General features: G+C 40.2%; 56 protein-coding genes and 1 riboswitch (2 of these 57 running past the window's edge). Of the genes, 34 read left to right on the top strand and 22 right to left on the bottom strand.

Annotated elements, in window-relative coordinates:
• From NSQ64_RS20290 to NSQ64_RS20275, 5 genes are all read left to right on the top strand, one after another.
• Nucleotides 1-586 carry the 3' portion of an EndoU domain-containing protein gene (locus tag NSQ64_RS20290; protein WP_341018070.1) on the top strand. It extends 134 nt beyond the left edge of the window, so the window shows 586 of its 720 coding nt (coding positions 135-720); its start codon lies off the left edge, out of view; it ends in the stop codon at nt 584-586.
• A gap of 220 nt (nt 587-806) precedes the next feature.
• Complete coding sequence (locus NSQ64_RS20285; protein WP_341018068.1) at nt 807-1,346, top strand: DUF2247 family protein; 540 nt, start codon at nt 807-809, stop codon at nt 1,344-1,346.
• 21 nt (nt 1,347-1,367) lie between these two features.
• Nucleotides 1,368-2,033: a hypothetical protein gene (locus NSQ64_RS20280; RefSeq protein WP_341018067.1), complete on the top strand. Its 666-nt coding sequence runs from the start codon at nt 1,368-1,370 to the stop codon at nt 2,031-2,033.
• A 360-nt stretch (nt 2,034-2,393) separates the two neighbouring features.
• Nucleotides 2,394-2,504, top strand: coding sequence for a YxiF family protein (locus NSQ64_RS21040; RefSeq protein ID WP_445684650.1), 111 nt, complete (start codon nt 2,394-2,396; stop codon nt 2,502-2,504).
• A gap of 314 nt (nt 2,505-2,818) precedes the next feature.
• Complete coding sequence (locus tag NSQ64_RS20275) at nt 2,819-4,012, top strand: MFS transporter (RefSeq protein WP_024720468.1); 1,194 nt, start codon at nt 2,819-2,821, stop codon at nt 4,010-4,012.
• A 44-nt stretch (nt 4,013-4,056) separates the two neighbouring features.
• On the opposite strand, the gene NSQ64_RS20270 is transcribed toward NSQ64_RS20275, so the two are convergent.
• The 3 genes from NSQ64_RS20270 to NSQ64_RS20260 all read right to left on the bottom strand — a co-directional run bounded on the left by NSQ64_RS20270 (nt 4,057) and on the right by NSQ64_RS20260 (nt 7,620).
• Entirely contained in the window at nt 4,057-4,959 is a 903-nt protein-coding gene (locus NSQ64_RS20270) for a shikimate 5-dehydrogenase (RefSeq protein WP_008344408.1), read from the bottom strand.
• An 18-nt stretch (nt 4,960-4,977) separates the two neighbouring features.
• On the bottom strand, nt 4,978-6,159 hold the full coding sequence (locus tag NSQ64_RS20265) for an MFS transporter (protein WP_024720467.1): 1,182 nt from the start codon (nt 6,157-6,159) through the stop codon (nt 4,978-4,980).
• Between the two features lie 444 nt (nt 6,160-6,603).
• Complete coding sequence (locus NSQ64_RS20260; RefSeq protein ID WP_268372478.1) at nt 6,604-7,620, bottom strand: LacI family DNA-binding transcriptional regulator; 1,017 nt, start codon at nt 7,618-7,620, stop codon at nt 6,604-6,606.
• A 276-nt stretch (nt 7,621-7,896) separates the two neighbouring features.
• Nucleotides 7,897-7,976: riboswitch (glycine riboswitch) on the top strand.
• A 162-nt stretch (nt 7,977-8,138) separates the two neighbouring features.
• Between NSQ64_RS20260 and NSQ64_RS20255 the strand changes: the two genes are divergently transcribed.
• A complete protein-coding gene (locus NSQ64_RS20255; protein ID WP_341018062.1) occupies nt 8,139-9,485 on the top strand; it encodes an amino acid permease in 1,347 nt (448 codons plus the stop codon).
• 47 nt (nt 9,486-9,532) lie between these two features.
• On the opposite strand, the gene NSQ64_RS20250 is transcribed toward NSQ64_RS20255, so the two are convergent.
• On the bottom strand, nt 9,533-10,213 hold the full coding sequence (locus NSQ64_RS20250; protein ID WP_341018060.1) for a DUF3169 family protein: 681 nt from the start codon (nt 10,211-10,213) through the stop codon (nt 9,533-9,535).
• A complete protein-coding gene (locus tag NSQ64_RS20245) occupies nt 10,210-10,416 on the bottom strand; it encodes a helix-turn-helix transcriptional regulator (RefSeq protein WP_008347396.1) in 207 nt (68 codons plus the stop codon). The genes NSQ64_RS20250 and NSQ64_RS20245 overlap by 4 nt, the downstream gene beginning before the upstream one ends.
• Before the next feature lie 170 nt (nt 10,417-10,586).
• On the opposite strand from NSQ64_RS20245, the gene NSQ64_RS20240 reads away from it, so the two are divergent.
• A complete protein-coding gene (locus NSQ64_RS20240; RefSeq protein ID WP_341018057.1) occupies nt 10,587-11,210 on the top strand; it encodes an NUDIX hydrolase in 624 nt (207 codons plus the stop codon).
• A gap of 10 nt (nt 11,211-11,220) precedes the next feature.
• Here the strand turns inward: NSQ64_RS20240 and NSQ64_RS20235 are convergent, their stop codons facing one another.
• Together NSQ64_RS20235 and NSQ64_RS20230 are read right to left on the bottom strand one after the other, a co-directional pair.
• Nucleotides 11,221-11,709: a DUF4188 domain-containing protein gene (locus tag NSQ64_RS20235; RefSeq protein WP_125589239.1), complete on the bottom strand. Its 489-nt coding sequence runs from the start codon at nt 11,707-11,709 to the stop codon at nt 11,221-11,223.
• Between the two features lie 4 nt (nt 11,710-11,713).
• Nucleotides 11,714-12,265: a PadR family transcriptional regulator gene (locus NSQ64_RS20230; RefSeq protein ID WP_008347390.1), complete on the bottom strand. Its 552-nt coding sequence runs from the start codon at nt 12,263-12,265 to the stop codon at nt 11,714-11,716.
• Between the two features lie 182 nt (nt 12,266-12,447).
• Between NSQ64_RS20230 and NSQ64_RS20225 the strand changes: the two genes are divergently transcribed.
• From NSQ64_RS20225 to NSQ64_RS20210, 4 genes are all read left to right on the top strand, one after another.
• Entirely contained in the window at nt 12,448-13,401 is a 954-nt protein-coding gene (locus NSQ64_RS20225; protein ID WP_341018054.1) for a hypothetical protein, read from the top strand.
• 330 nt (nt 13,402-13,731) lie between these two features.
• Nucleotides 13,732-15,591 (top strand): beta-glucoside-specific PTS transporter subunit IIABC, encoded by a 1,860-nt coding sequence (locus NSQ64_RS20220; protein ID WP_268381777.1) that lies wholly within the window; start codon nt 13,732-13,734, stop codon nt 15,589-15,591.
• A gap of 4 nt (nt 15,592-15,595) precedes the next feature.
• Complete coding sequence (locus tag NSQ64_RS20215; protein WP_008347383.1) at nt 15,596-17,062, top strand: glycoside hydrolase family 1 protein; 1,467 nt, start codon at nt 15,596-15,598, stop codon at nt 17,060-17,062.
• 31 nt (nt 17,063-17,093) lie between these two features.
• Entirely contained in the window at nt 17,094-17,942 is an 849-nt protein-coding gene (locus NSQ64_RS20210) for a PRD domain-containing protein (protein ID WP_268381778.1), read from the top strand.
• Nucleotides 17,943-18,035: 93 nt separating this feature from the next.
• Here NSQ64_RS20210 and NSQ64_RS20205 read toward each other — a convergent pair whose 3' ends face one another.
• Entirely contained in the window at nt 18,036-19,214 is a 1,179-nt protein-coding gene (locus tag NSQ64_RS20205) for a response regulator aspartate phosphatase (protein WP_268381779.1), read from the bottom strand.
• A 414-nt stretch (nt 19,215-19,628) separates the two neighbouring features.
• Here NSQ64_RS20205 and NSQ64_RS20200 point away from each other — a divergent pair, with 414 nt between their 5' ends.
• Nucleotides 19,629-19,841 (top strand): hypothetical protein, encoded by a 213-nt coding sequence (locus NSQ64_RS20200; protein ID WP_017359929.1) that lies wholly within the window; start codon nt 19,629-19,631, stop codon nt 19,839-19,841.
• Nucleotides 19,842-19,872: 31 nt separating this feature from the next.
• Here the strand turns inward: NSQ64_RS20200 and NSQ64_RS20195 are convergent, their stop codons facing one another.
• From NSQ64_RS20195 to NSQ64_RS20180, 4 genes are all read right to left on the bottom strand, one after another.
• Nucleotides 19,873-20,634 carry an ABC transporter ATP-binding protein gene (locus NSQ64_RS20195; protein ID WP_268381780.1) on the bottom strand — a complete coding sequence of 254 codons (762 nt, stop codon included), beginning with the start codon at nt 20,632-20,634 and terminating at the stop codon, nt 19,873-19,875.
• 13 nt (nt 20,635-20,647) lie between these two features.
• Nucleotides 20,648-22,975 carry an ABC transporter permease gene (locus NSQ64_RS20190; protein WP_341018047.1) on the bottom strand — a complete coding sequence of 776 codons (2,328 nt, stop codon included), beginning with the start codon at nt 22,973-22,975 and terminating at the stop codon, nt 20,648-20,650.
• The gene (locus NSQ64_RS20185; protein WP_217816544.1) at nt 22,972-24,225 is read right to left on the bottom strand and encodes an MFS transporter; all 1,254 of its coding nucleotides are present in this window, start codon (nt 24,223-24,225) and stop codon (nt 22,972-22,974) included. Before NSQ64_RS20185 ends, NSQ64_RS20190 begins: the two co-directional genes overlap by 4 nt.
• A gap of 69 nt (nt 24,226-24,294) precedes the next feature.
• Nucleotides 24,295-24,945: a TetR/AcrR family transcriptional regulator gene (locus NSQ64_RS20180; RefSeq protein WP_008347371.1), complete on the bottom strand. Its 651-nt coding sequence runs from the start codon at nt 24,943-24,945 to the stop codon at nt 24,295-24,297.
• A 160-nt stretch (nt 24,946-25,105) separates the two neighbouring features.
• On the opposite strand from NSQ64_RS20180, the gene NSQ64_RS20175 reads away from it, so the two are divergent.
• The 8 genes from NSQ64_RS20175 (at nt 25,106) to NSQ64_RS20140 (ending at nt 32,561) form a co-directional block, all read left to right on the top strand.
• Nucleotides 25,106-26,218, top strand: a complete 1,113-nt coding sequence (locus NSQ64_RS20175; protein ID WP_341018042.1) for a CdaR family transcriptional regulator — start codon at nt 25,106-25,108, stop codon at nt 26,216-26,218.
• A 117-nt stretch (nt 26,219-26,335) separates the two neighbouring features.
• Nucleotides 26,336-27,607, top strand: a complete 1,272-nt coding sequence (locus NSQ64_RS20170) for a GntP family permease (protein ID WP_039962847.1) — start codon at nt 26,336-26,338, stop codon at nt 27,605-27,607.
• A gap of 29 nt (nt 27,608-27,636) precedes the next feature.
• Complete coding sequence (locus NSQ64_RS20165) at nt 27,637-28,776, top strand: glycerate kinase (protein ID WP_341018040.1); 1,140 nt, start codon at nt 27,637-27,639, stop codon at nt 28,774-28,776.
• Nucleotides 28,777-28,867: 91 nt separating this feature from the next.
• Nucleotides 28,868-29,206, top strand: a complete 339-nt coding sequence (locus NSQ64_RS20160; RefSeq protein ID WP_039962846.1) for a zinc ribbon domain-containing protein YjdM — start codon at nt 28,868-28,870, stop codon at nt 29,204-29,206.
• Between the two features lie 206 nt (nt 29,207-29,412).
• Nucleotides 29,413-29,934, top strand: a complete 522-nt coding sequence (locus tag NSQ64_RS20155) for a tubby C-terminal domain-like protein (protein WP_098680418.1) — start codon at nt 29,413-29,415, stop codon at nt 29,932-29,934.
• A 295-nt stretch (nt 29,935-30,229) separates the two neighbouring features.
• A complete protein-coding gene (locus NSQ64_RS20150) occupies nt 30,230-31,159 on the top strand; it encodes an ABC transporter ATP-binding protein (RefSeq protein ID WP_008347360.1) in 930 nt (309 codons plus the stop codon).
• The gene (locus tag NSQ64_RS20145) at nt 31,156-32,106 is read left to right on the top strand and encodes an ABC transporter permease (RefSeq protein ID WP_035703987.1); all 951 of its coding nucleotides are present in this window, start codon (nt 31,156-31,158) and stop codon (nt 32,104-32,106) included. Before NSQ64_RS20150 ends, NSQ64_RS20145 begins: the two co-directional genes overlap by 4 nt.
• Nucleotides 32,107-32,132: 26 nt before the next feature.
• The gene (locus NSQ64_RS20140) at nt 32,133-32,561 is read left to right on the top strand and encodes a DUF4064 domain-containing protein (RefSeq protein ID WP_024720447.1); all 429 of its coding nucleotides are present in this window, start codon (nt 32,133-32,135) and stop codon (nt 32,559-32,561) included.
• 45 nt (nt 32,562-32,606) lie between these two features.
• Here the strand turns inward: NSQ64_RS20140 and NSQ64_RS20135 are convergent, their stop codons facing one another.
• From NSQ64_RS20135 to NSQ64_RS20105, 7 genes are all read right to left on the bottom strand, one after another.
• A complete protein-coding gene (locus tag NSQ64_RS20135) occupies nt 32,607-33,935 on the bottom strand; it encodes a CitMHS family transporter (RefSeq protein ID WP_212359470.1) in 1,329 nt (442 codons plus the stop codon).
• Nucleotides 33,936-34,229: 294 nt separating this feature from the next.
• Nucleotides 34,230-36,296, bottom strand: coding sequence for a beta-galactosidase (locus NSQ64_RS20130; RefSeq protein ID WP_341018033.1), 2,067 nt, complete (start codon nt 36,294-36,296; stop codon nt 34,230-34,232).
• Between the two features lie 23 nt (nt 36,297-36,319).
• Complete coding sequence (locus tag NSQ64_RS20125; protein ID WP_341018031.1) at nt 36,320-37,528, bottom strand: glycoside hydrolase family 53 protein; 1,209 nt, start codon at nt 37,526-37,528, stop codon at nt 36,320-36,322.
• A gap of 11 nt (nt 37,529-37,539) precedes the next feature.
• A complete protein-coding gene (locus NSQ64_RS20120) occupies nt 37,540-38,382 on the bottom strand; it encodes a sugar ABC transporter permease (protein WP_007497274.1) in 843 nt (280 codons plus the stop codon).
• A 1-nt stretch (nt 38,383) separates the two neighbouring features.
• Complete coding sequence (locus NSQ64_RS20115; RefSeq protein WP_045033662.1) at nt 38,384-39,622, bottom strand: carbohydrate ABC transporter permease; 1,239 nt, start codon at nt 39,620-39,622, stop codon at nt 38,384-38,386.
• Between the two features lie 145 nt (nt 39,623-39,767).
• Nucleotides 39,768-41,033 (bottom strand): extracellular solute-binding protein, encoded by a 1,266-nt coding sequence (locus tag NSQ64_RS20110; RefSeq protein ID WP_035390016.1) that lies wholly within the window; start codon nt 41,031-41,033, stop codon nt 39,768-39,770.
• 172 nt (nt 41,034-41,205) lie between these two features.
• Entirely contained in the window at nt 41,206-42,201 is a 996-nt protein-coding gene (locus NSQ64_RS20105) for a LacI family DNA-binding transcriptional regulator (protein WP_341018028.1), read from the bottom strand.
• A 171-nt stretch (nt 42,202-42,372) separates the two neighbouring features.
• On the opposite strand from NSQ64_RS20105, the gene NSQ64_RS20100 reads away from it, so the two are divergent.
• Nucleotides 42,373-43,272 carry a LysR family transcriptional regulator gene (locus NSQ64_RS20100; protein ID WP_341018025.1) on the top strand — a complete coding sequence of 300 codons (900 nt, stop codon included), beginning with the start codon at nt 42,373-42,375 and terminating at the stop codon, nt 43,270-43,272.
• Between the two features lie 15 nt (nt 43,273-43,287).
• Here the strand turns inward: NSQ64_RS20100 and NSQ64_RS20095 are convergent, their stop codons facing one another.
• The 3 genes from NSQ64_RS20095 to NSQ64_RS20085 all read right to left on the bottom strand — a co-directional run bounded on the left by NSQ64_RS20095 (nt 43,288) and on the right by NSQ64_RS20085 (nt 46,954).
• A complete protein-coding gene (locus NSQ64_RS20095) occupies nt 43,288-44,964 on the bottom strand; it encodes a hypothetical protein (RefSeq protein ID WP_008347341.1) in 1,677 nt (558 codons plus the stop codon).
• Nucleotides 44,965-45,046: 82 nt separating this feature from the next.
• Nucleotides 45,047-45,457: a hypothetical protein gene (locus NSQ64_RS20090; RefSeq protein ID WP_024720438.1), complete on the bottom strand. Its 411-nt coding sequence runs from the start codon at nt 45,455-45,457 to the stop codon at nt 45,047-45,049.
• Nucleotides 45,458-45,469: 12 nt separating this feature from the next.
• Nucleotides 45,470-46,954, bottom strand: a complete 1,485-nt coding sequence (locus tag NSQ64_RS20085; protein WP_341018023.1) for a lipase family protein — start codon at nt 46,952-46,954, stop codon at nt 45,470-45,472.
• A gap of 131 nt (nt 46,955-47,085) precedes the next feature.
• Here NSQ64_RS20085 and NSQ64_RS20080 point away from each other — a divergent pair, with 131 nt between their 5' ends.
• The 13 genes from NSQ64_RS20080 to NSQ64_RS20020 form a co-directional block, all read left to right on the top strand.
• Complete coding sequence (locus NSQ64_RS20080) at nt 47,086-47,583, top strand: DUF1433 domain-containing protein (RefSeq protein ID WP_171465942.1); 498 nt, start codon at nt 47,086-47,088, stop codon at nt 47,581-47,583.
• An 82-nt stretch (nt 47,584-47,665) separates the two neighbouring features.
• A complete protein-coding gene (locus NSQ64_RS20075; RefSeq protein ID WP_171465941.1) occupies nt 47,666-48,148 on the top strand; it encodes a DUF1433 domain-containing protein in 483 nt (160 codons plus the stop codon).
• A 77-nt stretch (nt 48,149-48,225) separates the two neighbouring features.
• Nucleotides 48,226-48,711 (top strand): DUF1433 domain-containing protein, encoded by a 486-nt coding sequence (locus NSQ64_RS20070; protein WP_341018020.1) that lies wholly within the window; start codon nt 48,226-48,228, stop codon nt 48,709-48,711.
• Nucleotides 48,712-48,771: 60 nt separating this feature from the next.
• On the top strand, nt 48,772-49,257 hold the full coding sequence (locus tag NSQ64_RS20065; RefSeq protein ID WP_171465940.1) for a DUF1433 domain-containing protein: 486 nt from the start codon (nt 48,772-48,774) through the stop codon (nt 49,255-49,257).
• 81 nt (nt 49,258-49,338) lie between these two features.
• A complete protein-coding gene (locus NSQ64_RS20060) occupies nt 49,339-49,818 on the top strand; it encodes a DUF1433 domain-containing protein (protein ID WP_171465939.1) in 480 nt (159 codons plus the stop codon).
• Between the two features lie 60 nt (nt 49,819-49,878).
• The gene (locus tag NSQ64_RS20055) at nt 49,879-50,358 is read left to right on the top strand and encodes a DUF1433 domain-containing protein (RefSeq protein WP_268381792.1); all 480 of its coding nucleotides are present in this window, start codon (nt 49,879-49,881) and stop codon (nt 50,356-50,358) included.
• A gap of 83 nt (nt 50,359-50,441) precedes the next feature.
• Nucleotides 50,442-50,921, top strand: coding sequence for a DUF1433 domain-containing protein (locus NSQ64_RS20050; protein WP_171465935.1), 480 nt, complete (start codon nt 50,442-50,444; stop codon nt 50,919-50,921).
• A 64-nt stretch (nt 50,922-50,985) separates the two neighbouring features.
• Nucleotides 50,986-51,471, top strand: a complete 486-nt coding sequence (locus NSQ64_RS20045; protein ID WP_265154187.1) for a DUF1433 domain-containing protein — start codon at nt 50,986-50,988, stop codon at nt 51,469-51,471.
• 99 nt (nt 51,472-51,570) lie between these two features.
• Nucleotides 51,571-52,506 carry a nucleoside hydrolase gene (locus tag NSQ64_RS20040; RefSeq protein WP_327878542.1) on the top strand — a complete coding sequence of 312 codons (936 nt, stop codon included), beginning with the start codon at nt 51,571-51,573 and terminating at the stop codon, nt 52,504-52,506.
• Between the two features lie 116 nt (nt 52,507-52,622).
• The gene (locus tag NSQ64_RS20035) at nt 52,623-53,456 is read left to right on the top strand and encodes a MurR/RpiR family transcriptional regulator (protein WP_341018377.1); all 834 of its coding nucleotides are present in this window, start codon (nt 52,623-52,625) and stop codon (nt 53,454-53,456) included.
• Nucleotides 53,457-53,641: 185 nt separating this feature from the next.
• Complete coding sequence (gene gntK, locus NSQ64_RS20030) at nt 53,642-55,186, top strand: gluconokinase (RefSeq protein ID WP_341018012.1); 1,545 nt, start codon at nt 53,642-53,644, stop codon at nt 55,184-55,186.
• Between the two features lie 24 nt (nt 55,187-55,210).
• On the top strand, nt 55,211-56,539 hold the full coding sequence (locus NSQ64_RS20025) for a GntP family permease (protein ID WP_181891612.1): 1,329 nt from the start codon (nt 55,211-55,213) through the stop codon (nt 56,537-56,539).
• A gap of 109 nt (nt 56,540-56,648) precedes the next feature.
• Nucleotides 56,649-57,671, top strand: partial view of a DNA alkylation repair protein gene (locus tag NSQ64_RS20020; RefSeq protein ID WP_420359985.1) — the 5' portion only. The gene runs 78 nt beyond the window's last position; the window shows 1,023 of its 1,101 coding nt (coding positions 1-1,023); it begins with the start codon at nt 56,649-56,651; the stop codon falls past the right edge of the window.

Below are 57,671 nucleotides of genomic sequence, written 5' to 3'. Positions count from 1 at the left end.
TACAAAAGAATTTAAAGCCTCTACTCATAAGAAGACTGTTTATGATGATAATGTATTTACTGATGAACAAATTTACCAATATGGACAAGAGGCAATGGAAAATGGTACTGAGTATGTAACTAGAGGCGATCAACATGTAATACAAGGTACATCAAATGGTTTAAAATTTGAAGGATGGAAAAATCCAAAAACAGGGGAAATTGAAAGCTTGTACCCAGTATTAGAATGGAAAAATATAGTAATTAGGAGGATCTTGATGTTAAAAAATATGCAGGCGATTATTCAAGACTTTTTTTCTTTTTTGAAGAATGATTTAGTTGAGGTGTTAGAGTGTTTGTCCCACAGAGAACCTTGGCAAGATCATATGATGGGATATGAACTTCCAGAGCATTCAGAGGATGTTGAATTTAATAATGGAGTAATGATATTTATGGACACAGCATCTTATCATGAAATTGTAATGGATAATCTAGATTTCTATAGTTGCTTGGAGGAAATTTGTATGGAGTATGTTGCTGAAACTCCAGAACAGGAGGCACAAGTTTATTTACTTTTGGACAAGGTAAAGACTACTTTAAATTTGTGAAAATTAAACCTAACTGAGTAAACCTTTAATACGAAGGTTGATTAACTTATATGAGGTATTCAAATGTATTTAAGGAGCAATATTTCGAAGTGTAGGGGAGAGATAAAAATCTTTAAAAACATCTATTTCAATTAATAAAATCAAAATGTGTAATGTTAATTGGATAAAGCTCGGAGGAGACAATAGAGTTTGTCTAATCACAAAAGGAATGTATTAAATTATGTATTTTTCATTAGAGCATTTAAAACATCACAAAATTAAAGTTGATTGGAAAACTATATATGTAGGAATTAGGTTAAATTTGATCTCATACAAAGAAATAAGCAAGTATGCAGTGGAATACTTATCTAATCATACTGAATGTGAAAATTCTTTAATCCTAGAATTAGCTTGGGGTGCTGGCGATCCAGATGAGGATTATAGAAAACTCCAAATGATATTAGTAGAATTATACAATGATTTGGTAGAAGAAGAATCTAGCCAATGGGACATTGAAAAAAGGAAATGGAGATATGGTATAACGTCTCACTTAAAAGAAAAAAATAAGAAGTCACCTGAAGAGTTATTGGATGAATTGTGTGAAGTATACGCTGATTTTGGTTACCCTGAGGATATGGAACCATTTATTCATTATATGCCTCCTTCAGATGGTTATAATCCGTTACTGTATTCAAAAGAAGAGAATATAAATAGATTAGTATCTCTTTTTGATGAGTTTTTACAAAAAGAAAAAGCAGTTGTCCAATTCGAGCAATTTTAATTACTGATTAAAAGGTGAATAATGAAAATAAAACTTGAATTCGAACAAGGTGTGACAAACTACTATAAGTGGTTAGATCAGAAAATAAATGAATTTAAACAGTTAAGTGTATATAGTATAAACGGATATCACTTTTTAAATGATGGTGGAATAGAGGCTTTTCAAAGTTATTGTCAAAATGAATTAATCGAAATTTTTAGCGGGCAATTAACTAATTACCATTTTTATATCTTTCTAAGTAAGAAAGTAAATGATGTACATTCGCGAATAGAGAGATTCCGAAAAGTATGGAAATCAATTGATTCGGAAATAAATACTTCAGGTTTTGAAAAGGGGCCAGAATTACTTTTAGATGAACAAGAAAATCAATTTTATGTCAGTATGGCCAAAGTACCTCAATCTGATTTAGATAAGGCATTGCGAATAATGGATCAGTATCAATCTAGTTTCATGATTGCCAGTAGAAGAGATTCTATGCTCTCAGAGGAATCTATAAAAGATTTGTTTTACACAGGATTGGATCAGAATAGTCATGAAGTAGATTATCAAGCGCTTTTTTTGAAGTATGGTTTGAATGGTGAAATTATCTTTAGATGGGGATCTGTTCTAAATGAGGCCGAATTGGCAATGATTTTAAATCAAGATCATACCCAGAAAATACAGGAGCGAATACAAAGCCATTCATAGTATCTCTAAAAGAGAATAATCCGTAATATTTTAAACAATCCCCACATTTGGGACTTGCCCTTCCGTTTTGTGAGACTGGGAGCAAAACACCGTATGAAACAGCCAGTTGTCGAAACTCTTTCGGTGACTGGTTGTTTCATTTCCCCCTTTTTTAGAGATCAAAAAAAATCATTTGTTTTGTCAGAAGGTATTAACTTTCCTGCAATCAAGAGAACATAAAAGTCAAATACATGGAGACAACTAACTAGAGCATATAGAAAAGCCTACACAACGTTAACCGAAATAGCCTTAAGGGTGATAGCGACTCCTAAACAAGGGAGATTGCTGTTTTTCTGAGATCATGAAATTGAATCGCTCTTGATGAATGTAGATGAAGTGTTTCATCATTTAACGAGACTTCTTGAGCACATCAAATGCTCAAGTGGATACGGTGATTTCATTTTAATAGCAGAGGATTTTCATTTTGGATGATGCATAGAGCGTCAAGAATATTTTTATGAGTTTAGTCTTTGGGGAATGTGAGTTTAGAGGTTTTTTTTCTATCACCATTTCCCTCAAATTTAAGCAATTCACTATCATTACCTTTCACATTCATATAAAATAAGAGCTAGTGAAAATTTGAAGAGATGCTTGATAAATGAAGGGCATGTAAGCTGTGAGCTGCATGAAATGATGAGATGTTTCAAGTACGTGAAGGTTGCAAAGCTGTTTCTCCTCACGCATGAATCTTGTAAGCGTAACCATTATTTGTCACTTCATTGCAATGTGTTGAGGGGTGTGTCAGCATGAGGAATCCGTATTTGAGAACGGCCTCTAGTCTTTATATCAATTATTTTTTATTAGGTATGGTCAATATTATTTTGGCTTCTAATATGCCATTTTTGATCAAACAATTAGATACAAATAGTGCGGGGATAAGTTATATGATATCTGCACTCGGTATTGGCAGGGTGCTCACGTATGGTTTATCGGGCGTACTGTCAGATCGTTTTGGACGAAAGCCAGTCATTTTGGTTTCCGGGGTGCTGATGGCGGTGTTCCTCATCGGAATCCCATTGTCTCCGAATTATCAAATCGCGTTTGCGTTTGCGATTTTGGCAGGGGTGGCGAATTCGGCGATGGATGCAGGGACGTATCCGGCTTTAATGGAAGCTTTTCCTCAAAACTCGGGATCTGCAAATGTGATGGTGAAGGCGTTTATTTCGATTGGGGCGACCATTCTGCCGCTCGCTATTTTCTTTTTAGCAGAGCATGATCTGTTTTATGGATTTGCGTTTTTTGTACCTGCTTTTATCTATTTAGTGAATGTGATGATGCTGTGGACATTGCCATTTCCGAATCATCGCAAGGTGGAGCAAGTTCAGGTGACGGAGCATGATGGGCTTCCGCGCTTCTCATCAGAGCCTACGTTTTGGAGAGAAGGGGTCGCACTGATTGTGATCAGTTTTACATCAAATGGTCTGTACGCCTTGCCGCAAATTTGGCTGCCTACGTACGGTGAGGAAATATTGGGAATGGCTTCTGGCAGTGCTGTGAAGCTGCTTAGTTACTATAGCATGGGCGGTTTGCTGTCTGTCTTATTGCTCGCATTTCTTTTGCGCCGTATTGTTCGTCCGGTCACCGTGCTGCTACTCTATCCGATTATTACATTAGCCTCTATCTGTGTGCTATTGGTCGTGAAGTCTCCAGTCATCGGGACCGTCAATGCATTTGTATTGGGCTTTTCAACAGCGGGTGTCTTTCAGCTGACGTTAACCGTAATGGCTGAGTTCTTCTGGAAAAACAAAGGGACGATGACAGGAATTATCTCAACAGCAGGCGGAGTGTCCGCCATTGTGATTCCAGTTGTCACTGGTTTGATCGAAACCCACTCGACCATTTTGCAAATCTTTATATTTGATGCGGGTGTGGCTGTTGTGGCGATCATCGGCGCAGTGTATATCCTTTATCGATATCGCCGTGTGATGATACACGAATAAAAAAGACGACTTCCAAAGCGGAGGTCGTCTTTTTTATGTTTCGTTTAGAAACGGTCATTTTCAAATAGAATTTGTTTTACTTGTTCAACAGGCATATCCTCACCAGTAAAGAGTTTGTACGCAAGGGCACCTTGCCATAGCATCATGCCAAGACCGTTAATCGTTTTGGCACCAGCTTCTTGTGCTTGAGCAAGAAGTTTTGTTTTTTGCGGGTTGTAGACGACATCTGTCACGATTAAGTCTTTGCGTAATACATCAAGGGTATCGTCAATAATGCTGAGCTCATCTAATGGTTTCATGCCAAGGCTTGTCCCGTTTGCTAAGATCGCACTTTCAGCTACTTCACGACGGAAAGCGTCTTTGTCTTCAAGTGGGAAAATATTCGCTTTGACACCGAATGATTTCATTTCGTTGTTGATGTAATTTACATTTTCTTCTGCTTGAACAAAGTATTGATCATTACGAGCAAAAATACTAATTTCACGAATACCTGATTGTGCAAGCTGAATGGCGATCGGTGTTGCAGCGCCGCCAGATCCAACGAGTGTAACCTTTTGTCCAGCTAATTCAACGCCATGTTCAATTAAGTTTCTTACATAACCAAGACCATCTGTGTTGTAACCAACCAGCTTGCCATCTTTGTTCACAACTGTGTTGCTTGCGCGAGTATATTTTGCAGAATCATCTAGTTCATCTAAGTAATCAAGTACTTTCATTTTGTTCGGCATGGATACGTTAAATCCAGCTGCACCCATTGCTTTCATCCCGTTTACTGCTGCTTCTAGTTCATCATTTCCTACCTCAAAAGCAAGGTAAGCATAGTTGATTCCTGTTAGTGTATAGCCAAGGTTGTGCATCCGTGGTGACAGGCTGTGTCCGATTGGTGTTGCAAGAAGACCGACTAATTTTGTTTTTCCATCAATATTACGTTCATGTATGTTTGTCATGATTGACATCTCCTTTAATTATCTAAACAATTTTTTCATGCGTCGTAAAACAAAGACTGCTAACAATACGCTGATGACCGCAATGATCATATCAAAGAATAAAGTCATTTTAATATCGTACGTGCTGACGAGTCCGCTTGTAATCAGCGGAACAAGGATAAACGCTGAGCTTGCCGCAATGTTGACATATGATGAAGCCGTTGCTTTGTTTGTAGGGAATAATTTCATCATAATACTCATCGCCAACTGGAAAATGCCGGCTGTAAATAATCCTAAGAAAAAGGTACTAACAATGACAATGCCGTACGTTTCGATTTGAAATAGTGAAAGCATGGCAAGGAATGCCCCGATTGGGTAAATAATGGCGACCATAATCGGTGAAATGAATTTATCTAATACGATTGAAAGCAATAGAACAGATACGAGTGCACCGATACTAAAATAAGAAAGAAGCTGTGTCGCTTGTCCTGAGCCAAGCCCAATCAATTTCAACCCGAGCTGTGGAAGCCAAGTTTGCCATACGACAAATAATGCAGTAGACGTGAATCCCATAAGTACAACAGCTAAACCTTCACCAAACATTTTCGGTTCTTCCTTCATTTGCTCTTGAACGGGAAGATCGTTTTGAGAAGCCGTTTGCTTATGATTTGGGAAGGGCATAAAGATTAAGTAAATGCCTACAAGTAAATAAAGAAGCCCTAGACCAAAGAATGCCCAGCCCCAGAAGATGTCATGTGCAATAAGGAATGCCAAGATAAATGGAAGAACAGTCGCACCAATTGATACAGACGCCTTTACTAAAACAGAAGCTGAACTTGCTTTTTTAGGAAATGATTCTGTCAAAGCAGGATATGTTCCTGAATCAAGTAATGAGTTCGCAATCCCTGCGGAAATGGCAAAAATGAAAGCCAATGTATAATTGGTCGTTATTGGAATTCCAATTAAGAATAATAAGTAGAGAAAGTTACCTGTAATAATGACAGGTTTTCGCCCCCAGCTGTCTGCCAGCCGGCCAGAGAAAAAGAGAGCAATTAATTTACCGATCCCGATTGCTGATACAAGCAAGCTGATTTTTGGAATATCTACATGGTAGCGTTCAGATAAGCTTTCCATGTTTGAGGCCACAATAATATTGATCATGCCTAGCATGAAATAGTTTAAGTACATGCCAAGTGATGATTTAATGTATGGATTTTTCATGTTCCCACTCCTATATTTGAAACCCTGTTCGGGCCAAATTCTTGTTACCCTTTGTTATTTCCTTAAACGTAAATAATATTAAGTCCATCACAACACCCCTTGTGTGATTGATGAAAAAATAATGAATATTCATCTGTTCTTCAAATAAGTACATCGTTCTACTAAATAATTAAAAATAATAACAGTTATCATCAGTTGATGGACTTCCTCGATTTGATCAGAATCAAAAGATCCATCTTTAACTGTAGTTGATATGATAAATAACGATATGTTTACAAAAGGTATAACGATATACTAAAAGAAGCAACGAGATAAATATACTCCTGTGTATAAAATGTGTCAAGTTTATGACTTTGCGATTTAAAAAAAGAAAAATGTAATAAAGAAATAGTTGACTTGATCAATAAAAAAAGGAGAATCGCTTTGCAATTCTCCTTTTCATGATCATGTCGAGGTTTCTCGAATATGAAGTTGAGGCTTTAATATCAATCGCTGCAGTTCTTCATCCTGCTCGTTCATTTTATGATACAAAAGGTTGGCTGCTTTGACTCCAATGGATCGTGGAAATGATGAGACCGTGGTGAGCGGCGGGTGATACATCTCCGCTTCAGGGATGTTATCGAACCCAACTACATCAATGTCTTTACCAGGCTTGATGTCACGCGCTGCCAATTCTTGAATCACCCCAAACGCCACTAAATCACTGAAGCAAAAAATAGCAGTAGGTGGTTCGGGAAGGTCAATCACTTGGGCAAGGGCTTCTTTCCCGCCTTCACGGGTAGGCACCATATCAATAATAAGAGATTCATCCATCGTCAGGTCCTCATCATCATGGGCTCTTTTGAACCCTTTCATCCGTTCAATCCAAGTCGAGGAGGATTTGATTCCACCTAAGAAGGCGATGCGGCGATGCCCTTTTTGAAGAAGGTGACGGACCGCCATCCAAGTGCCTTGTTCATAATCAACGCCGACATAATCACAATGGACATCTGCTAATTCACGGTTTGCCAATACTTTTGGTGTGCGAATGTTGTTTAATTGTTTCACCGTTCGTGTCGAACTTTTCGATGCTGGATTTAAGATGATTCCACCCACTCGGTGCTCTACCATTGTGGAGATGAGCCGCTCCTGCTTATCTACACTATCAAAGGTTGTCCCAAGTAAAACGGTATAGCCAAGTGACTCAAGGGTAGTTTGCACACCGATTAAAAATTCAGAAATGAAGGTGTTTGAAATATCCGTGACGATCACACCTACAATATTTGAACTTTTCGACCGCATGTTGGCAGCGACGCGATCGTACACGTATCCCAAATCCTCCATGGATTGCAGCACTTTTTTCCGGGTGGCTTCAGAGATCCTAGGGTTGTTGCGAACAACGAGTGAGGCCGTTGAAGTCGATACACCGGCATGCCGAGCGACTTCTTGTAATGTCACACGCTGTTTGTTCATTTTTTTCATTTGTCTTCACCAACTTCATTGGATTGCCTAACTATGGTTCATCATCAAGATGGATGTCTCCACCAAACGAGCCGAACATTCTTTGTTTCATTATACCTTAATCAAGGGGTGTTGATGAAGTGATGTCATATCAGCTTCAGATAAGGAGGAAACAACATCTTAAAAGATTACCATTGACAGCTTTCTTTTAGAGGCGTAAAATATAAAATTATTCAGAAATAGCAACATTTAAAGTAAATATCGAAGGCTATGATTGCTGTGGGTCACACTATGGCAGGAGCAGCTTCTGGAGAGACCGCATGTATGTGCGGCGCCGAAGGGTTCACAATCTCAGGCAAAAGGACAGAAGAGTACGAAATATTGTATTTGTGATGCATGGATCATACTGTGTATTGCTTTTCTCTATTTTGCTATTCTTTTATGACCGTGAGATTGGAGCGCATCCAATCTCTTTTTTTATGGACTTTTTGATAGTTCATTATTTCAGTATAGGATCGTGTCGTAGGAGGGTGTTGAAATTGGCACAACAAGAGTTAAAGCGAGATTTATCAAACCGTCATGTTCAATTAATTGCCATTGGCGGAACGATTGGAACTGGGCTGTTTTTAGGGTCTGGAAAGGCCATTCAATTGGCTGGACCATCGATCATTTTTGCGTACTTAATTGTCGGAATGGCCATCTTCTTTGTCATGAGGGCACTTGGAGAATTGCTCTTATCTAAGGCGGGCTATCAGTCTTTAACGGATATAGCAGAGGATTATCTTGGATCATGGGCTTCCTTTGTGACAGGATGGACGTATTGGTTTTGCTGGATTATGACAGCGATGGCAGATGTTATTGCGGTCGGGGTGTATGTGCAGTACTGGTTTGATATTCCGCAGTGGATTCCTGCTATTATTTGTTTATTGATTTTGCTAGGATTTAATTTATTAACGGTGAAGCTTTTTGGAGAAATGGAATTTTGGTTTGCACTGATTAAAGTGATTACGATATTACTGTTGATTGGCGTTGGAATTGTCCTGTTAATCATTGGTTTCCAAACAGATGCAGGGCCCGTGACGGTAACGAATCTGTGGTCACACGGAGGATTCTTTCCAAATGGTGTGACAGGCTTCTTATTGTCATTCCAGATGGTGATTTTTGCGTATGTGGGCGTGGAACTTGTCGGTGTGTCAGCAGCAGAAACAGCGAATCCGCAAAAAAACATCCCGTCTGCGATTAATAAAATTCCATTAAGAATTCTATTTTTCTATGTAGGTGCGATTTTTGTATTACTATGCATCAACCCATGGACAGAACTCAGTGCATCAGAAAGTCCTTTTGTGAAAACCTTTGGGCTCATTGGGATACCAGTAGCGGCGGGACTCATCAACTTTGTCGTCCTGACATCTGCGGCGTCTGCTTGTAATAGCGGTATGTTCTCAACGAGCCGAATTTTGTATAATCTCAGTCATCAAAAACAAGGACCGGCATCCTTTGGTCGTCTAAATAAACACGCTGTACCAAGTAATGCCCTGTTTGTGTCGACAATTGTGGTGTCAGTAGGGGCTCTTTTAAGCAAGCTAATTCCTGAACAAGCCTTTGGTATTGTGACAACGATTAGTGCCATTTGTTTCATTTGGGTATGGAGTATTATTTTAATATGTCATTTGAAATATAAGAAGACACGTCCTGAACTGCATAAGGCGTCTACCTTTAAAGCGCCATTTACACCTTTTGTGAATATAGCGGTTCTTGTGCTCTTTGCTGCCATTCTTGTCATCATGCTTTTCGCTGATGCAACACGTCCAGCCCTGTTATTGACACCCGTATGGTTTGGGTTCTTATTTTTGATTTATGCACGACAGAAACGACGTTCAGCATAATGAACGAAAAAAGCACAGCCTTTTTAAATGGCTGTGCTTTTGCTTATTTAACGATTTCGAATCTTCAACATATAGTATGCATTCAGAATGATCAGAACAAGTCCAACGACGATGATGGAGAAGAGCTGAGAGTGATTGGCGCCAAGAGAATAGACAATCAAAATAAACATGGCACCGGTCAATAAAATATTCATCATTTGAAAAGTGTGAAAAAGCCCATCGAGCATCACATGCTTTTCGCCTTCATCAGAAATGGCGAGCAGTTTTTTGCCATAATCTTTATCGGTTGGACTAGGTAGGTGACGATTAGGATAGACGAGCTTTAGGACAGAGGTCGACACATAAGAAAGAATGACGGTGATCAAAAATAAGGCAGCATTTGCGAGAATCAGCCAAGGTGGCTGCTCGGTTACGATGGAAATTCCAATTGCAATAATCGATAAAATGGTACTCACCGTATTAGCTAACGTTACATCAGTAAAGGTTCGATACTGTTTTACCTCGAGTTCATCCTCCTCATCACCAGATACCGAAAGAGAGACTCTTTTCTTCATGCGTGAAATGCCTGAAAAACAATAAATGATGAATAGAACTGTCAAGCCAGTGATGACAAGAGTCGCTTCAAATGCAGCTTGCAGAAGTGTCAGCTCAAATTCGGATGCCAGCAAACAGTAAGCACCGAGAAAACCAAGGAGAGCACCTAAGAGCATTTTGTATACAGTTTTCATGTGAGTTCATCCTCCTCGAATAGAAAAATATGTTCAATGGGTTCTTGAAAAATACGTGAAAGCCTCATAGCAAGTAAGAGAGACGGCATTAATTCATCTCGTTCCATTAAGCTGATCGTCTGGCGGGAAACCTTTGCCCGTTTCGCAAGCTCCGTTTGGTTTAAACCATCACGTGCCCGCAGCTCTTTTAGCCGATTTTTCATTCTGTCACCTCAACTCTGATCAAAATGTTATCTTGATTGTAAAGTATTATATTCATTTTGACAAGTATAGTTGTCAAAATGATAAAAATAATTGTCAGAAAGATCGCCTTTATTCAAAAGGGAATCAATGATACGCTAAAGAAAAGAGAAACGGAAAATAGGTGATGCCCATGTTCATTGATCAATTAAAAAGTGACTTACATCAATCACAGCCGCTATTTATCGGAGAAGAGACAGCGTTCAAAGCGGCAGTCCTTGTCCCTTTGGTGCAAGTAAACGGGGAATGGCATGTTTTATTTGAAGTGCGATCACTGACGATGAGAAAACAGCCTGGCGATATTAGCTTCCCAGGAGGCAAACTCGACGGCGGCGAAACCGCACAAGAAGCTGCACTGCGGGAAACATATGAAGAACTAGGGATTCCGCCCGAATCCGTCAAGGTGTTAGGACAGCTCAGTCCTTATATTGCCTCTCCATCCTTTGTGGTATATCCATTTGTCGGAATCATTGATGAACAGCAGGTCAAACATTCCTTTAATCAAGAAGAAGTAGAGGAGACCTTTACTGTGCCTCTATCATGGCTCAGCCAATACGAACCGTACTTACACCATGTATCGGTGCAGCCAACACCAGGAGAGGACTTTCCTTATGAAAAAATCATGAATGGTGAAAAATACAGCTGGGGGAGTCGTTCGATTGAGGAGTGGTTTTATGATTACGATCGTTACACCATTTGGGGATTAACTGCCCGCATATTAAAACATTTTGTGATGGTTGCAAAAACAAATTCCTAGAGAATTAGCTCTAGGAATTTGTTGTAGAAAGGCGTTCTTTTGCGGTTTCTTTTCCATTCCCTTTTCCAATTAGGATGGGCGCTTTAGCTTGGCTCAATCCATATGAAGGCATGTTCACGTAGATAGATTCATATGATCCGGCTTGAATTTGATACGTTTCATGATAAATTCCGACCGCGTCATTATTTCGTGCTCTTTGGTTAAATCCTTTCCAAGCAGCCAAATGCTTCTCCATCTTGGCGTAAGCAAGGAGATCCTCTGTTGATTTCCAATATTGGATCATGGTGGTGGTGCGTAAACCGAAGTAATTTTCTGTCCCGAGAAAACCAAGTTCTTCTTGATGTGTATAAAGTTCTTTGATCATCCCCGGCATCGCCTTAAATACTGGCAGCCATTGATGGACAGCCCAGCGTTTATTGATTCTCATTCCGATAATGAACACAACAATCGGTTCAGAATTGTCTGTTGTATACCTGCCAGCACGTATATTTTTTTTCACTTGTTCATCCTTCTTTCTTCATCGATTCACAGGTCTCCACGCACCAATCAATTCCAGCCTGCGCCACTTTCTTTCCGTAATCTAATGTATATAGCCAATACTTCGCATCAGCTTCATCTGGATACAGCTCTTGAATGTTTTGTTCAATCGCAACATATGTCTCATAACGGATACGGAGCTGCCTCTCATAATCTTGTAAAAGCACCAATTTTTTCTCAAACGAAAGATATTGACCAAAGAATAACTTTAATAACACTTCATTTCGTTCTGATGGTACTTGATCGAGCGGCTGCGCCAGCCATTGCCTCAACGTGTCCAGCCCTTTTTCAGTCAGATGATACTCCCGCTTGTCTGAGCGCCCAGTTGTAGAAGCGGGTGAAACCTTCGCAAGCCCTTCCTCGACTATTAACTTTAAAGCTGGATAAATTTGTCCATAACTAATTTTCCAAAAGTGATGCAAGCTCCTATCAATTAATTGCTTCACTTCATACCCAGACTTACAATCTGTCGTCAAAATCCCCAAAATCGCATACGTCGTATCATTGTATTTTTTCATTGATCAACACACCTATCTAAAAGATATATCATTTAGATATATAATAAACGATGTATAACTGCAGATACAAGAGGTATGAGAAAAAAATAAATGCTAGAAAGGAGGTGAAGAGATCACTGATTGGTTAATCAATGAGATGAATCCTTCATATAGAGTGAACGATCATAGTTTGGAGGGGACATATGAGTAAATCAAAAATCTGGATCATGACTATTCTGGCGGTACTACTGATTGGTGGAGGCGGTTGGATAGCCTATCAAGCAATCGCAAAAAAGAATTCATTGAATCATGCCTATGCATTTGCGTATAAAACGAAGGATAGAATGAGCTGGTTTGAGATATCTGAGAATAAAGGCAAAGTAACGGGGCATTTGAATGAAAAGTATATAGAAGAAATATGGTGGGATCCCAAAATATATAAAAAACAATATGTAGTGTCCGGGAGTTCAAAGGAAAACGGTTATGAATTTCGAGTCAAACAAGGCAAAGAAACAATCATATACGAAGTTCAAATGTCTGGGAAAGACCTATCTGTAAAAAAACAAGGTGATAAGAAAAGCAGGATATATAAAGCAATCAATCGAAAAAAGCTAGATTCGTATCACAAAAAAATTCAAGATCGACATCAACATCTAGTTGATACATCAGAAACTAGATTTTATGACAATATGAGACACTTCAGGGATAAAGTAGCGAAGGTATATGGTTTTCTATATACGGCAGAGGACAAACAACTATTTTTACAAGTGGAAAGCATGCATATTGAGAATGGATGGCTCGGCTCTTTTCTAATAACAACTGTTTCTGAAGATGGTTGTAAGCCATATAAAGAAATGAAATTAGAAGTCGGAGGCTTTACGGATGGTGGAGGATTTTTAGACATGAGCTATGATCCTATAATTGAACAAGGTGTACTGATAGGTTCGACTGATCGAGATGCAAAATCAATCAAACTGCCAATTAAAAAGACCAACGGTACAATAGAGTTAAGAGCTTTCACGCGTCAGGAATATAAAAAACTCCCTAAACCATATATCATGACAGGCGATTCGGTAGAGTTAAAAGCTGTCACGAAAAAGGAATATGAAAAACAAGCGAAAGCATTTAAAAAGAAAGCAGAAGAAAAGAGAAAATAGGCATCTTAAACCAGATGAGTGAATCAACTTATCTGGTTTTTTATGGATAAACATTTTGTTGATTGATGATAGAAGAAACAAAAGAGTTGCTTTAAGTAAATAAAGAAAAGCATTTTGGGTATATAGACCTTAATAATTTTTAGAAAAATAAATGTTGACGCTTTCATATAATCAATATATACTAAAAACAAATCCAATATAAATAAATTAGACATGTGACTGGTCATGCAGGCAGGATCTAAAAACGATGAATTACTTTAATTTGTCGTTTTAGATCCTTTTTTTATTGCCAAAATATAGGTCTCATGTATGAGAAAAGGAGGAGAAAAAATGGATTACACACAAGTCGCCAAAGATGTTTTACAGCATGTAGGTGGTAAAGAAAACATTGCGCACCTTGAACACTGCTCAACAAGACTTCGCTTCACACTAATTGATCAGAAAAAAGCAGATGTACCAGCATTAGAAAAAATAACAGGTGTCATAGCTGTCAGAATGTCAGGACAATGCCAAGTGGTCATTGGGAATGACGTGATTGAAGTGTATCAAAAGGTAACAAATTTAATGGGCGGCAGCTCATCCGGGCAAGGCGTGCCATCCAATCAGCCAAAAGAAAAAAGAAAAGCAGGCACAGTTCTATTAGATTTCATTGTGGGTGTCTTCCAGCCGCTTGTTCCGGCTATCGCAGGCGGAGGGATTTTAAAATCATTTCTTCTCCTTTTCTCTTTATTAGGCTGGGTGGATGCAAAAGGCCAAACCTATCAAATACTGAATATGGTGGGTGACGCACCACTATACTTCCTGCCATTACTAGTCGCTGTCACAACGGCAAATAAACTAAAGGTAAACCCACTGGTCGCATTATCAGCAGTCGGTGCACTCCTTCTTCCGAACATGACAGCCATGCTTACTGAAGGTGCGCAATTAATGTCATTCGACGTAAAAAATATAGCTTATGCGTATCAAGTGTTTCCAGCAATCCTTTCTGTATTGCTTTACGCTCAAATGGAAAAATTCTTCACACGATTTTCACCAAAACCAATTCGGATTTTCTTTGTCCCAATGATGTCATTAGTCATTACTGTACCAGTTACGTTACTGCTATTAGGACCACTTGGTTTTACAGCAGGACAAGGGTTTTCATCCGTTATTCTTGCGATGTTTAATACAGTAGGCTGGGTAGCTGTCGCAATTTTAGCAGCGGTACTCCCGTTTATGGTTGCATCAGGCATGCACAAAGCAATGGTCCCTTATGCAGTGACAACGATGGGGAACCTCGGGAAAGAAGCACTTTATTTACCAGCATCACTTGCGCATAATATTGCGGAAAGTGGAGCGTGTTTCGCAGTGGCACTACGCACGAAAGACAAGGTACTCAGATCAACAGCCATTTCGGCAGGAATTTCAGCATTTTTTGGCATCACAGAGCCTGCTTTGTATGGTGTGACACTTCAAAATAAACGCGTACTTGGAAGTGTCATGATTGGTTCGTTTGTTGGCGGGATCTTCATTGGATTAGTTGGTATACAAGCCTTTGTACTTGTTGGTCCTGGATTAGCAAGTATGTCGATGTTTATATCAGATGAGCTTCCACGAAATCTAATGTTTGCTGTCATTGGAGCTGTCATTTCCTTCGTTGTTGCTTTTATCGCTGCTTTTGTATTAGGTAAGGATAAAAAAGTAGAAGAAAAGACAACTGATCAAGAAGCATTTGCTGAACAAATTGGAGCAGGGGAAACTTTCAAAAGCCCTGTGATTGGTCAAATGATCTCTCTATCTGAAGTAAAAGATGATATTTTCTCTTCAAAGGTCATGGGAGACGGAATTGCCATTGTTCCTTCAGAAGGAGCGTTATATGCACCAGTAGATGGTGAGGTCACCTTGCTGTTCGAAACAAACCATGCACTTGGTATGAAAACGGACAAAGGGGTGGAAGTATTATTCCACATTGGCATTGATACTGTACAGTTGGAAGGACAGTATTTTTATCCAAAAGTGCAGGCAGGAGATCGTGTACAAGCAGGGGATTTACTCATTGAATTTGATGTAGAAAAAATCATGGAAGCAGGATACGATCCAGTTACGCTTGCTGTCATCACGAATACCGATCAATATGATATTAAGGTACAGCCATTACAAGAGGTCAATCGCCAAGATACATTGATGGTTATCACCCAATTAGGAGGCTAAACATATGACGACAATAAAAGGTTTTCCAAAAGGATTTTTATGGGGCGGCGCCATTGCCGCCAACCAAGCAGAAGGCGCTTGGAATGTAGATGGAAAGGGCCCATCTGTTGCTGATATTGCGATGTACAGGTCTAATTTGAGTGTAGAAGATTATGAAGGGCATCTAGCTGTTACTTCTGAAAATATAGATCGAGCGATGAAAGACCCAGATGATAAAAAGTATCCAAAACGCAGAGGTGTTGATTTCTATCATCACTATAAAGAGGATTTGGCTCTATTTGCTGAAATGGGTTTTAAAACTCTTCGCATCTCTATTGCATGGAGCCGTATCTTCCCAACTGGAGAAGAGAACGAACCAAATGAGAAAGGACTCCAATTTTACGATCGTTTATTTGCAGAAATGAAAAAACACAACATAGAACCGATTGTGACGCTGTCACATTATGAAATGCCGTTAGCACTGAGCGTGAAATATAATGGCTGGGTTGAAAGAAAAGTCGTTGATCTCTTTGTTAAGTTCGCCAATGTATGTTTTGAACGTTATAAACATGATGTGAAATATTGGCTTACCTTTAATGAAATAGATAGTATTCATCGCCACTCTTTTATTACAGCAGGAATTATTCCTGATCGCTGCCCAGAAGGGAAAGAGGAAGAGACGGTTTATCAAGCACTCCATCATCAATTCATTGCCTCTGCACTCGTAACAGCAGATTGTCATCGCATCATACCAGGCAGTCAAGTAGGGTGTATGCTGACAAAATTAACAACGTATCCGCACACTTGTCATCCGAATGATGTGGAGCGGGCATTGAAACAAAACTTAGAAAACTATTTCTATGCAGATGTTCAGGTATTTGGTGAATACCCGCCGCTTATCAAGCGCATGCTTGAGAGAAAAAACATTCATATCCAAATGGAATCAGATGATCTTTCTATTTTAAAAGAAAATACAGTAGATTTTATCTCGTTCAGCTACTATATGTCTTTAACTGAATCAGCTGATGAAGGATTAGAAAAAACGGATGGAAATACCATCCGTGGGGTCAAAAATCCTTACCTTCCATCTACTGATTGGGGATGGCAAATTGATCCGGTTGGTCTGAAAATTTCTTTAATAGAATTATATGATCGTTATCAAAAACCACTGATCATTGTAGAAAACGGCATGGGTGCAAAAGATGTTGTTGAAAGTGATGGATCAATTCACGATGATTATCGTATTAACTATTTCAAAGAGCATTTCCGCCAAATGAGAGAAGCGGTGGAAGAAGGCGTTGACCTCTTCGGATATACGAGCTGGGGCTCAATTGATATTATTAGTGCAGGTACATCACAGATGTCAAAACGATACGGGTTCATTCATGTAGATCAAGATGACGATGGAAACGGTACATTAAAACGTTCTCGTAAAGACTCATTTTATTGGTACAAAAAGGTCATTGAAACAAATGGTGAATCGCTTGATTGAAAAACCACAATCATGAAAACAGGTGATGACGATGTTTAAAATCAAAAAAGTTTTAAACTCGAGTGTGGTTCTGGCTGAAGATCAGAACCAACAGGAGATGGTTCTATTCGGCCGGGGGATTGGTTATGGACAAAAACCAGGTCAAATGATTGAAGAAAAGAAGGCAGATCAAGTGTTTATGTCTGTCGATAACATGAGAGCGAAGGAATTTCTCCAACTATTAGATTCAATGCCACAAGAGTTTATCGATTTAACTCAGCATATTGTTCAATATGCTGTAAAACGCTTAAACTCAAGTCTGAATTCTGGTGTCTATTTTACCTTGATGGACCACTTGAATTTTGCAGTAGAACGGCACAAGAAGAATATTAATATTACAAATCGAGTATACTGGGAAATCAAAAACTACTATACCGAAGAATTTGAAGTAGGTAATTATGCGCTTGAGTTAGTCAACAATACATTGGGCATACAATTACCAAAGGAAGAAGCGGCCAATATCGCCTTCCATTTAATTAATGCGTTAGGTGAAGAGTCCGATTCTAAAGACGGCATGAAGTATGCCAAGATGATCGGAAGTATTGTGAATCTCGTCCGCTATACGTTGAATATGAAAATGGATCAAGAGAATATTCATTACAGCCGATTTATTACACATGTGAAATTCTTTGTTGAAAGATTTTACGCAAATAAATTATTATCAGATCAAGAAAATGAGTTGTTTGAACAAATTGCACACTTGTATCCTCAAGCGATGGATGTAGCTTTCAAAATCAAAGATTATATTAAACAGGTGCATAGTATTGTTATTCCAAATGACGAACTTACGTATCTGGCGGTACATATTCACCGCCTCATTTCTTATCAAGAACTAAAATAAATGTGGACCACTTGCCTCATTACAAGGCAAGTGGTTATTTGTATTGTATCGGTTTATGTTCCGATAGGTCGTTCTGTTGGGCCAAGATGTGTATCATTTAACGAATTGTAAGACACCGTTTGTCCGAAAACAACGATGGCTAAAGCGAAAATGAGTAAACTCACTTTTTTCATCATAATTCCTCCAATTAAGTGTAGTGTGTTCCAATTGATAGGCATCCTTCAAAAAGAGGTATGCTTGGTGAATTGAACCTAGCTCTTCAAAGTGTTTGGCAGCTAGTGCACTTAATTCACGGGCACCTTCAACATCCTTTAATTCTTTCAGAATACTGATGCCATCGAAACAGGTTTGAGCTTTTTGGGATATGTCTTCAGTGAAATATAGGTGATAGAGAAAATTCATTTTTGCTGTATAGATGGGGTTTCTGTCTATTTCTTGTTTTTGTTTGACCAATTCAAAATAATAGAGAGCTTGCGACTTTTCATCAATGGAGAGTAGCTCTTTTAGTAACATAAACATGGAGTGTTCGAAATAACAAGATGAAAGGTAGTCATCATCACTAAGAGCCTTTTCTAGGGCATCAATACATTTTTTTGATTCTCCAACTTCGGCATATAGAATACTGATATTGTGATAAAGCTGTGATGCTAGAAAATGATCGTTTAATTGATTTGAGATGTGTAATGCTTTTGTGTAGTAATTCTCAGCTCTTTTGAAATCGCCAATATCCATGAAGTTGGTGGCTGCGATCACAAAAGCTGCTGCCAGTCTTCTTTCATAGCCATCATGACCTTTGAAAATATCGATGGCATTCTGAATATAATGAAGTGAAATCAGGCTTTGGCGAAGCATCATATATAGGTTTGCGACCTTCGTATGGAATTCTGCTACTTCTATTTCATCAGGGATGTTTTGTAGTTTTTTCTCAGCAATTTTAAACAGTCCGATGGCTGATGCGTAGTCTCTGTTATATGAAGCGTAAAGGGCTTTATATAGGTAAAAATAATATTCAATTAAGTCGTTTGTTTTAGAAGGGTATTCTAGCACTGTCGGTTCATTCAGTTTTTTACCTCTTCGTTCATATAACATGAGCTTAAACTTGCCTTCTAGCAATGAATAGTAGGTCAAGACCTCCTGATTCTCTTCCATCTCTTGAAGGAATTCCTTTAATTCTGTGTAAATTGTCTTTGCATTGTGTACATCATGCTTACGAATGGCAATTCGCCAATCATTTAAACGGTTCCCCACCTGTTCAGCTGAAATGATTTTCATGGAAATTTCACCTCTTTAACATCCTTTCGCCTGTTTCAATAAAAAACGATATCACAATTTTTGGTAAAATATAATCGTTTCTGGGAGGTGATTGACAGGAGGTAATAAAAAGGACCTTATGTCATGAGATGTACGTTATTGTAATGATGATTGATTGTTTATTCAAATGAGTAAAATCTTTTTTTGGAAGTCTAAAAACGTGATAGATACTATTAATTTTAAGTTTATGGTCGAAAATACCATCCGAATATATGAAATAAAGCTATTTTAGCTATGAGAGAAGAACAATGAAAGGTCGATCTAGAAGGGAAAATCAGTTATGATGTTGCTAGATGATTTTGGAAAAGAAACTGGCAGTTACTGAGAAAGGTGAATATCCGAGACAAGTGTTGACCTTTCAGAAAGGATGTTGAAATGAAAAAAAGATTTCAAATGTTAAACTGGCAAATGACAATTGTGATGACGACGCTTTTACTTGTTTTAGTCACTCTTTATATCTCAAAGAGATACTTTTATAGCAAAGAAATTGAGTTGCTGACAGAATCTTGTCAACAAGAAGATGGCAAAATCATACTAGAAACAAATAGTTTGACTATGGATTACTCCTTTGAGTGTAAGAAAAAATAAAACAGGCAGCTTTCTGCCTGTTTGACACCAATTAAAACCCTAAGTTTTGTAACCACTTGTTTAACAAGGCCTCTCGTTTTTCAACGGTAAAGCGATCGTATTTTCCTAAATTTAAATGGGCTGAAATTTCACCGTCATTCATAAACAAAATTCTTTCAGAGCAAAGGGCCACTTTTGGATCATGGGTGACGAGTAGCAGAGTTGTTCCTTCAGAATTGATTTGTGAAAAAATATCCATGACTTCCTTTGTGGTGCTTGAATTAAGAGCACCTGTGGGCTCATCGGCAAAAAGAATGTTTGGTTCATTCATAAGAGCTCGACAGATAGAGGCTCTTTGGAGCTGTCCTCCTGATACTTCTGATAAATATCTATCAGCTAAATGATCAATATCAAGTTTCTCCATTAAATATTTCGCTCGTTCATTGACTTCTTTTCTCGGCATTTTCTTCGCTAAGTAAGCTGCAGCAATGATGTTATCAAACAGATTGAGGTTTTTTAGTAAGTGGCTGTGTTGAAAGACGAATCCCATCTCTGATAAGCGCAAAGCTGTTAACTGTTTGTCTGTCATTTCTGATAGCAGTTGACCTTTATATTTGATTTCCCCTCTGGAGGATGTCTCTATACCGCTAAGTTGATAAAGCAAAGAGGTTTTTCCGCACCCTGAAGGTCCCATAATGGTGACAAATTCTCCACGTTTAATGGTTAAGTGAATATTTCTAAGAATGGTTTGGTTTTGTCCTTTTAATGAATCAATTTGTAAAGACAATTGCTTCGCTTCAATTAATTGTTCCATGTGAAACATCTCCTTATGAAAGAGTATGACGACTGATTTTACTAGAAAAAAAGGACTTCAATAGCCACGAGACGACAGTTAAATTCACCATAAACAGCAGGAGAGGATACACAATCCAAACCCATTTTGGGGCTAACCACTGAAGGCTGGATGCTCCTAATGATGCTCCGCCTGCACTCATCAATGCCGGACCAATAGTATGAACAGCGATTGCTCCAATGAAGGCGCCGATAGAGAGAACGACGATAAAACTTGTTAAGTATTGATAGGTTAAATCTTTTTGAGAAAAACCAATCGTCCTTAACAAGTGAGTACGATTTAAATCTTTCGCTCTTAACATGTGCAGAAACATCATTAACATTAGGCTGGCTGTTCCAAAAGCTGCGATGGTTGAAAATAATGCAATCACTTTTACTAGAGATGCGGTGCTTCCTATTGTTTGATGCACATATTCTTTCATATCTGTCACTTTTGCAGGAGACATATTTGTTTCAAGTGCTGCTTTTTTCTCTGCCATATCTATTCCTTGTTTTAATTGTATTTGAATGGTTTTCCAAAGGGATGAATGAGGAAAAGGCTGAGATAATGCTTTAGCTGTTTTCCCTCCGTTGGTGACGTCTTGATAAATGCCGGTAACCATTTTTTGAACTTGCTGTCCATTTGTGGCGAGAGTGACTTTTTCGCCTATCTTTTTCTGAAGTGAGTCAGCACTCAACACCGATAAAGCAATCTCTTCCTCCTTCAACGGTTCCCGTCCTTGTAAATAGGTGAGAGGGAATGCTGATAGATCACCTGTTTCTAAATAGAGCGTTTCTAATGTATTCTCCATTGTTTTGGCTTGTAGAGAAGTTGTTTCATAGACGGCAGATGTTTGAATGTCTTGGTCTACGCTAATCATAGACGCTATTTTATTTGTACTTTTCTCTAAATGTTTTCCCTGCCGAATATCAATTCGAAGGTCACTTTTTCCTGAGCCAAGATATGTGACGAAATCGGGTGATTGTAATGTGTACCATAACTGAATCGGCATTAACATTAAAAATGTACAAAGCGCAATAATACAGGTAATTGTTGAATACATCTTTATTCGTGAGAACAGATCTTTCAAACCAAACCAAAAATTGACTGGGAGGAATCTGTTTTTCTGGAGGTGCATAGGAATTTGTTTTTTACGGCTTGGTGAGCTTATGCCGCCTTGAATAGCTTGAGCGGCTGATATTTGACCAAATCTCCTTAGGACAGTATAGCTGAATGAGATGACGATCATTGCCGTCAAAATTGACACCAAAAGCGGGATCACCTGATGAATAAAAGAGAGGCGATTCCCCATATATTGCTGAATATTGGCTGTAAACAAATCACCAAACTTGAGTGTCATCAAATATCCTGCTATACACCCTATACAGGCAAGCACAGCATACTTCCCAACGTATAATTGTTTGATTTTTGATAAAGGGATTCCTAGTACTTTTAAGATTCCAATTTCACGTTCATCCTCTTCTATAGCGGCCGTCATAGCGAGACGAAGAGAAAGGAGGGAAATGCTAATGAGCAGAAAGCAGACAAGAAGGAGAATGGCGATCACCATACCATCTGTTAGGGCATTCAGCATGCGAAGCAGGGGTAATGTGACAGCAGGCCCCTGTTGTGGCAGCTCAGATGATTGATAGAGTGATTGAAAAGCATCTGCTTGACTAGCATCATGCAATAAAAATTCAATTAAGTACTCCTTTTTTTGAAATACTTGATTCAGTGCTACCCAGTCCGCATCATGCAGAAGAAATCTCTTTGAACTGACAAGACTTGGATTCATTTGGGCATCTCGTAAGAACGTTTTGATTTGAAAAGAGAATTGATGAGAGCCTTTTGTAATGAGTAACCTTTCGCCAATCTTTAAATGGTATTTTTGTTGAAAATAAATAGGGACTGCTACTTCTCCTTTATTTACAGTGAGCTTTTCATTTCGTTCGTTTAAAAGAAAATCAAAATAGCGATTTTGCTTTACAAATAAATGATCCATCACACCCGCTTGAGCAGGCTCCTGTCCGAACTTGATGCTGATGTGTTCGATCGGAATCATTGGAACAATTTGATGTGCCTTCACCATCGACTGTTTACTTGAAAATATATCGACCGCTTTTTCATCTAAGCTGCCATCGTGCATTTGGACAAAGTCTGGTGCTTTGGCTGATTGCAGTAGATCAGAAATGGAACCATTCAGCTGGGCTGTCATTTGCGCAGCGCTTGTTGCTAAAAATGATGTCATCATGATGCAAAGGGTTAAGCCGATTGAAATGAGACGGTGGCGGGTTAGGTCTTTCTTGATAAACGTCAATCTCATGAGGCTGATTCTCCTTCATGTCGAAGCATATTTTTTGTAAGGAAGGCAAGTGCAAACATCAAGGCACTCACGATTAACACGGTCACATACATGCTAGCGGAAAAAGTGTTGAACAAGAACCCATACATCATTTGACCGAGCGGTGCAGCACATTGAGAGACCATTGTTAGATTGGCCATGACTTTTCCTAATTGAGCATTGGGTGTTTTCTTTTGCACATGTGAGATGACAACGATCGAAATCATGGTGAGCAGCATGGCAATTGGGAGACACCCTGCTAAAAAGAGAAAATAGGCTGGAAATGTACCAAATTGAAGGGCCATCTTGGATGTTGAAAAAGCAACAGGCAGCAAAATGACTGCGATGACGAGCAGCCAGCGATACAAAGTAGGAATTCGCCAATGTTTCGCTACAAGCCCAACTAGCAGGGCGCCTGCGATGACGGCAAACTCAATGATGCCCATTCCTATTCCATACATGATGTCACTGCTTTTCATTGTGACCCTTAAAATAATGGGACCTCCAACGATAAAAAATGGTGTGAGGATGAAATTTAGTAGCGCTGCAAGCAGCATGGCTCTTTTTAAAAATGACTGGCTTCCGATATAGGAAAAGCCTTGTTTCATATCTTTCAAGAGTACTTTGGTCATCGGTTCTGCGAGTGGGCTAGGTGAGAAAGAGATATTTAACCGCAAAAGCATGCATGCTGATAGAAAAAATACAATGCTGCTAGCGCCTATGATGACCTGGCTCCCAATGAGTCCGTATAAAACGCCGCCAATGATAGGAGCGACAACACCTGAAAGGGCCTGCACGCCATTCACGATGCCATTCGCTTGTTCTAATTTTTCTTCTTTCACTAGCTGAGGAATACTGGACATCACAGCAGGAGCATAAAACGTACTCATGACACCAAGGAGAATCATGACGGCTCCAATCATATAAAGTGAATCATGACCTGAAAATAACCAGAAATAAAAAGCCAGAATCATAATGCCAGTAAGAACATCAAATAAAATCATCAAATTTCTTCTGTTAAACCGGTCAGCAATTGCTCCTGCTAATGGTGAAAGGAGGAGCGGGATATTGGATAAAGCGAAAAGCAGAGCATACAAATCAACACGATGTGTCATATCCAAGACATGTAAAGATAGAACAAAACGAATCAAGGAAGACCCGAAAACGGAAATAATTTGCCCGAGAACGAGATAGATAAAATGGGTGGAGCCATTTTTGGCTGATAACGACATGAAAATCACTCTCCTTTTAGACCGACCGTCAGTCTATAATGTATGCAGGATTGGTATTGAAGTAACCAATCACTGATTATTGTCTTCCGGTTCTCCAGTTAAACGTTGGAGAAGGAAGGAGAAACTTCCCTTTTCTGCATGTAATGAGGCTTCAAGGATTGCGATAAATGCTAGAGCCCGTTGTATGCTTTCCGCTGTGGTCCATTGGAAAAGTCCCTCATCAAAGATAACCTGTGCAGAAGCGAGGAGAAATTCGACAGTTTCTTGCGGGTAATCTGTTTGAAATATCCCTTCTTCTACCCCTTGCTGAATGACTTCTGCTAAAACGGGTGATAGCTCTGTAATGGCTTTGATCAAGCTTTTTTGATGCATCTCTGCATTAGCAGGCTGATGAAATTGTTCAATCATGCCTTCTTTATGGCTGCCCTGTTTAGGAGATTGTGCCATGATGATGCGAAATAATTTATCAACCACTGAGATATCTGGATCAGCGGCAATACGCTTTGCCTCGATGATATCTGCTTTTATGATCCGGTCAATGATTGCATCCATCACTTCTTCTTTGGAAGTAAAGTAATAATAGAATGTGCCTTTTGCAATGCCAACGGCTTTGAGGATGTCAATAATTGTGGTTTGCTGATAGCCTTTGGTTGAAAAAAGCTTCTCTGCTGCATTTAAGATGTCATTTTTGCGTTCCTCAGGATGTTTAACGGTTCTCATAAAGCCATCCTTTCTTTTGACTAGACTGTCGGTCGGTCCCTTGATTTGATTAAACACTTTTTGGCGTATCTTTGTCAACGGCTGTTTTTTGGAGCTTTGCATTTATTGTGCAATGACACTATGATACATTGAATGAAAACCCCTTCAGGAGAGATGCTGAATGCAATTTTTAACCAGTGAATTGGCGCAAGAGATGGTTGAACGTACGATGCATATTTTACATCAAAACATCAATGTCATGAATGCAGATGGTGTCATTATTGGGTCTGGTGAACGAAAAAGGATTGGACAAAAACATGATGGAGCACGTCTAGTGCTGTCAAGCGGAGATAGTGTGGAGATTGATCAGGAGACATCCCGCCGCTTAAAAGGCGTGAGACCTGGAATCAATCTGCCTATTTGCTTTCGGGAACAAGTTGTTGGTGTCATTGGGATTACGGGTGAACCAGAGGGCATTCGTCATCATGCCGAGCTGGTGAAAATGGCAGCTGAGCTCGTTTTAGAGCAATCTTTTCTGCTTGAACGCTTCCAGTGGCGGCAGCGAATAGAGAGTGAAATTGTGAATCAGCTCATCTCCGAGTCTGACATGGGTGATCATCAACTGAATCACCGTGCTGACTGGCTTGGAATGGATTTAGACAAGCGGCGAATGGCTATTGTTTTTCAGCCGATTCCATCGTCTGAGGACACTGTACACAAAATGATGCATGCCATTCAATACGATAAGAATGCGGATGATTTACTAGGCATGACCTTCCGTCATGAATTGATCCTGTTAAGACAGCCGATATGTGACCATCAATTCAAGCATGTGATCGAACAGCTGCAGCAAACAATGGCAGGTGCAGTTGATGGACAAGTGCTAGTGGGTGTAGGAACTGTCGCTGAGGACATGAGTCAATTACCATTGTCCTTTCAGCATGCGAGAGAAGCCCTGCAGTTAGGAAAGGTGCTCCATCCAGAGGAAAGCATATATGTCTTTGAATCTTATCAGCTTGAAAGCTTGTTTATAAAAGCGAGAGCCGCCAAAGAGGGCAAACGGTGGAGTGATTTTTATCATCCGCTGATACAAGAAACGGAACTCGTTCAAACGTTAAAGGTTTACATTGAAGAGGGCGGGGACTTACAAAGAATCGTTGATCGTCTATTTATTCACCGCAATACACTGCGATATCGATTAGATAAAATCCAGGCATTGACCGGAAAAGATCCTCGTCATGTGAAACAGTTGATGGAGCTGTACATAGCACAATTGGACAATCAACTGTCTTAATTGTGCATTTGCACAACTGGATGAAGAAATAAATAAAAGAAGTTCATCTAGATTCACAACTCGATCCCGACGAGTAAACGCTTACAATTAAGAAAAGACAATCAGGAGGGATGGAGTATGGGTGGAGATGTGACAGTAAGTACATTGGGCGCATTGACTGCGCTTGTGATCGCTATTGTTCTTATTTTAAAAAAAGTATCACCTGCTTATGGCATGCTGGCAGGCGCATTTATTGGCGGTTTGGTTGGCGGTGTAGATGTTGTGCAGACCGTGAACGTCATGATGGAAGGCGCAAAGGACATGATTCCGGCTGTTCTTCGAATCATGGCGGCAGGTGTACTGGCAGGGGTTTTAATTGAGTCGGGTGCAGCGTTATCTATTGCGGAGGCCATCGTGAAAAAGCTTGGAGAGGCGAGGGCACTTTTAGCACTCGCACTTGCAACAATGATTTTAACAACGGTGGGTGTTTTTGTAGATGTTGCAGTCATTACAGTAGCACCAATCGCACTTGCCATTGCCAAGCGTGCAAAACTTTCTAAAACGGGTATTTTACTTGCGATGATTGGAGGAGGGAAGGCGGGGAATATCATGTCACCGAATCCGAATGCTATTGCAGCCTCTGATGCCTTTGGTGTCCCGCTTACTTCCCTGATGGCGGCAGGTGTCATACCGGCTATTTTCGGGATAGCCGTCACGTATGTATTAGCCAAAAAGCTTGCGAATAAAGGGACACCTGTTCTGGAAGAGGGAGCTGACCAAGGCGAGGTTCAAGTACCTGGTTTTCTACAAGCGCTTGTAGGCCCGCTTGTGACCATTCTCTTGTTAGCTTTGAGGCCGTTGTTTCAAATAAATATTGATCCAATGATTGCCTTACCAATAGGAGGAATTGTAGGCGCTCTTTTCATGAAAAAAGGGAAGTTTCTCAATGATTATGCGATGTCAGGGCTGCATAAAATGTCAGGTGTAGCGATCATGTTACTAGGGACAGGCACATTAGCTGGAATTGTATCGAATTCTTCCATGAAAGAGGTATTTATTCAGGCGCTTGACGCTTCGGGATTACCTCCTTACTTGCTTGCACCAACGTCTGGAATTTTTATGTCGGCAGCCACAGCTTCGACAACTGCAGGGACGGCAGTTGCAAGTGGTGTATTTAGCGGAACTCTTATTGGTCTTGGTGTATCTGCCCTTTCAGGCGCAGCTATGATTCACGCTGGCGCAACTGTGCTAGACCATATGCCGCACGGAAGCTTTTTCCATGCAACGGCAGGAAGTGTTCAAATGGATATAAAAGAACGGTTGAAATTAATGCCCTTTGAATCGTTAATTGGTTTGACATTAACCGTTGTATCGACCATTATCTTTGGTATTTTCCAGCTGTTCGGCTGAGGACTTAATGAGAAACGAGGGGTTTTTGGATGAAGATTGTGATCGCACCAGATTCATTTAAAGAAAGTTTATCTGCTTATGAGACAGCATGTGCCATTGAACGAGGATTTCGCTCTATTTTGCCAGATGCAGAATATATGAAAATCCCAATGGCAGATGGAGGAGAAGGCACAGTTCAATCGTTAGTGGATACGACAGGCGGAACCATTGTCAAGCAAGTGGTCACAGGCCCGCTTGGCAAACCTGTGGATGCCTTTTTTGGTATGTTGGGAGATGGACAGACAGCTGTCATAGAGATGGCAGCAGCATCAGGATTACATCTTGTCCCGCCAGAAAAACGGAACCCCTTATTCACGACGTCTAGAGGGACAGGAGAATTAATGCTTGCAGCGCTGGATAAAGGTGCGAAGCATTTAATCATTGGGCTTGGCGGAAGCGCAACAAATGATGGTGGCGTTGGCATGATGCAAGGTTTAGGTGCTTCTTTTCTCGATAAAGCAGGTCAAGACCTCACGCCGGGCGGTGGATCACTGAATCAATTAGCTTCTATTGATCTATCTCGACTGGATCCAAGATTGCGATCAGTCCGTCTGGAAGTGGCGTGTGATGTGGATAATCCTTTAACGGGTGAAAGAGGAGCGTCTGCTGTGTTCGGTCCTCAAAAGGGAGCAGATACAGAAATGGTTCAACTGTTGGACAAGAATTTATCTCATTTTGCACAAGTGGCTAAGCAGCATCTTCATGTCTCCTTTGGTGATGCGGCAGGTGCAGGAGCGGCAGGAGGACTGGGTGCGAGTTTATTAGGCTTTTTACAGGCTGATCTGCAAAAGGGAATCGATATTGTACTGAAAGCCGTACATTTTGCTGACGTACTAAAGGACGCTGACCTAGTCATTACAGGGGAAGGGCGGATTGATCAGCAGACCATTTACGGCAAAACGCCAATCGGTGTAGCCAAAGCTGCGAAACAATATGGACTCCCTGTCATTGGCATCGCTGGGTCCCTCTCAAAAGACAGTGCAGTCGTACATGATCATGGCATTGATGCACTTTTTAGTATTGTCCCTGGCGTCACGACTCTGGCTGAAGCCATGCATGATGCCAGTGTGTATGTAGAGAGAACAGCAAGGAATATTGCGGCTGTCATGACATTTGGAAGAGATAAGTAAATGATGAAAAATGTTTCCTTTTCTATCACATTCCTTTCTATAGAAATGTGGTAAAATGGTTCTGAATGAAAAAAAGTTGGAGGAAACACAAATGTCTAATCTACCGAATTGTCCATCGTGCAGTTCAACCTATACATACGAGGATGGCAGCATGCTTATTTGTCCTGAATGTGCGCATGAGTGGTCGCTAGAACAAGAACAAGTGGCAGAGGAGCAGCTTGTTGTCAAAGATGCGAATGGAAATCTATTAAGTGATGGTGACACGGTCACTGTGATTAAAGATTTAAAAGTCAAAGGTTCTTCTTCGGTTTTAAAAATAGGAACGAAGGTCAAAGGGATTCGTTTAGTCGAAGGCGATCATAATATTGATTGTAAAATTCCTAGCTTTGGCGCGATGAAGTTAAAATCGGAGTTTGTGAAGAAAGTATAATGACAAAGAAATGTTCTTCTCATAATTAGAATTTGGTCATGACAAGCTTACTATAAATGCTTGAAGAAGAATGATGTATATGATTGTTGTTAACGTATAAAAAACACCTGAATTGTCAAAGGGATTCAATTCCTTTGCTCATTAGGTGTTTTATATTTTTATAAAGCTTTTATTTTTGAAGATCAGTTATCGATGGGGTGGTAGAAGTGGAATTTGGATATTTCAAAAAAACTGTTATGAAAAAAACGACTAAATGCATCCCTATTATCAATAAAGAAGGTGTCCCCATTGGATTCATAAAAAGATTTTATAAAAATAAAGCTGAGAGAATTTTGGATCATATATTTGATGAGTTTTTTGTGAATGTTGAGGTTATGGATGCAAATTTGAATACTGTTGTAAAAGCTACAGAAAATATATCCTTCAGATCTATGTACCGCTCAAATTGGAGCATAGAATGTAAGGAGAAAGGAAGGTTGATATTCGAAGATCAAACTAAAATCAAAACAAATCCAACGATGCGTTTCATCATCAATGATACTACCTATTATCTAAAGAAAGGTTTCGCAGATAAACGTGTTAGATTGGAAGACTCAAAGCAGACCATCGCTGACATTACATACGATAAAATAATACCACCTGCAACAGTCAGTATTGAAAAAAGACAAGGTGACCTAACTCTACATCTTATCGCTTGCCTCTATTATATCTTTATGTTGAGGGAGTAGCTGAAGTTAATATATTTTATCATACTTAAAGAATTTGAAAATATACTATTTATGATTTAGGTTCTAATTCCTATAAAATTTAGGGGAGTCCCTTTCGTGCAATAAGATCTTATTAAAATGATTACCTTAACCTCACCTTAAAAAAGGCAGATGATTCTCTAAATTTTGCCTAATCCCCTTCACAACTTTTGGGCATTGCTGTACCATATGGAAGTGTTCTTCTATTTTTGACGGATCATGGTGTTTATCAGGAAATAGATGATAGATGATACTTAGACAAAGAAGGAGAGGTAACGTGACGAACGTTTTAGAACTGCAAAATGTATCTAGGCATATTCGCGGGAAAAAGATTGTTCAAGACTTGAGTTTCTCTGTTCAAGCGGGCGAAGTCTTTGGCTTCTTAGGACCGAATGGCGCAGGAAAAACGACAACCATTCGCATGATGGTCGGTCTTTCTCCCATTACATCCGGTGACATTCTGATTAATGGTCATAGTATTCAAACCTCATATCAGCATGCCATCCAAGATGTCGGTGCAATTATTGAAAATCCAGAAATGTATAATCATTTAACGGCAAGACAAAACCTTGTTCATTTTGCCAGAATGAATGGAAAAGTGGATGAAGGTCGAATTGATGAACTACTAGAACTAGTTAGTTTGCAGCATGTGAAACATAAGCGTGTCCGTACGTTTTCATTAGGAATGAAGCAGCGTTTGGGGATTGCTCAGGCATTGATACATAAACCGAAACTGCTAATCTTAGATGAGCCGACCAATGGACTAGATCCAGAGGGAATTCGTATGATACGAGATTACTTGAGGAGGCTGGCAAAGGAAGAAGGGCTTGCTGTCATTGTTTCAAGTCACCTCATGTCAGAAATGGAATTGATGTGTGATCGTTTCGCCATTATCCAAAAAGGAAAGCTGATTGCGATTGAGGATCAGCGTGCAGAGACGAAGCAGGATGATTTGGTCAATTATCGAATGAAAGTAGCATCAAGTGAGCTTGAAGAAGCTCAAAAGCTCATTGAAGCATTTGAGGAAGGCATCACAGTTAGAGAAGAGGAGCAGTACTTATTCTTCTCCATCCTAGAAGAGAAAATGCCACAATTGATTCGTCATTTGAGCGAGGCTTCTATTCATTTGTACGAAATCAAAATAGAAAAACAAACCTTAGAAGATAAGTTCTTAAGCTTAACAGGTAAAAAGGAGGCAGACGTATGATTCGCCTCATTCAAAACGAGTGGATGAAAATCAGTTATCGTGTGGGTACTTGGATTATGGTTGGGCTTCTTGTTTTAGGTATGATTGCGACGTTGATTTTTGCACTCAAAACAAATGACGAAGATCAATCATCTGGAGCTTGGAAAGCCCAACTAGAGATGATGAATACTGAGAACAAGAAGGAACTCAAAGAAATAGAAAATGGTTACTTTAAAAGAAACCTTGAAAAAGAGATCGCTATTAATGATTATCGAATCAAGCATAACTTACCGCCAGCTGATCAGTTTAGCGACAGTGTATGGGACTATGTGAAAACAAACGCCAGTTTACTTCAGCTTGTAGGTGTGTTTGTGATCATTATCGCTTCCACCATTGTCTCGGCTGAATACAAGCATGGTACAATTAAATTATTATTGATTCGCCCACCATCAAGACTAAAAATTTTAATATCTAAATATATTACGGTGCAACTGTATGCTCTTCTACTGGTGGTGGTGCTGTTTATCTTGTCATTTATATTGGGTGCCATTTTCTTCGGACTCAATACTGATTATGTGAGTGTGATCTATCAAAATGGTGAAGTGATTGAACGCTCGCAGTTTGCCAATATGGTTTTTTATTATTTAGCTAATTGCGCAATGTTTGTTGTGCTAGGGACACTTTCGTTCGCTATATCAACGATATTCAGAAGTGAAGCTATCTCCATTGCCATTAGTGTGTTAGCTTATATTGTAGGTGGAACGATTACAGGTATTTTAATGCTCTTCTTTGATTGGACAAAATATTTGTTATTCGCAAATGATCCATCCCAATACTTTATGGAACAGGTTACTGTCATCGAAGGCATGTCCCTAGGATTCTCACTAACGGTCCTAGTCATTTACTGGGCCATCTTCTTGGCGGTTGCTTTAATCGTCTTCCAAAAGCGAGAAGTAAAAACAGGTTAATTTAACTTTTTAGGAGGTTTCTATCAATGATTAAGCGTAAAGGTGAAAAAATTATGGGGATTATCAGTATTGTCCTCAACGTAATTGGTGTTGGTTTTGGGGCATTGATGCTTTCTGTGGACCCAGCAGTTTATGAAGAATTGAATGAAGTGTTAAAAGAGGAAGGCAGCGCCTTGCCAGTTGAAACACTTGAGGCATCGGTTCATGCCTTTGGCGTTCAGTTTATGGTTGTTTCCGCAATTGCGGCTGTCTTAGCCCTTGTTGGTGTGATTGTTTTGAAAACAGACCGCCGTGCCGTGCTTTCTGGTATTCTTTTCTTGGTTTCGGCTGTGACTCTTTTAATTGGAACTGTTGGTCTTGCTTTCGTTCCGATGATCTTGTTGCTAATCGTTGGATTGATGTCACTGATTAGAAAACCGAAAACAGACATTCACACAAGTGAATATCCTTCATAATTCAAAAGAAAAAGACATGCGCTGGTTTGCGCATGTCTTTCTTTTTTATATGATGCCAATCAGTTTGGCGATGATGAGTAAAACGATACTGAACCCCCACATCCAAAAGAAGGAGTAGCGGATATGTTTCCCCATATCGACCCCTGCAAGACCGATGGCAAGCCATACAGCAGGTGCAAGGGGGCTGACAAAGGTGCCGATGATATTTCCAATCATCATGGCGTATGCCGCAGATGTCCCTGACACACCAACCTCTGATGTAATCGATTCGACAATCGGCAAGAGTGCATAATAATAGGCATCCGTACTTGTCAGCATATCAAGTGGAACCCCAAATATCCCCACAATGATATGTAAAAATGGCAGTAAGAAAGCTGGCAAAATGTGAATACTGTCCACTGCAATCGCCTTCAGCATGCCCGTTCCTTCAAGAATTCCTAAAAAAGAACCTGCGGAGAAAATTACAGCTGCCATCATTAGTGCACTTGGAGCATGCGCCTTAATTCTCTCCATTTGTACATTCACATTCGGATAGTTCACCAAAAGTGCTAGTGAAAGACCAATCATAAACATATAACTAGCAGGAATCACGTTCAGCACGAGAAGGACAACAACAGCTAAAAATAGAATGAGGTTGACCCACATTAAGTGATAACGCTTTAAAGACGCATCGCCTGTTTCGCTGATCGATTGAATAGCACGATCCCAATCGGCGCCTTCTAATTGGACAGCAGCTATTTCATTTGCCGCGATTTTCACCCGAATTCGTTTTTCTTCTCTTTTTCCTAAAATGAATGCCATTCCTAATACGAGCACGACCCCGATTAGCTGAATGGGAATAAGCGGTACCCACAGTTCAGATGGGTCCATATTTAGGACACTAGCTGCCCGTCCTGTGGGGCCAGCCCATGGAATCATATTGGTTAATCCAGCACTCGTCCCGATTAACAATAGCAATAAATAAGGACTCATATGTAATTTTTTATAAAGTGGAAGCAGTGCAGGTACAGTTAATAAAAAGGTTGTAGCGCCTGCTCCGTCTAAGTGTGCGATGACTCCAATCAAGGCAGTTCCCATCGCAACTGTGACAACATTCCCTTTTGTCAGCTTGATTAACGTTTTAATTACAGGTTCAAAGAACCCTGTATCTTGTAAAATGCCAAAAAATAAAATGGCGAAGATAAACATGGTCGCCACTGGCAAAACTTTGATAATCCCTTGTTCAAAGAAAGTTTGAATGTCATTGATACCAAATCCTGCGATGAGCGCCCCTATTAAAGGCACCATGACCATGGCGACAATTGGACTTGCTTTCCCCCAAATCAGCAAAACAACAATCGTTAAAATAATCAACAATCCAACAAACGTTAACATAAGCCCCTCCCCCTACAATAAACCGTTTACATTTGTTTGTTTTTTTACCAATGCAATCCCACATTTGCATTGAAAAAAAGAGTATCAAAAATATGAGTATTAGGCAACCGCTTTCATACCTATACAATGGTAAAAAAGGATGGCGGGGCCAATCATGGTGCGGTTTTCAATATGTCAAAAAATTTAGATAAAAAATAATACTTCTATTGATAATCTACTACCGGGAGGAATTATATAGGTATTTAGATTCAACAAAAAGTAAAAAGCGCCCTTTGGATGGACGCTTCTTTCACACTATTTTTTCAAAATAACGTATTCGTAAGGATTCAGTTGTAACTGTTGAGATGTATGCTGTCCAGTCAGCATATTTTCATAGCTTTCCGCTGAATCTAGTGAAATGTTCTGTTGCTGTTCTGTAAAATTCATCATAAACACAAAGTCCTGCGATCCATCTGTTCGTTTCTGGACGCTGACTCCCTCTGGAATTAAAGAGGAGAGGATCGGCTTTATCCCTATTCCTGTGATGAGATCTTCGTAAAAATCATCATAAAACGCTTGCTCATTTTCAGAAGCCATATAGTATGCTTTCCCTTTGCCAAATGGACGGACAGTAAGGGCGGGCTGTCCTTCATAGCAGCCATTCTCAAAATGCCCTAACACAGAGGCTGATTCTGGGTGAATGGATTCGCAATATTGCCCGACATGGTAGGTGCGTCCATTTCCTGTGGTCATTAAAACGTGTTCATCTGGCATCAATGTGTTGATTTCCTCTGCCCAAACACCAAGTACATGGCGGAGAGGGCCAGGGAAACCACCGAGGAAACAGAGGTCGTTTTCATCAACCATGCCGCTCCAGTACGTTGCCACAAAAATGCCGCCCTCTTTGACAAAGGCTTCAATCTTTTCTGCCACACCTGGTTTGATCATGTAGAGCATTGGTCCCACAAGCACTCGATAGGATGAGAAGTCCTTTTCCATCCCGACAATATCAACAGGGATGCCCTTTTTCCAGAAACTACGATAGTGAGTTTGGCAAGCCTCTACATAGCGTTTGTTGGTATTATTTAAGCCTTGCGCATCATCAATTGCCCAATGGTTTTCCCAATCATATATGATGGCGACCTCTGGTTGAACGGATGTACCCGCAATCGGTTGAAGCTGCTCCAGCTGTTTTCCTAAATCAGCGACTTCTTGAAACACACGCGTGTGTTCATGTCCTGAATGATCCACAACAGCGCCGTGGAATTTTTCAGAGGCGCCCCGGCCTTGTCTCCACTGGAAATAAAGGACGGAGTCGGACCCGTGGGCAATCGCCTGCATGGCAGAGAGCTGTGCCATTCCTTTATGCTTCACCTTATTCACTTCATGCCAGTTCACGAGGCTTGGTGTGCTTTCCATCACAAGAAACGGCTGACCACCCTTTAATGAACGATACAAATCGTGAACGAAGGCGACGTTTGACGCTAATTCTGCAGTGGATTCTCTGCCGCTATGCCATGCTGGATAGCTATCCCATGAGATCACGTCGACTTCTTTTGCAAATTGATGATAATCCAGTCCAAGGAATGGACGCATATGCGGATAGTCGCCCATAAAATTGGTGGTTACTGGCACATGAGGTGTTAATTCTCGTAGTGGTTCAATTTCATTTTGATAAAAATTGATCGTTTGCGCTGTGACAAAACGCTTCCAATCTAGGTTCATGCCGTGAATCATGTGCTCCCCGTGAGGTGCAGGTGACTCGATTTGTGACCAATCACTATATGTGTGGCTCCAAAACCCCGTCCACCATGCTTGGTTCAAAGCTTCAAGGTCATGGTTGTATTTGTCTTTCAAATAGTCTCTAAATGCTTCTTGGCAAAGATCACAATGACATTCACCGCCGTATTCATTTGAAATGTGCCACATGATCAGCGCTGGATGGTCCTTGTAGCGTTCAGCAAGCAAACGATTGAGTGTATTCGTTTTTTCTCGATAAACCGGTGAGGTGAAGCAATGATTATGGCGAAGTCCGTGTAAGTTGCGCTGGCGGTTTGCTTCAACGCGTAAGACTTCTGGATATGTTTGCGAGAGCCAAGCAGGTCTTGCTCCGCTTGGCGTGGCGAGAATGGCGTGAGCTCCCTGCGCTGCCAAGCGGTCCATGATATCATCCAGCCAGGCAAAATCATATTCCCCTTCTTTTGGCTCGAGCTTGCTCCAAGCGAAAATGTTGATAGAGAATGTTTGACAGTGTGCAAGCTTCATTAATCGAAAATCTTCGTCAATGATCTCCGGCATATGAAGCCATTGATCAGGATTATAGTCGCCACCATGCAAAAAGCCTTTCACATTTGGGTGAACGAGTGGGTAACGCTTTCCCATTTTGTCACGTCCTATCTGTTTAATTACGGTGTCATTTGTTTAAATACATCAAGAGAAGGCAGGGCTTTTCCGTTGAAATCAAACATGGCCTGATTTTCCCAAGCATTCCCGACTGTGCCGGTTGTTTGAATATAAGCGAGCCCGTATTGACTAGACCATGGAGCACCTTTTGCTGGAATCCAAAGCGGCTCCCAATAAAAGAACCCTTTCCCGCGATTGTTTTTTACTTGTGAAATTTTTTCTGATAGATCTCGTATAAAAGATGCCTGCCCTTGTGGTGATGCTGGATAACCGGCCGTATTGACTGAATCTTGGTTAAATGAGTTATCGAGGTTGTCACCATTTGCTGTCGTAAAGCCGTAGGCGGTTTCTACCACGATGACATCTTTGTTATAGCGGGCGCTAATATCATTCATGTTGTTAGTAAGACCGCTAAATCCCCCGTCCCAATACGGGTAGTAAGATAAACCGATCGTATCGAACGAAACGCCTCGTTTGGTGATTTCATCAAACCACCAGCGAGATGCACCATTGTCCCCTCCATGTGCAAGATGAAGCATGACTTTGATGTTTGAATCGACAGAGCGGACAGCATTTGTCCCCGCTTTTAGCAAAGCAGCGAGTCGGTCAAATTCACCGCCGCCTTCACCCCAGCTCTTTCCGTTCGGCCAAAGCATACCTGAATTTAATTCATTCCCGACCTGTACCATATTTGGTAGGGCATTTTGTGCTTTCATCGCTTTAAGTACATCGCTTGTGTAAGTGCCAACAGCTTTTTCTAAATCGCTTTGGGAGAGATTGGTCCAAGCTTTCGGTTTGAACTGTTTACCGGGATCGGTCCAGAAATCACTGTAGTGAAAATCAAGCAGCACTTTCATATTTTGTGCTTTTGCACGTTTCGAGAGAGAAATGGCGGTATTTAAATCGTTTGTCCCCCCGTTATAGGCACGGCCTTGGTTGTCGTATGGATGGTTCCAGAGTCTGATGCGCACATAGTTGACACCTTTCTCTTTTAATAGCTTGAGCGGATCAACCTGCTGCCAGTTTTGGTTGTAGTATTTGCCGCCGCTTCGCTCCACTTCTGCGAGCATGGAGATATCGGCTCCTTTGATGAAATCACCTTGCAATCCATTGATCGGTTTCACCGAAATCGTATCAGCCTTTGCTTCAGGCAGAATACCTAACCCCATCAGAAAGAAAACGACAACAGTGACAAGCAACCATTTCTTCATCAAATCTCCCCTTATCCTTTTGTCCCGCCTTGTGTGAGGCCGGATACAAATTGTTTTTGTAAAACAAGAAACAATAAAGCAACTGGAATCGCAATGAGTAAAGCCCCTGCTGCAAAGGTCGTGTAGCTAGCACCCATTTTGTCTGATACAAGATTGTATAGACCGATTGGGAGCGTATACATTTCGGGTGAGCGGACAATGACACTGGAGATAATGAAATCACCGAGCGGTCCTGTAAATGAGTTGATGGCAACAACGGCTAAAATCGGCTTGGCAAGCGGCATAATAATTTGGATGAAAATCCGGAAATGCCCTGCGCCATCCATTCTGGCTGATTCATCGAGATCCTTTGGAATCGCATCAAGATAGCCTTTCATTAAATACGTATTCATCGGAATTTGTCCGCCTGCATAAATCAAAATCAATGCGAGGTGGCTGTTAATGAGTCCAAGCATTTGAGCCAATACAAATATGGCAATCAGCGCTGAAAATTGAGGAATCATTTGCAACAGCAAAAAGAGCATTAGCCCATTTTTGCGTCCTTTGAATCGGAACCTAGAAAAGGCATAGCCTGTAAAGCTGACAAGGATCAACGTTAAGAGCATAGTCGCAATACTGATTTTCATTGAGTTCCAATACCATTTTGCATAAAGTGCTCCCTGACCGAAGAAGAGTTCTGTAAAGTGGCTGAACGTTGGATTCTTCGGAAACATGCTTGTGCTCATCAGGCTGTTCCCAGGATTAAAGGAAGCGCCGATCGTCCAAAGGAGTGGATATAGAATACAAACGGAGGCAATGAAAAGGATGAAATAAGTGATACTCAGGCGAATGAGCTTATTTTGTTTTGATCCCATATCACATCATGTCCTCCTCTTTGAATGAATTCGTTCTCTTAAACTGCCAAAGTGCAATGGCAATGACGAAGATTGATAGTAAGATCGTAACAGCGGCAGCGAGTGCATATTGAGAAGACTGCATCGTCAGTTTGTAAATCCAAGACACCAAGATGTCTGTGCCCCCCGCTGTAGATCCAGCAACAGGTGGCCCCCCGCCATTAAATAAATAGATGATATTAAAGTTGTTAAAGTTAAACGTATATTGCGTGATTAATATAGGTGCAATTGAATAGAGGACAAGCGGTAATGTAATGGAACGGAATTTCTGAAAGAAATTTGCCCCATCAATGGTTGCAGCCTCGTATAAATCTTCAGGAATGGCCTGCAAAACGCCAGTTGTCATAATGAACACAAAAGGAAAACCAAGCCAAGTCTGCATCGCAATAAGAGCGATTTTGCTCCAAAATGGATCTGTCAGCCATGGTTTTGGATCAATTCCAATCGATGCAAAAAGGGTATTGTTGATCGCACCAAACGTGTCGTTAAACAATCCAGCAAACACCAAAATGGTCACAAATCCTGGAACAGCCCACGGCAGAATCAAAATCGTTCTGAAAAACCGTTTTCCTTTTAAATCTTTTTGATTGAGCAGAACCGCTAGGAAAATGCCGACAGCACATTGAAGGGTCGATGCAGCCAACGTCCATACGACCGTCCAGCCTAGTACATCAATGAATGTGTCTCTCCAAATATCGATTGAAAAGATATTTTGAAAGTTTTTGATGCCTACCCAATCAATGAGATTGGCAGGAGGCGAGTGGTATAAATCATAGTTTGTAAAGGCCAGCGCAAAGCTGAACATAATAGGAAAGACAACAGAGAATAGAAGTAAAAAGAAAGCAGGAGTGCTCATTAAGTAAGGAAAGCCTTGGTCGATGAGCTGATGGTATTGAGCACGGATGGAATGAAGCGGAACCCCTTGATCACGTTTCTTTCCGTTCATAAATGCATCTCGTATCATGAGTACATAAAAACCGATGCCAAATCCAGCTGTTAAAAGTGCAATAATTCCTTTTGCTAAAAGGAAAACAGAGTTGTCACGAGGCAGCATCGTACCAAGTGTGAACAGCCCCCAGAAGCCAATATTGAATAAATCATAAAACACAAGTAGAAAAGAAACGCCAAACAGGAAAAAGAGTGCCCCTTTGCCATACTGTTTGTTGTATATTTGCCCCATCCCGGGTATAAGAGAGAACATTAGCGCCCGTCTCCGGTGTGTCTTTGATTCCACTATGTGTGTGCGGTCTAGTTCAAGGTTACCCGTCACGTTTAACACCTACTTCATATGAAATTAGATCAAGTGCAGGCAGCATGACAGATGAACAGCTACCTGCGCTTGGTGTTTATTTGGAGTGATTCGCTTTAATTTGCGAGTCGATTTGTTTGACCGCATCATCAAATGCCTTTTTCACATCGGTACGGCCAGTCGCAATCAGCCCTAATGCGCTGTCAATCGGCTTCCACACCTCTGCCATCTCTGGATTGTTCGGTGTCAGCGTGGCATATTTCGTTTGCTTTGAAACAGCATCCGCATTAGCATTTTCAGTAATGACTGGGTCTTTCATCAGCTTTTTCACTGGTGGAATTTCCTCTGTTACTTCAAAGCGCTTTTTCGAATTTTTTTCGTTCGTGATAAACTCAACAAATTTCTCGGCAAGTTCTTTATTTTTAGAATAAGAGGAGACGTTGTAGCTCTTTACACCTAAGAACGAGCTCATATGTTTTCCGTTAGGGAGTGTTGGCAGTTCCGTCACGCCATAGTCGATACCCGCTTCTTTATAAGGACCAAATGACCATGGACCAGAAATCACAGCCGCTGCCTTTTTCTCAGTGAATAAGGAATTGAGGACATTGATTCCTTGCTCACCAATGATGCCTTTCGGGAAAAGTCCTTCGCTAAAGAATGTCTGAATGTATTTTCCACCTTCGATGGCACCATCGTTATTAAGACCAATATCATTGACGTCATAAGAACCATCGTTTTTCTGTTTGAAAATATAGCCACCTGAACCGCCTAATACACTTTCTGCGTAATAAATTTCATCCCACTTCGCAACAAAACCGTATTTCCCGTCCTTTGTCAGCTTTTTCGAAAGGTCATACCAGCCATCGAGTGTCGTTGGTGCCTTTTTGACAAGGTCTTTGTTATAGAAAAGCACAGTGGTTTCAACGGATTTTGGCAGGCCATACAGCTTACCATCTATCGTTTGTGATTGAATCGATTCGTCTGTGAAGGAATTGATCACTTTTTCATCTGGTTTGATTTCTTGTAACAATCCCTCTGTGACAGCTGATCCAATTTGGTCGTGAGGCATGGTGATGACATCTGGACCAGTGCCGGCTGCGCCATCAAGACGAAGCGCTTCAATTTGGTCGGCATATGCTTTTTCGACTACTTTGACTTTCACGTCGTTTTGTTTTTCAAATTCTTTGACGGCGTCTTGAATCCCATCAGACTTTTTGACATCCTCCCACACTAGCAAGGTCTTTGTACCTGTAGATGCCGGCTGTGTACCGCTTGAATTGTCATCTCCTGGTCCGCATGCTGACAGCAGCAGCACAGCAGTACCAACGACTGCCGATAATGTCGCCCATTTTCCCTTTTTCATTCGTAATCCCCTCTCGTTCTTTTTTCACAGATGATAAGAAAACGCTTTCTTAATGTGAGAATATCAACTTGAGTAAAAAAAGTAAACACATTTTATTAAATTTATTAAGTAAAATTTTTTACTGAAATAAAGAGAAAAGAAGCCCACCATATACGGCAGGCCTTCCAGCTGTTTATATCGTGCTTTTCCGAAAGACAGGTTCTGAGGCAATCAGCACGGTTTTTGGTAATGTTCTGCCATCAACAAGTCTTTCTAAAAGTAAATCGACAGCTGTTTCGCAAAGTAAAGAGGTATGGATGTGATAAGTTGTGAGCGGTGGTGACACATATTGAGAGACGTGAATATCGTTGATACTAAAGACACTCACTCGATTTGGTAAAGAAAAACCGCGTTCATTTAATGCTTGTAAACAGCCTATCGCAAGAGGATCACTTGCGACACAAAAAGCGGTTGGCAGGTGATCGCCGAGCTCGTCGATCGCCTTCATCATCAATGAATAGCCTTCATCTACAGAGAAGTGGTGACCGATATAGACCAATTGTTCATCCAGTTTATTGTGTGCTGTCATGTACTGGCGGAAGGTCGTTTCACGAATATCTGGAATCCGCCTATTTGTATTGAGATCAAGATCTGTCCCGCCGATAAATCCGATGGATATGTGCTGTTTTTCGATAAAAGAATCGATAATCTTTTCTACAATTCGTTTCAGGTTTGGTTTCACAGAATCAAAGCGGTCTTCATCTGGTGATGTATCAATAAAGACGATATGTTTTGTGATCGCATATAATTGATCAAGCTCAGTTTTTTTAAATCGACCGATGGCGATGATGCCTTCTGTAGAAGGATCAATCGATTGAAGACCATCAGATGGATTGTAAGCGGTAACATTTAAGCTTCTGGTATTGGTGAGTTCCTCAATGCCTAGACGAATGGATTTAAAATAAATATCTTCAAGCTCTTCTTTTTCGGTCATCCAATAGAGAAAGGCAATTTTTTTTAGTGAATGTTTGAATGTCTTTTTTTGATAGGACAAAGCTTCTGCTGCCGCGTATACTCTCTCACGTGTTTGATCCGTAACCGATAGGTTGGGATCTTGGTTCAGTACGCGAGACACGGTGGCGATGGATAATCCGGCTTTTTCCGCAATGTCCTTTATTTTAGCTGCCAAGTCAGCACCTCCTATAGAAAATATCTCCTTTCAGTATAGAGTCTTTAAAAAAATTAGTAAATATTTTTATTAAATTGATTGGTTTAGGCTGTTCTTTACGAGTTGGAAAGGAATTAGTAAGATATATGTATTGAAGATGTAGGATTAAGATTTCTGATAGGAGAGGGACAGATGTATTATGATGCACTGAAGACATTTGTGACAGTGGTAGAAGAGAAAAACTTTACAAAAGCAGCTCAGAAGCTACGGATTTCTCAACCGAGTGTCAGTCTTCACATTAAGAACTTGGAGCAGGAATTTCAGACGGTTCTGCTCAATCGTTCGCCAAAGCAATTAACGGTGACGCCAACTGGGGATATGCTGTACCATCGATCAAAACAAATCATTCGTTTATATGAACAGGCGAAGCAGGATATTTATGAGCATCATCATCTGGCACGAGGGAAGCTCACGATTGGAGCGAGTTTTACCATTGGGGAGTATGTGCTGCCGCAAATTTTGGCGCAATTTCATCAGCTCTATCCGCATGTTGATATTGAAGTAGTCATTGATAATACAGAGGCGATCGCTAGACATGTTCGGTTGTTCCATGTCGACATCGGACTGATTGAAGGACAAACCAATGACAAAGAACTCTCTGTAGAAACGTTCCTAGAGGATGAACTGTATATCGTTGCCCCATTAGACCATCCGTTTGCAAAGAAAAAGGATGTCACCATTGATCAATTACAAAATGAAACATGGATCACAAGAGAAGAAGGATCTGGGACAGGAGAATACTTACAGCACGTCCTGAAATCAAATGGACTGAAAGCGCGGACCTTTGTGACATTTAGCAGCAATCAAGCGATTAAAGAAGCTGTCATTCATGGAATGGGGCTGTCTGTTTTATCTAAATATGTGCTCCAGCGGGGCAGCATTGGCGGGGAATTGGCTGTCATTTCTTTGAGGGGAATGGACTTTAAACGGACATTTTCCTATGTCGAATCCCCGATGACAGGTGGGAATAAAAATAAGGAATTGCTTGTTGAGTTGTTGAGAAAAGAGAAAAAAGACGCTTCTCCGCAGTAGGAGAAACGTCTTTTTTTATAATCCTTTGATGTTGATTTCATCGACTGGGAGGAAAATCTCACCTGTATCTGTGTACTTCATGGTGACTTGATCGCCTTCTTTTAAATAAATAATAAGAGGCTCTTTTTCAGATGACATGGTGTAGTTTTTCCCATCGTCTAGTAAGAAGGTGACGGTTGTATAATCACCGGTCTTTTCCTTATACACCCTCTTCACTTTGCCTGTTGACTCTTTCTTTTCTTGCTTTGATGAACTATTGACGGTACCGCCGCCTTTTTGAAGAGCTGTTTTATAGGCTCTTAGTGCTTCGTTTGGTGTAGAAGCGTATGCGGCGATTTCAGGATTGGCTGCCGAAACAATAAAGTAGTTTTGCAGGAACCCGTTTGAATCGAGAACAGGTGTAAGCCAGCTAGCTTCCCCGTAGAAATTATAAAGAATCGGCATGCGGCCCTTCCATTTCTTCTCGATAAATCGTTTCTCAATAATTTGCAAAGCTCCCTGTGAATCCATGTAGGATTCTTCAAGATTACCCGTATAATACGTGGCTTTTCCTGTTCGGGCATTTGTTAGTGCATACCCGAGCATGGAATCAACGCCCTCTTTTGGACTGGTGAAATCTGTGAAGTAATACATATCCCCTTTTGAATCAAACACCGGACTTACATTGGCTTCCGTTCCCTCGTCTGAAGGCAGCTTCACATCTGATTTTCCAAACATACTGTTCCAGAAACCATGTACATAGTTGCCGAAGTAACTATTCTGCAGACTGACAGCCTCTGGTGACACAGCGCCATCAATAAAGGCTGGTACTTTGTCTAAGGAATATTTCTTCGTTTCACCTGTTTTGGCATCCACAACAACTACACCGGAAGCTTTAAACCCGTTTCGTGCAGAGATGAAATCTCCAAATGTTTGGATGTAATAAGGCTTGCCATCATCATTGATCTCCAGCTGCGTGTCTCCATAGAAAATCAAATCTGGGTACTGAAGACGGATATGCCGCTCAATTTCCTTATTGAAATAGGAAGAAGGCGTATAGACCATCTCGGTTTTCACAAACTTTGGATTGGCAGATGAGTCGGTCGCACTTAGTGTAAAGTAACCCGGTGTGCTGCCAGAACGAATCCATTTAAAGAAATCGGAGAACTCGACGGGAGCGATATACACATACTCTCCATTGACCTTCTGAATTTGCAAGCTGCCAAGCTCGTAGTAACTCGTGTTTGGCACCTGTCCGAACGATTTCTTCATCTTATTGCGAGCAAATTGCGGTGGTACACTCGCAGGTGTTTCTGTCTCATCGAACGCTTTGATTTCGACTTTTTGCTCCATTTTAGACACGTCGAATTTCTCATTTGCATTAAATAGAAAAGCGGTTGCCATATAAACACCGAGCAGCAATAATATGAGAAATAATACGCCCTTGATCTTCCGCTCCAATCCCACTGATAAAAAGGCACCTGCTGCTGTCACAACAAGTCCAATGAGCCACAGTGATGATGGGTTGCGGTCTAAATTGGTGATGTAGTAGAAGCCGAAAATCCCGATGATAAACAGCAGTGCCAGTCCCGCAATCCACATAAGCGGCACCTGTTGTTCAGTCCCTTTCTTTCTAACGATTAACCTGAGTGGTGTGAGCAAAAGGGTCAGGACAAGACCGATCACAACCGAAAATAACAACATATATCCCACAAACAGATCTCCTTTCAAATCAATCACTCTTTTAGTATATACGAGTGAGACGGGGAAAAGATTCACGGGATGGCAGGTTCATTTAAATGCCGATCGAGTCGATGGCGGATTGAACATCTTCTTTCAGCTCAAAAAATGTGAGTCTTTTTTCGATTTTTTCGATTAAGGCGTCAATGGCTTCACCTGACATATGGGTTTGGATGTTCCTTTGATGTTTGTACACGTTAATCAGAAGGTCATCAATCAGATCTACTATTTTTTTGGCTTCTTGGCGATCCTCTGCAAATTCATTTTGAAGTTGATGCCGGATGGCTCTGATCAGCGCTGTTTTCTGTTCTTCTTTGATCTTTGCCTTCAAAGCAGCCAGCTCTGCTGGTGTCATGTCTTCCGTGTTAAAGTTTGCTTGAGAGAAGATGGAGCTAGATGTATGCGTATCTGTGACTCTCTGCAAAAAACGATCTGCGTCTGTTGGTTGTTTCTTTGAAAATTCCATTTGTCGTACTCCTTAAGAAATTCCCATATTCTTGGCAAGGGTTGTATCTGCATCGTGGTATTGTTTTCCTAGCTGGCTCATATCATCTGATATTGAGTCCATCCACCGTTTCATATCCATCGCATGATCAATCGCGGCATCATACTTTTTGACCGAATAGAACTCATTTTCAAGACCCTCTGTTTTTAAGTGGCGAATCACAGCATCCACATCTGAAGCCGTCAGCTGGTCATACGAACCAAAACCGACAATTTGTTTGTATCTTGAACGAACGCGTTCCACCGATTGATCCACTTTGTCATCGAGTTTCTCAATTTTGCGAATGATTTGCTGCATATGGTGCTCGGCATATGTAGAGAATTTACGACCTGTGTTCATGAGAACATGCGACTTGATTAAAATCGCTACCACACTTTGCGGATGAACATTTGATTGACTCAATTGATGTAACATGGCGGCAGTGAGAGAAGGGTTTTTTCTCAACATATCATCAATGGTTTGAACGGAGCCATCTGACGAAAAGGAATACCGGTCTAAGCCATGGCTGCCGGCGAGGGCTTCAAGAAATAAATTCGCATCAAGTGAAGGATTCACACTCATTGCCCGATTGAGGAGATTTTTCATAAATTGGACGGCCTTTGAGGAGTCCTCAGTGTAATCGACGCCTTCAGGTAAAGCGGCATCATACATCACTTTCACACGACCGATTTCTGTCGTATGACGATTTAAGAGAGAAAGCCCGTCATTGAGATTGATATATTCTGTTAATCTACTACGGTAATCACCTTTTAATGCTTTGGCTTGCAGACCATCCGATAGATTTGGGTAAATATTCGGATTCTCAAAGGTGACCCCGCCTTGAATAAAATCATTTTTGACAAGAACATAAGAAGCATTTGACCCGCCAAGTGAATGCCCTGTCACATACATCTTCGCATTCGGCATTTTCTTATGGATCTCTTTCGCATACCGGTCCGCTTGCACCATTTGATTCTCTGCGCCGTGTTCAAAGGGGATATTTTTAATCAAATACTTCGTATCTGAAATCAACCAATCTTGTACAATCTCATTTGTATAGGTCGTTGTCCCTGTCGTCACTTTCGTCGTGACTTCCTTTGACGTCTCTGACTGGCTAAAAGGAGGCAGCTTTGTCAAAATGGTAGAAAGAAGATCATCTGACTCTTTTTTTCCATGTTTTTTAATGGTATCTTTATATTGGCCTGCCCCAATCGGTTCTGACCCGCGGTAGGCGATGACGGCGTTTTTGATTTTTGTGAGGTCTTTTCCTTTGTTTGAGTTACGATAATCTTCTCTCGAGACAAGGGTTAGTGCATTAAGGCCTTTTTTGGTTTCTATATGGTCGACGACATACATGGTTTTACCGCTTTTTAAGCGTATATCTTTCTGGTGGGCATAATTGGCAATATCATAAGACTCTGACGATATATCATTATAATCTTTATCGCTAAGTTGATTAATTGAGCTTTTTGTGGTCAATTTTTACACTCCTGTAATATTTATCATATATATTATATTATAGAAAGATATAAATATCTATAATAATTGTAGTATTTAAGTAATATCTAAAGAAGAATATTATAACTTTTAAGAGGTGGAAGATATTTCATATGGGAAATAAAATTTCGATTATAATTGTCTTGATAATTATTACTATCATTTCAGTTACACTGATTCTTTTAAATGGTAAGCAATCTCAAACAAATGAATCTGGAGGAAAGGCTATCTTGGAAGAAAAAGAGAAAAATGAACAACAGAAGGCAGAAGAGTTCGCAGAGGAAATGAAGCCGAATATAGAAAAGCGTTTACGTAAAATGGATATTCATAATTTTATCGAAACCATATCTTTTAAAAAGGGAGTAACCATTAATCCAATGGGATATATAAGAATTAGAGGATACGTGAATGGTGAACCAGAAAGATTTGAGTTCTCTGCATCATTAGAATATAGATCTAAAGAGGTGGGTTCTATGAGCATTTCATCTGATTTATCAGACCGTTTCGAGAACTGGGATGATTTTGATCCGCAAGTGAAAGAAGATTTTTTGAATAGTCTCTCTAAAAAGGAACGTGAACAGTATCTAAAGGACATTGGAGAAAAAGAGTAAAACAGGTACATGCCTACCTGTTTTTATTTTGTCAATTTCATTAGTCGATGGATTAAAAATCCATTAAGGAGTTTTGCTTTTTATGAGAAATACAATGAAATTTTCTATTATAATTGTGGCCGTCATCATCTCAGTAACTGTTTTTATTGTAGAGTACATTAATAAGAGTCTGTCAGATGAAGTAGTGGAAGAGAAAAGCGATCAGGAAAAAGCAGAAGATTTTGCAAAGAAGATGAAACCTAAGGTTGAAGAGCACTTACACAAAAGAGATATTCATCACTTTATCAAAACCATAACGTTTGAAAAAGAATTGACCATCAATCCTATGGGGGATATTATAATCGATGGCTATATAAATAATGAACCGGAGAAGTTCGGATTTTCAGCTTCTTTACAATATAGAGCTAAAAAAATAGGTTCAATGAGTTATGATCCTGAGTTGTCATATCGTTTTAAAGATTGGGACAAATTTAAAGATGAACCAGAATTAAAGGAAAACTATCTTAAACGACTCTCTGAAAAAGAACGAGAGCAATATCTAAAGGATATTGGAGAAAAAGAGTGAACAGGTGTCTACCTACCTGTTTTATTTTTTTAGTATCATTAATTAAGAAGTTTTGATTGTAAGGAGTGTTGCGTTGTATGAAAAACACAATAAAACTTGTATCTGTTTTGGTCGTTATCATCATTGTTTCAGTGACTTCGTTAATCACTCAGCACAATAAGCAAAGTAAATCAAATGATGTGGTAAAAGAAAAGAGCGATCAAGAAAAAGCAGAAGAGCTCGCAGAAAAAATGAAGCCTAAAATAGAAGAATGTTTACGCAAAGAAGACATCCATCACTTTATTAAGACCATAACGTTTAAGAAGAGAGTAACTATTGATCCAATGGGCTACATCGTAATTAGAGGATATATAAATGATGAGCCAGAAAAGTACGAGTTCTCCGCTTCATTAAAGTATAGAACAAAAGAAATCGGTTCAATGAGTTATTCATACGAGTTATCAATTCGTTTTAGGGACTGGGAAAAATATAAAGATGAACCGGAATTAAAAGAGAATTTTTTAAAAAATCTCTCTAAAAAAGAACGCGAACAATATCTGAAAGACATTGGAGAAAAAGAGTAGAACAGGTACTAGCCGACCTGTTTTTTATTTTTCATTATTAAGAAGGTGGAAAAGGTAGACATGAAAAACACAATAAAGCTTTTATCTGTATTGTTTGTAGTCATCCTTGTCGCAGTGACTTCGTTAATCGTTCAGGTTAACAAGCATATTCAATCTAATAATGCGGTCAAGGAAAAGAGTGATCAAGCAAAAGCAGAAGAACTTGCAGAGAAGATGAAACCCAAGATTGAAGAGCACTTACACAAAAGAGATATTCATAACTTTATCAAAACCATCACGTTTGAAAAAGATGTGACCATTAACCCAATGGGAGATATTACGATTGATGGTTATGTAAATGATGAACCGGAAAAGTACGGTTTCTCAGCTTCTTTACAATATAGAGCTAAAAAAATCGGTTCAATGAGTTATGACCCTGAATTATCAGACCGCTTTATAGATTGGGAAGAATATAAAGATGAGCCGGAAGTGAAAGAAAATTACCTTAAAAGTTTTACTAAGGAGGAACGTGATCAGTATCTGAGAGACATTGGAGAAAAAGAGTAAAACAGGTACTAGCCGACCTGTTTATGTTTTGTCAAATTCAATAGTCAGCTGATTAAAGCTCATGAAGGAGTTTTGCTTTTTATGAAAAATATCATGAAATTTTCTATCATAATTGTGGTTGCCGTCATCTCCGTAACTGTGTTTGTTGTAGAGTACATTCATCAGAGTTTTTCAGATGAAGTAGTGCAAGAGAAAAGCAATCAAGAAAAGGCCGAAGAATTCGCAGAAAAGATGAAACCAAAAATTGAAGAATATTTACATGAAAAAGATATTCACAATTTTATTAAAACCATCACATTTAAAAAAAATGTATCTATAAGCCCTATGGGTTATGTCACAGTTGATGGATATATAAATAACGATGCAGAAAAATATCATTTTTCTGCATCATTAATATACAAATCTAATGAAATAGGTTCGATGAGTCATTCTCCTGATTTATCATATCGCTTTAAAGACTGGGATAAATATAAAGATGAGCCTGAAATAAAGGAAAACTATCTTAAACGACTCTCTGAAAAAGAACGTGAACAGTATCTTAAGGATATTGGGGATAAATAACAAAAAGTTAATGAATTACCTTTTTTATTTTTCATTATTAAGAAGGAGGCAACGGTAGACATGAAAAACACAATAAAACTTGTATCTGTTTTGGTCGTTATCATCATTGTTTCAGTGACTTCGTTAATCACTCAGCACAATAAGCAAAGTAAATCAAATGATGTGGTAAAAGAAAAGAGCGATCAAGAAAAAGCAGAAGAGCTCGCAGAAAAAATGAAGCCTAAAATAGAAGAATGTTTACGCAAAGAAGACATCCATCACTTTATTAAGACCATAACGTTTAAGAAGAGAGTAACTATTGATCCAATGGGCTACATCGTAATTAGAGGATATATAAATGGTGAACCGGAGAAGTACGAGTTCTCCGCTTCATTAAAGTATAGAACAAAAGAAATCGGTTCAATGAGTTATTCAGCAGAACTAGGTGATCGTTTTGAGAACTGGGATGATTTTGATCCTCAAGTGAAAGAAGACTATCTAAATAGTTTATCTAAAAAAGAACGCGAACAATATTTGAAAGACATTGGAGAAAAAGAGTAGAACAGGTACTACCCTATCTGTTTTTATTTTGTCAAATTCATTGGTAGACTGATTATAAGTATATTAAGGAGTTTTTGCTTTTCATGAGAAATACATTGAAATTTTCTATCATAATTGTGGTCGCCGTCATCTCCGTAACTGTGTTTGTTGTAAAGTATATTCATCAGAGTTTTTCAGATGAAGTAGTGCAAGAGAAAAGTGATCAAGAAAAGGCTGAAGAATTCGCAGAAAAGATGAAACCAAAAATTGAAGAACGTTTACATGAAGAAGATATTCACAATTTTATCAGAACCATAACGTTTGATAAGGGAGTGAACGTTAATCCAATGGGTTATATAATAATTAGAGGGTATATTAATGGTAACTCAGAAAAGTATGACTTCTCTGCATCATTAGAATATCGATCTAAGGAAGTAGGTACCATGACTTTTTCTCCTGAATTATCTTATCGATTTAAAGACTGGGATAAATTCAAAGATGAACCTCAACTAAAGGAAAACTATCTTAAAAGACTCTCTGAAAAAGAACGTGAACAGTATCTTAAAGATATTGGAGAAAAATAATAAAATAGGTAATCACCTACCTGTTTTTTTATTTTTCATTATTAAGAAGGTGGCAACGGTAGACATGAAAAACACAATAAAACTTGTATCTGTTTTGGTCGTTATCATCATTGTTTCAGTGACTTCGTTAATCACTCAGCACAATAAGCAAAGTAAATCAAATGATGTGGTAAAAGAAAAGAGCGATCAAGAAAAAGCAGAAGAGCTCGCAGAAAAAATGAAGCCTAAAATAGAAGAATGTTTACGCAAAGAAGACATCCATCACTTTATTAAGACCATAACGTTTAAGAAGAGAGTAACTATTGATCCAATGGGCTACATCGTAATTAGAGGATATATAAATGATGAGCCGGAGAAGTATGGTTTCTCAGCTTCTTTACAATATAGAGCTAAAAAGATCGGTTCAATGAGTTATGACCCTGAATTATCAGACCGCTTTATAGATTGGGAAGAATATAAAGATGAGCCGGAAGTGAAAGAAAATTATCTTAAAAGTTTTACTAAGGAGGAACGTGAACAGTATCTGAGAGACATTGGAGAAAAAGAGTGAAAAATATCCGTTAGCCGTATGTTCTTTAACAAACGATGACCAAAGTAATATGCTATCATTCCCCTAACAACAATTACAAACAAGGGAGAGCTTTCAAACATGGCAAATAAAAAGAAATTGATCTTGGATGTAGACACTGGAATTGATGATGCGATTGGTATTTTGCTTGCAGTGAAAAGTAAGCGGTTTGATATGTTGGGGATCACAACGGTGTGCGGGAATGTGTCTGTTGAAGCGGCGACGTTGAATACGTGTAAAGTGCTTGAGTTGGTTGAGGCAGAGGAAATCCCTGTCATCAAAGGTGCAGTAACGCCTCTTTTGAGAGCCCCTCATTATGAACATCGGGTGCATGGGGAGGATGGAATTGGCGGCGCTTTAAAAGATGTCGAGCCTAAGAAGACCGCAGATGAAGGTTTTGCGCCTGATTTTATCATTGACCAAGTGCTGAAGTATTCGAAGCAGGTTACGCTTGTGTTGACAGGACCGTTAACGAATTTAGCCCTTGCGGTAAAAAAATGCCCTGAGCTGATTCATCACGTGAAAGAAGTCATTTTTATGGGGGGTGTCGTGCAGGGACAGGGGAATGTCACACCGGTTGCGGAATTTAATACATATGCAGATCCAGAAGCGGCGAAATTGGTGCTGGAGGCTGGTTTCCCTTCATTGACTCAAGTAGGGCTGGATGTCACGAGACAGGTCTTGTTAACGGATGAGAGAATTAATACCATTCAAAATGAAACGTTAGCTAGTTATATCAGAGAGAGCACAAGCATTTACCGCCAGCGCTATTTTGAGCGGAATGGGATGTGGGCATGTGCCATGCATGATCCGCTTGCTGTAAGTCTTGCAATTGATAAACAACTTGTGAATACACAGGTTTTTCATGTAGAAGTGGAGACGAAGAGTGAGTTCTGCGATGGTCAAATGATATGTGATTTTCAGCATCAATGGGGAAAAGATCGCAATCTTCAAGTGTGTATGGATGTAGATGCTGAAGGGTTTTTTGATTTAATGATCAAAGTCTTGAATTCTTAAAAAAGAAGTCTGTGCAAACAGGCTTCTTTTTTATAAGATGGGAACATGAGGAAATGTATGCGCTCACATAAATGAGGAAGGAGTGAAGTCAATTGGCTTCTGTCAGTTTAAGTAGTATGGATAAGATAAGGGCAGCAAGCAGAGGATTGCCGCCAAAACTGAAAGCAATTGCTGAGCACATTACGAGTGAGCCCCGCGACATCATCCATTTGTCAATTGTCGAGCTTGCCAAAAAGACAGCGAGCTCAGAGGCAACGATTTTTCGTCTTTGTAAAAGGCTTGGATTTGAGGGGTATCAAGATTTGAAGATTGCTATTGCCCAGGAAATAGACCAAACGAAGCCTGATTATGTAGATGAAGAGATGAGTCTTGACGATGATACTACCGTTTTTATGCAAAAGGTATTTCAGGCGAACATCACTGCATTAAAGGATAGTTTTCAATTGTTGAATCCAGAAGATGTAGAAAAAGCCGTACAATTAATCCATGAAGCAGAGCGCTTAGAGTTTTATGGCAGTGGTGGGTCTGGACTCATCGCCACAGATGCTTTTCACAAATTTATGAGAACAGGCATCAACTGTATTGTTCATACAGATTCTCACTTTCAAGCGATGTCGGCAGGTCTGCTTGATCAAAAGAGCACAGTGCTTGGTATATCTCATTCTGGTCGAAATAAGGATTTACTGGATGCGATGAAAACAGCTAAGGAAAAAGGAGCGAAAACCATTGGCATTACAAGCTATCAGCGTTCTCCATTGAGTCAGCTTGCAGATGTCACGCTGTATACATCAACGCAAGAAACGGCTTTCCGAACGGAAGCGATGTCTGCTAGGCTTGCCCAGCTTACTGTGATTGATGTGCTATATTTTGCGCTTGCACATTTAAGGCAGCAGGAAACATTAACAAACTTAAAGCAAATGAGAGAAACCATTTCTCAAAAAAGAGTGTAATGGTTTCAAAAATAAATTTTTCTATTAGTGAAAAATGCTGTTGTGGTAACGATTCTAAGGTTTTAAATGAAAATTATTTTCTTTTTGGTCGTTGAATGTCGAAAAAAATATTCCTATAATGGGATTTATCAGGTACACCGGCACCACGACACTTTATTTCAAATCAATGATTGGGCGTGATACAGATGAAGGGAAACCAGGCGGTAATTGGTTTGGATATTGGAACAACAAGTACAAAGGCGGTTCTATTTGGACCACAGGGGAAAGTCATATCAAAGCATTCTGTTCCTTATGACCTCATTCACCCCCAGCCAGCATGGGTTGAGCAGAACCCTGAACATATTTTAGATGCTGTGATTGCGAGTGTAAGAGGCGCATTGACGAAAGCAGCATTTGATGCAAAAAACCTCATAGGTGTGGGAATTAGTACGGCGATGCATTCCTTAATCGTCATGGATGAGAATGGAAAAGCATTAACAAACAGTATCATTTGGGCTGATAACAGAAGTGCAGAACAAGCGAAACGAATCATAACGGACTTAGATGGCTTTCAAATTTATAAAAGAACCGGAACACCGATCCATCCAATGTCACCGCTTTCAAAAATACGATGGATCAAGGAAATGACACCTGACGTCTTCAATCAGGCAGCAAAATTCATTTCCATCAAAGAGTATGTTCTTTATCATTTCTTTGGTCAGTATGTGGTCGATCATTCAATCGCGTCAGCAACAGGACTGTTCCGATTGGAAACGCTTCAATGGGACGAGGAGGCACTACGTATTGCAGGAATTCAGGTGAATCAGCTGTCTGAACTTGTTCCAACGATGCATCAGCTACGTGGGCTTCAGCCAGAAATTGCGCTGCGAATGGGCATTGAAGAAGATACACCATTTGTTGTGGGTGCAAATGACGGTGTACTAGCGAATCTTGGTGTTGGTGCGATTGGCAAAGGTGAGGTAGCAGTCACGATTGGGACAAGTGGTGCAGTACGTACAGTCGTAGATCAGCCAATTACAGATGAGCAATCAAGAACATTTTGCTATGCATTGACGGACAAGCATTGGGTCGTCGGAGGACCGACCAATAACGGCGGAATTATGCTGAGATGGCTCAAGGATGAATTTGGGTCTTCCGAGGTGGAGGTAGCAAAGCGTCTAGGTGTAGACCCTTACGATCTAATGATTGATATTGCAGAAAAGGTTCCAGCTGGCTCAGAAGGACTGCTGTTTCTACCATTTTTAACAGGTGAGCGAGCACCTTATTGGAATCCAAACGCAAGAGGCACGTTCTTCGGGATCGGTCTTCAGCATAAGCGCGAGCACTTTATTAGAGCCGTGTTAGAAGGCGTCATTATGAGTGTTTTCTCGATCGGTGTGGCACTAAGAGATTTAACAGGTCCAGCGAAGGATGTCAGGGCTTCTGGTGGATTTGCGAGATCCCCGCTATGGCGGCAGATTTTGGCGGATACAATGGGCAGAGAAGTGCTTGTTCCAGAGAGCTACGAGGCTTCAGCACTTGGGGCGGCTGTCCTTGCACTTCATAGTTTAGGTCATATGGAAGAGATAGAAGAGGTACAGGAATGGATCCGTATTTCTGCCCGCCATGAACCAAATATGAAGAACAACGAAACATATATAGAGCTGTTTTATTTATATGAGCGTCTCTATGACAAACTGAAGGATGAATTTGATGTCATTAGTGCGTTGCAATTAAAACAAAATCGTTAAACATCGGGGAAAAGGTGGGAGAACATGCTTTTATTCATTGTGATTGCGGCGATTGTCCTTTTACTCATTCTCATTACAGTCGCTAAGTTGAATCCGTTTGTGAGTTTGATCATTACCTCTATGCTAGTAGGCTTTGCTACAGGAATGGATTTACAGGAAATCATTCAATCGATTAAAACGGGATTAGGGAACACGTTATCGTTACTGGCGATTGTACTAGCGCTTGGGACCATGCTTGGGAAAATGATGGCTGAGTCAGGGGGCGCTGAGCGGATAGCTCAAACACTCATAAGTCGTTTTGGGACGAAGAATGTGCATTGGGCGATGATGTTTGTAGCCTTTATCGTGGGGATACCTGTCTTTTTCCAGGTCGGATTCGTTCTTCTCATTCCTTTACTCTTTACCATTGCGATTGAAACGGGCATTTCGCTCGTGACGATTGGGATTTCATTAATCGCAGGATTGTCTGTTGTGCATGGGCTAGTTCCGCCTCATCCAGCTGCCATGGCAGCAGTAGGCATCTATCATGCCAACGTGGGAAAAACGATTTTCTTTTCAATCATCGTCGGTTTGCCAACAGCTATTATCGCTGGACCGCTGTATGGTAAGTGGATTGGAAAACGGATACATAAACCAGTTCCAAAGATGCTCAGAAAGCAATTCACGGAACGACATGCTGATCGGAAGCTTCCTGGTTTTGCGAATACGATGTTTACCATTTTGGTGCCGGTCATTCTTATGCTGCTTGCCACGTTGGCGGATATTATTTTGCCAGAGGATAGTATGTGGTATCAGATGTTCAAGTACATTGGAGATCCCATAACAGCTTTATTGATTGCAACAGTGTATTCTTTCTTTAGCCTTGGCTTTATACAAGGGATGAGCCGTGACCGAGTGCTGTCATTCAGTAACGATTGTTTGGGACCGATCGCTTCCATTCTGCTTGTGATTGGTGCAGGCGGAGCGTTCAATAATGTACTGATCGATTCAGGCGTTGGGGATTATATTGCTGATTTAGCCAAACACTCCCCAATCTCACCGATTTTACTTAGCTGGCTGATTGCTGCGGTTATTCGTGTGGCAACAGGATCAGCTACAGTATCCATGATGACAGCGGCCGGAATTGTAGCCCCAATCGCTGCATCCATGCCGGATGTGAGCAGAGAGTTGCTTGTTTTAGCAACAGGAGCGGGTTCATTGATTTTGTCTCATGTCAATGACTCTGGTTTTTGGCTGATCAAAGAGTATTTTGGTATGTCCATTAAAGAGACGTTCTTGACTTGGACGGCTATGGAGACCATCATTTCCGTTAGCGCCATTGCATTTATTATGATTATTAATATGTTTATATAACGGGACAACAGCTCAATTCTTCGGAATTGGGCTGTTTTTGGCTTGTTGTTATGCCGCTTTTGACAATTTAGGATAAAATAATGATATTGAGCTATGGGAGGCGGACACGATCGAACCTTTAAAACATGTATATAATGAACCATTTATTCAACATTTAGCAGAAAAACTTGCGCAAGCGTCAACTGTATTTGATGCTGATCACTTTCAGCAGCTCGTGTTTCAAGAGGATTGGGAGCAGCTGGAGTTAAAAGGACGAATGAGAAGAGTGACTGAATCGATGCACGCCTGTCTGCCTGAAGATTATGAGAAGGCAATCGATGTACTGCGTCAGACAGCACCGCATTTTACAGGGCTCAGTGCGCTCGTATTTCCAGACTACGTCGAGACATATGGTGTTGACCATTGGGATATCTCGATCAAAGCACTTGAATTCTTTACACCGTTTTCCACTGCTGAATTTGCCGTTCGACCTTTTCTCATTCAAGATCAAGAGAAAATGCTGGCGCAGATGCTTGTGTGGTCACAGGATCAAAATGAACATATTCGCCGTCTCGCTAGTGAAGGATGCAGGCCTCGTTTGCCGTGGGGATTATCCGTCCCTGCGCTGAAAAAGGACCCTTCTGTCACGCTGCCCATTTTAGAAAATTTGAAGTCAGATTCGGCCAAGTATGTGCAAAAAAGTGTAGCGAATCATTTAAATGATATTTCTGCAATTCAGCCAGACCTCATGAAGCAAATGGTCAAAAGCTGGTATGGAACCAATGAACATACAAACTGGATTGTCAAACATGCATCCCGTACGTTATTGAAAAAAGGCGATCCAGATATCATGGCTTTATTTGGCTATGGAGATGATCCGTCTATCCAAGTAACGGATTTGAAGGTGACGCAAGACCCCGTTCGTATTGGAGAGAAGCTGACCTTTCATTTTATTCTTCAAACTGATAAGCCATTAAAGCTGCGCGTAGAGTATGCCATTGATTACGTGAAAGCTCGTGGTACACGCAATCAAAAGGTATTTAAAATCACAGAATTTGAAACAGAATCGGCGCTGCATAGAGAATTTGTCCGGTCACAGTCGTTTCAAAATATGACAACGAGAAAGCACTATGAGGGCATTCATACATTAACC

It is taken from the genome of Bacillus sp. FSL W8-0183, assembly GCF_038006825.1.
In the GTDB taxonomy this organism is placed as follows: domain Bacteria; phylum Bacillota; class Bacilli; order Bacillales; family Bacillaceae; genus Bacillus; species Bacillus altitudinis.
This window is presented reverse-complemented; position numbering and strand designations above follow the sequence as displayed.

Coding starts and splice junctions, on each gene's coding strand:
- NSQ64_RS20285 (WP_341018068.1), top strand. CDS start 807: ATGTATTTTTCATTAGAGCATTTAAAACATCACAAAATTAAAGTTGAT.
- NSQ64_RS20280 (WP_341018067.1), top strand. CDS start 1,368: ATGAAAATAAAACTTGAATTCGAACAAGGTGTGACAAACTACTATAAG.
- NSQ64_RS21040 (WP_445684650.1), top strand. CDS start 2,394: ATGAATGTAGATGAAGTGTTTCATCATTTAACGAGACTTCTTGAGCAC.
- NSQ64_RS20275 (WP_024720468.1), top strand. CDS start 2,819: ATGAGGAATCCGTATTTGAGAACGGCCTCTAGTCTTTATATCAATTAT.
- NSQ64_RS20270 (WP_008344408.1), bottom strand. CDS start 4,959: ATGACAAACATACATGAACGTAATATTGATGGAAAAACAAAATTAGTC.
- NSQ64_RS20265 (WP_024720467.1), bottom strand. CDS start 6,159: ATGAAAAATCCATACATTAAATCATCACTTGGCATGTACTTAAACTAT.
- NSQ64_RS20260 (WP_268372478.1), bottom strand. CDS start 7,620: ATGAAAAAAATGAACAAACAGCGTGTGACATTACAAGAAGTCGCTCGG.
- NSQ64_RS20250 (WP_341018060.1), bottom strand. CDS start 10,213: ATGAAAACTGTATACAAAATGCTCTTAGGTGCTCTCCTTGGTTTTCTC.
- NSQ64_RS20245 (WP_008347396.1), bottom strand. CDS start 10,416: ATGAAAAATCGGCTAAAAGAGCTGCGGGCACGTGATGGTTTAAACCAA.
- NSQ64_RS20240 (WP_341018057.1), top strand. CDS start 10,587: ATGTTCATTGATCAATTAAAAAGTGACTTACATCAATCACAGCCGCTA.
- NSQ64_RS20230 (WP_008347390.1), bottom strand. CDS start 12,265: ATGAAAAAATACAATGATACGACGTATGCGATTTTGGGGATTTTGACG.
- NSQ64_RS20225 (WP_341018054.1), top strand. CDS start 12,448: ATGAGTAAATCAAAAATCTGGATCATGACTATTCTGGCGGTACTACTG.
- NSQ64_RS20220 (WP_268381777.1), top strand. CDS start 13,732: ATGGATTACACACAAGTCGCCAAAGATGTTTTACAGCATGTAGGTGGT.
- NSQ64_RS20215 (WP_008347383.1), top strand. CDS start 15,596: ATGACGACAATAAAAGGTTTTCCAAAAGGATTTTTATGGGGCGGCGCC.
- NSQ64_RS20210 (WP_268381778.1), top strand. CDS start 17,094: ATGTTTAAAATCAAAAAAGTTTTAAACTCGAGTGTGGTTCTGGCTGAA.
- NSQ64_RS20205 (WP_268381779.1), bottom strand. CDS start 19,214: ATGAAAATCATTTCAGCTGAACAGGTGGGGAACCGTTTAAATGATTGG.
- NSQ64_RS20200 (WP_017359929.1), top strand. CDS start 19,629: ATGAAAAAAAGATTTCAAATGTTAAACTGGCAAATGACAATTGTGATG.
- NSQ64_RS20195 (WP_268381780.1), bottom strand. CDS start 20,634: ATGGAACAATTAATTGAAGCGAAGCAATTGTCTTTACAAATTGATTCA.
- NSQ64_RS20190 (WP_341018047.1), bottom strand. CDS start 22,975: ATGAGATTGACGTTTATCAAGAAAGACCTAACCCGCCACCGTCTCATT.
- NSQ64_RS20185 (WP_217816544.1), bottom strand. CDS start 24,225: ATGTCGTTATCAGCCAAAAATGGCTCCACCCATTTTATCTATCTCGTT.
- NSQ64_RS20180 (WP_008347371.1), bottom strand. CDS start 24,945: ATGAGAACCGTTAAACATCCTGAGGAACGCAAAAATGACATCTTAAAT.
- NSQ64_RS20175 (WP_341018042.1), top strand. CDS start 25,106: ATGCAATTTTTAACCAGTGAATTGGCGCAAGAGATGGTTGAACGTACG.
- NSQ64_RS20170 (WP_039962847.1), top strand. CDS start 26,336: ATGGGTGGAGATGTGACAGTAAGTACATTGGGCGCATTGACTGCGCTT.
- NSQ64_RS20165 (WP_341018040.1), top strand. CDS start 27,637: ATGAAGATTGTGATCGCACCAGATTCATTTAAAGAAAGTTTATCTGCT.
- NSQ64_RS20160 (WP_039962846.1), top strand. CDS start 28,868: ATGTCTAATCTACCGAATTGTCCATCGTGCAGTTCAACCTATACATAC.
- NSQ64_RS20145 (WP_035703987.1), top strand. CDS start 31,156: ATGATTCGCCTCATTCAAAACGAGTGGATGAAAATCAGTTATCGTGTG.
- NSQ64_RS20140 (WP_024720447.1), top strand. CDS start 32,133: ATGATTAAGCGTAAAGGTGAAAAAATTATGGGGATTATCAGTATTGTC.
- NSQ64_RS20135 (WP_212359470.1), bottom strand. CDS start 33,935: ATGTTAACGTTTGTTGGATTGTTGATTATTTTAACGATTGTTGTTTTG.
- NSQ64_RS20130 (WP_341018033.1), bottom strand. CDS start 36,296: ATGGGAAAGCGTTACCCACTCGTTCACCCAAATGTGAAAGGCTTTTTG.
- NSQ64_RS20125 (WP_341018031.1), bottom strand. CDS start 37,528: ATGAAGAAATGGTTGCTTGTCACTGTTGTCGTTTTCTTTCTGATGGGG.
- NSQ64_RS20120 (WP_007497274.1), bottom strand. CDS start 38,382: ATGGGATCAAAACAAAATAAGCTCATTCGCCTGAGTATCACTTATTTC.
- NSQ64_RS20115 (WP_045033662.1), bottom strand. CDS start 39,622: ATGTTCTCTCTTATACCCGGGATGGGGCAAATATACAACAAACAGTAT.
- NSQ64_RS20110 (WP_035390016.1), bottom strand. CDS start 41,033: ATGAAAAAGGGAAAATGGGCGACATTATCGGCAGTCGTTGGTACTGCT.
- NSQ64_RS20100 (WP_341018025.1), top strand. CDS start 42,373: ATGTATTATGATGCACTGAAGACATTTGTGACAGTGGTAGAAGAGAAA.
- NSQ64_RS20090 (WP_024720438.1), bottom strand. CDS start 45,457: ATGGAATTTTCAAAGAAACAACCAACAGACGCAGATCGTTTTTTGCAG.
- NSQ64_RS20080 (WP_171465942.1), top strand. CDS start 47,086: ATGGGAAATAAAATTTCGATTATAATTGTCTTGATAATTATTACTATC.
- NSQ64_RS20075 (WP_171465941.1), top strand. CDS start 47,666: ATGAGAAATACAATGAAATTTTCTATTATAATTGTGGCCGTCATCATC.
- NSQ64_RS20070 (WP_341018020.1), top strand. CDS start 48,226: ATGAAAAACACAATAAAACTTGTATCTGTTTTGGTCGTTATCATCATT.
- NSQ64_RS20065 (WP_171465940.1), top strand. CDS start 48,772: ATGAAAAACACAATAAAGCTTTTATCTGTATTGTTTGTAGTCATCCTT.
- NSQ64_RS20060 (WP_171465939.1), top strand. CDS start 49,339: ATGAAAAATATCATGAAATTTTCTATCATAATTGTGGTTGCCGTCATC.
- NSQ64_RS20055 (WP_268381792.1), top strand. CDS start 49,879: ATGAAAAACACAATAAAACTTGTATCTGTTTTGGTCGTTATCATCATT.
- NSQ64_RS20050 (WP_171465935.1), top strand. CDS start 50,442: ATGAGAAATACATTGAAATTTTCTATCATAATTGTGGTCGCCGTCATC.
- NSQ64_RS20045 (WP_265154187.1), top strand. CDS start 50,986: ATGAAAAACACAATAAAACTTGTATCTGTTTTGGTCGTTATCATCATT.
- NSQ64_RS20040 (WP_327878542.1), top strand. CDS start 51,571: ATGGCAAATAAAAAGAAATTGATCTTGGATGTAGACACTGGAATTGAT.
- NSQ64_RS20035 (WP_341018377.1), top strand. CDS start 52,623: ATGGATAAGATAAGGGCAGCAAGCAGAGGATTGCCGCCAAAACTGAAA.
- gntK (WP_341018012.1), top strand. CDS start 53,642: ATGAAGGGAAACCAGGCGGTAATTGGTTTGGATATTGGAACAACAAGT.
- NSQ64_RS20025 (WP_181891612.1), top strand. CDS start 55,211: ATGCTTTTATTCATTGTGATTGCGGCGATTGTCCTTTTACTCATTCTC.